Genomic DNA, 57,671 nt, shown 5'->3' with positions numbered 1-57,671 from the left:
CGTGAGCGGCCCGGTCGAGTTCAACGCCGCCGGTGACCCGTCGGTCGCGACGATCGGCGTCTACCAGTACGGCGAGAACAACGAGTACGACGCCACGAAGGCGCTGGAATACCGCACCGGCAAGATCGCGGGCTGAGACTCAGCCGCCCAGCCCGCACGTCTTGAGGGCGTAGGCGGTCAGCCGTTCCTGGAGCGGTTTGGGCGGTACGACGATGACCACGCGTTCCTCGCCGCCGTCGATGGTGGCCCGCACGGGGAACAGGAACGCCTTCTTGCCCTCGGCGAACGCGTGCGGGTCGCAGCGGCCGGGGGTGAGCTCGAGGGCGAGTCGCGCCCGCTGCGCCCCGGCGTCCAGGGTCGCCAGCGGCCTGCTCTTCTCGACGGGGGTGGCGATGTAGTGGGTGGTGCCGCCCACGTCCTGGACGGCCACCACGCCGGTGCTGCGGCGGGTCAGGACGAGACTGCCGCGCATCACCTTGCCGACCTGCGTCCAGTCGTCGCCGAACTCGATGTCGGCCGCCTCCGTGATCAGGAACGCGGAGCACTCGTCGCGCAGCAGCCGGGTCAGCAGCGAATCCGGGTGCGGCACCTTGAAGACCACCCTGCGCAGCGGCTCGGACCCGGTGCGCAGGTGGGCCACGACCGTGGCCGGCTGCAGCGACGGCAGGCCCTTGGGCGAGCAGTTGGCCGCGCCGTACGGGATGCGCAGGTCTGTGCGAGGCGTCCGCTTCAGGAGCGCGTCGGCGCGTTCGGGAGGCAGTGTCTTGAACGACGGTGTGACAAGCTGAACGTCGGAGAAATAGACCGGTGTGTCCGTCGCATTGGTCACGGCCACTTCGATGGCGTGTACAGGCTCGTCAGAGCGCCACTGGGCCAGCGAGACCGACACCCCTTTGGGAGGGTCGGCAGAGGGCGCGGCGGGCGCCTCAGGGGCACCACAGCCCGCCAGAAGAGCAATGGGCAGGATCGCCATGGCGAGGAAGGCCGCTGTGCGCTTCACCAGTCGAACATTAGGCGTGATCCTCAGGCTCCCGTAAGTTGAGGAGTGATTACGACTCCGCATCCAAGTACCGACAGTTCTCCCTTTCATCTGTTGAACTGGCCTTACGTTCTATAGCTTTCCGTCATTCGATTCGGGAACGTCGGCGGTGCTGACCTCACCCGGCCTGGAGATGAAGGAGACACTTCATGATCCGCATTGCTCCCGCGGGACGGGCGCTGGCTGTCGTGGCTGCCACGAGCCTGGCCCTGACAGCCTGCGGTGGTGGCGGTAACACCGCTGCGCCGGCCTCGTCCTCGGCCGCGCCATCCAGTGCGGCTGCCCCGGCTGCCAAGGGCGACGGGACCTTGACTGTTGGCACGCTGCTGCCGCAGACCGGTTCGCTTGCCTTCCTCGGCCCGCCCGAGTTCGCCGGTGTGGACGCCGCGATCAAGGAGATCAACGAAGCCGGTGGCGTGCTTGGCAAGCCGGTGACCAAATATGACACCGACTCCGGTGACACCACCACGAACATCGCTTCGCAGTCGGTGGACAAGCTGATCACGCAGAAGGCCGACGCCATCATCGGCGCCGCGTCCTCCTCGGTGTCGGAGTCGGTGATCGACAAGATCACGGGTGCCGGCGTGGTTCACTTCTCGCCCGCCAACACCTCCGACAAGTTCACCACGATCAAGGACAACGGCCTGTACTTCCGTACGGCTCCGCCGGACAAGCTGCAGGGCCGTGTGCTGGGCGACCTGATCATCGCCGACGGCAGTGACACGGTCGGCATCCTGGCCATGCAGGACTCCTACGGCACCGGCCTGGCCGACCAGGTGGCCAAGACCGTCACCGACGGTGGCGCCGAGGTCGTCGAGCGCGTGGACTACGACCCGAAGGCCGCCGACTTCTCCGCCGACGTCGCGAAGATCAAGGCGAAGGCCCCCAAGGCCATCGTGCTGATCGGCTTCGAGGAGACCGCCAAGGTCATCCAGGAGCTGGTCAAGCAGGGTCTGCCGGCCAGCAAGCACAAGTGGTACATGGTGGACGGCAACACCTCCAACACCAACTACGCCAAGATGCCCAAGAACACGCTCAAGGGCGTCAAGGGCACGATCCCCGGTGCCGCCGCTCCGGATGACTTCAAGGCCAAGCTCATGGCGGTCAACCCCAAGCTGGAGGACTTCAGCTACGCGCCTGAGTCCTACGACGCCATGAACCTGATCGCGCTGGCCGCCGAGGCCGCCAAGAGCGACGCGGGTGTCGACATCGGCGCCAAGCTGGCCGAGGTCAGCAAGGGCGGCGAGAAGTGCAACAACTTCAAGTCGTGCGTCGACCTGCTCAAGGCCGGCAAGGACATCGACTACGACGGCGTGAGCGGTCCGGTCGAGTTCAACGAGGCCGGTGACCCGGCGGTCGCCACGATCGGCATCTACGAGTACGGCGCCGACAACAAGTACCCGACCAAGGCGCTCGAGTACCGCACCGGCAACATCGCCGGCTAGTCCGTACGCCGCACACCCTGAAAGGCCCGGTCCGCTGGATCGGGCCTTTCGGCTGTTCCAGGGCTGTTCGCCGCGAGCCGTTCCCCGGCTATCGGCCTATTGGCCTATTGGCCTATTGGCCGCAGCCCGCCACGATCTCGTCGGCGGCGATCCGGTACTGGGCGAGCAGCGCCACCTGCCGCTCACGCGGAACGTCGGCCCTGGACAGGCCCGCCGTCGTGGACTCGACCGTGCGCACGGCCGTACCCAGCGACTCGGGCAGGCGCGGGCCGAACTGCAGCGTGATGCCGCGCGCCTCAGCGAGGCGGCCGAGCAGCGCGTCCTCGAAGTTCTGGGTGTTCTCCTGGCCCTTCGGCTTCAGCATGAGGCCGACGTAGCCGATCGCGGAGACCACGCGCGCGCAGGGGTCGTCGGTGGGGTCGCCGCCGGTGCTGTACTTGCCGGCCGAGGCGGCGCCGTTCTGACAGGCGACGAGGATGGGCAGCAGGAGCGCGATTGTCGCAATTCGTCTCACAGCGCTCATTAAAAACGGCGAAGGGGCCCCTGGGGAGCCCCTTCGCCGTTTTGAGATCTTTTAGGCCTTGGCCAAGGTGCCGAGGTACAGCTCGATCACCTTGGGGTCGTTGGCCAGCTGGCGGCCGGTGCCGGTGTAGGCGTTGCGGCCCTGGTCCAGCACGTAGCCGCGGTGGCAGATCTGCAGGCAGCGCCGGGCGTTCTGCTCGACCATGATGACCGTCACGCCCGCCTTGTTGATCTGCTGGGCCTGGATGAACACCAGGTCCTGCAGCATGGGCGACAGGCCCGCCGACGGCTCGTCCAGCAGCAGCACCGACGGCTCGGTCATGAGCGCCCTGGCCATCGCCACCATCTGCCGCTCGCCGCCCGACAGCGAGCCGGCCCGCTGCTTGCGCCGCTCCTTGAGCGCCGGGAACAGCTCGGCGACGAACTCGAAGCGCTCCTTGAACTTGCCGGGCACCTGGAAGGCGCCCATCTCGAGGTTCTCCTCGATGGTGAGGCTGGGGAAGACGTTGTTGGTCTGCGGGACGTAGCCGACCCCGCGGGAGACCAGCGAGTGCGCCTTCATGTTCGTGATGTCCTCACCCTTCAGCACCACCGTGCCGCTGCGGATGTTGACGAGCCCGAACATGGCCTTGAGCAGCGTCGACTTGCCGGCGCCGTTGGGGCCGATGATGCCGATCAGCTCACCCTCGCCGACGTACAGGTCGGAGCCGTTGAGGATGTTGACGCCCGGCAGGTAGCCGGCGATGAGCTCGTCGCACCGCAGCACGGCGTTCTCGGCACCCGCCAGGTGGGCGCCGCGGTCGGTGACGGCCGCCTTCGACTCGGGCTCGGAGCCCGGTGCGGACTCGGGGACGGCGTTCACTTCTGCGTCTCCTCTTCGATCTCGGCCTCCAGCGCCGCCTCCGCCTGGTGCAGCTGCTCTTCGAGCTCGCTGTCCGACAGCGGCGCGTCGTGGTGGGCGCCCAGGTAGGCGTCGATGACGCGGGAGTCGGACATGATCGTGTCCGGTGGCCCCTCGGCGATGATGGCGCCCTGGGCCATGACGATCACCCAGTCGCTGATGTCGCGGACCATGTCCATGTCGTGTTCGACGAACAGCACGGTCATGCCCTGATCGCGCAGGTCCTTGACGTGGCCGAGCAGTGACTGGGTCAGCGCCGGGTTGACGCCCGCCATCGGCTCGTCGAGCATGACCAGCTCGGGCTTGACCATGAGCGCGCGGGCCATCTCCAGCAACTTGCGCTGGCCGCCGGACAGCGATCCGGCGAAGTCCTCGCGCTTGGCGTCGAGCTTGAACCTGGTCAGCAGATCCTCGGCCTGCTCGGTGATCGCCTCCTCCTGGGCCCGCCAGGAGCCGGGCACCAGCGCCCGCCAGAAGTTCTCGCCGCGCTGCTGCTGGGCGCCGAGCCGCATGTTCTCCATCACCGTCAGCCTGGACAGGGCCTTGGTGAGCTGGAAGGTACGGACCATGCCGGCGCGGGCCACCCGGTGGGCGGGCACTCCGCTCATGTTGTTGCCGTTGAACGTCCACTTGCCGGCGTCAGCGGCGTCGAAGCCGGTGAGCTGGTTGAAGAACGTCGTCTTGCCGGCGCCGTTGGGGCCGATCAGGGCGGTGATGGAGCCGCGCTGGATCTCGACGTGGTCCACCTCGACGGCGGTCAGACCGCCGAAGCGGCGCACGACGCCGTCGACCACGAGGATCGGGTCGGGCTTGGGCACACCGGGATCGCGAGCCAGGTCCTTGAAGGCGGCCAGAGCCGCGGCCTTGCGCTCGGAGATCGTGGTGGCTGTTGTTTCAGCGGACGACGGGTTAGCGGACATCGAAAGCTATCTCCCTCTTGTCACCGAAGATGCCCTGTGGCCGGAAGATGAGCAACAGGATCAACCCGAGACCAACCAGGATGTAGCGCACCGGGCCGACCTGGATCGAGGTCATGAAGGGGATGTACCCCGCCTGAACCGCTTCACTGAGCACACCGTTGACCAGGACCAGCAGCACCCAGAAGATCATGGATCCGACGACGGGGCCGAGCACGCGGGCCGCGCCACCGAGGATCACGATCGTGTAGGCGAAGAAGGTGGTCTCGGTGCCGAAGACGTCGGGCTGCACCGAGGCGTAGGCCAGGCCGTACACGAAGCCGCCCAGGCTGCCGATGACGCCGCCGAGGATGAGCGACTGCATCTTGTAGGAGAAGACGTTCTTGCCGAGGCTGCGTACGGCGTCCTCGTCCTCGCGGATGGCCTTGAGCACGCGGCCCCACGGGCTGCGCATGAGCAGGTAGACGATGCCGCAGGAGAGGGCGACCAGCACCCAGCCGACGAGCATGATCCACAGGATCCGGTGGTTGAAGGTGAACCAGCCGATGCCGTACTCGCCCTCGGGGAAGGGGTTGAGCGCGTAGAAGCCGTCGGAGAAGCCGCGCTGCCCGTCGGAGCCGCCGAACACGCTCTTGAACGCCACCGAACGGAAGACGAGCCTGACGATCTCGGCCGCCGCGATGGTGACGATGGCCAGGTAGTCGGCCCGCAGGCGCAGCGTCGGCGCGCCCAGGAGCAGCGCCAGGAGCACCGCGGCGATGAGGCCGACCGCGATGCCGATCCAGAAGGGCAGACCCAGGACGGTGACCGTGACGGCCAGGCCGTAACCGGCGACGCCCATGAACGCCGCCTGCCCGAAGTTGAGCAGGCCCGTGTAGCCGAAGTGGATGTTGATGCCGATCGCGGCGAGCGCGTAGAGCACCGTCTCGACGCCGATGGCGGACTTGACGGTGGTGCTGATGATCGTGATCCAGTCCATGTGACTCCCCCCGTCAGCCGATCCGCTCTCGGCGGCCCAGGATGCCCTGTGGCCGGAAGAGGAGCACGATGATGAGTACGGCCAGCGCGCCGACGCTCTTGAGCTCCGGCGGCACCCACAGCGTGGAGACCTGGATGAACAGGCCGACCACGAGCGAGCCCACCAGGGCGCCGAACGCGGTGCCGAGCCCGCCGAGCGTCACACCGGCGAAGATGAGCAGCAGGATGTCCTGGCCCATGGTGTATTTCAGGTTTTGCGACAGGCCGAGCATGATGCCGGCCAGCGCGGCGATGGCGCCGCCCGTGGTCCAGATGATGCGGATGACCCGGTCGACGTTGATGCCCGAGGAGGCGGCCAGCGCCGGGTTGTCGGCGACCGCGCGGGCCGCCTTGCCGGTGCGGGTGCGCAGCAGCGCCATGCCGACGATGATGAGGACGACCAGCTCGATGCCCATCGCGACGAAGTTCTTCGGAGCCGCGGAGATCGGGCCGATCTCGATGCCCGGCTGCGCGGTGTATTGGGCGAACGACTCGTTCTGCCCGCCGAACAGGATCAGGAAGACATAGCGCAGGAAGAGCGCCACGCCGATCGAGATGATCATCATGGCGATGGTGCCGGTGCCGCGCCTGCGCAGCTGCCCCCAGAAGAAGCGGTCCTGAAGGTAGCCGAGCGCGCCTCCCGCGATCACCGCGATCACGGCCGCGGGGATCAGATGCAGGCCGAAGCCCACGTTGAACAGGTAGGCGAGCAGCGCGCCCATCGTGACGAGCTCACCGTGGGCGAAGTTGGTCAGGCCCGTGGTGCCGTAGATCAGCGAGAGGCCGAGCGCGGCCAGCGCGATGATCAGGCCGAGGTTCAGGCCCTCGAAGGTGAGCTGTGCCGCCTGGTCCAAGAAGGGGCTGGTCTCGGCGCCCTCGTCCGGGGCCGGTTGACCCGCCGCACCCTTGGGCTGCAAGGCGAACAAGACGGTGGACATGTTGCCGGAAAAGACGGTCGGGGTGCGGACGGCGTTGCCGCCCCGGATCGCCGCGTTGGCAGGAAGCGTCTTGACATCCAGCGTGACCTTGTACTTGCCCGGTTTGTCGACCGGGACCTCCCACGCGCCCTGGGCGTTGCTTGTGACCTCCTTGACGGGTTGTCCGCCTTCGGTGGTCACGACGATTTTCACGCCGTTCACTGGTTGGCCTTGGAGTTTGAGTGTTCCCTTCAAACCCTGATCGGGGGCCGCCGCCTGGGCGGGGACCGCGAGCAGGAAGATGAGTCCACCCAGGAAGGCCGTGAACGCGATCACGGCTCTGCGCAATGGTGCTCCCTCAAATAGGTCAAGGCGGGGTTGTGCCCCTCCATCTCGACACGTGGGCATCGCAGGCACAACAAAACTGGATGCTGTGGCGGGAGCTTATTCTGGTCGCGCCCGGTTCAGTATCGTTCGTCACCAATTAGTGACACGTGCGTGTCGCTCGCGTGAGGAACCAAGACGGCAGGTCAGGGGCTAAATGCCGCTAGACGCCTGGCGCTTCAGGGGCGCTAATGCATAACCATCGCTGCAGAACGTGAACGAGCCCGCGGAAGAGGACCTTTGGGACCATGTAGGGCTTCCCCGGCCTCACACGTTATCTACTCGGCCTCCCCGCGGGCTCCGCTCGGACAACCGTAGCGACCCACGGGGCTCGTGTGCAAAGAGAGCCGGAAAGTCGCGTGGCGTTCAGTGATCACGCAGCCCGGGGGTCGCCGATCATGCCGCGTGTACGTCGTCGATCGCACGGCACGTGTGTCACGCGCATGGCACGCGGGTCAGCGATCGCGCAACATGCAGGTCAGCCGGGAGGTGCACACGCGCCGCCCCTGCTCGTCGGTGATCTCGATCTCGTACGTGGCCAGCGAGCGGCCGCCGTGCAGCCGGGTCGCCACGCCGGTGACGAAGCCGGAGGTGGCCGAGCGGTGGTGGGTGGCGTTGATCTCGATGCCGACGGCGATGCGGTCCGCTCCCGCGTGGATGGCCGCGCCGGTCGACCCCAGCGTCTCGGCGAGCACGACGGACGCGCCGCCGTGCAGCAGGCCGTACGGCTGGGTGTTGCCCGCGACCGGCATCCGGCCCACGACCCGCTCCGCGCTGGCCTCGACGAACTCGATGCCCATCCGGTCGGGGAGCGTGCCTTCGTGGACGGCGTTCAACGTCTGGAAATCCACCGGGTCGATCCGCGTCAAGGGGAGTCCTCCAGTCTTCCGAGCTCAGGTTTTCTGTCGGAGATGGAGACTAGGCTGCTTGTGTGCCGAAGAGTGAAGTGACCCCCAGCCGCCCGTGCCTGTTGCTGCTCGACGGGCATTCCCTGGCCTATCGCGCGTTCTACGCGCTCAAGGACGCCAACCTCATGACCACCGACGGTCAGCACACCGAGGCGGTCTACGGGTTCACCTCGATGCTGACCAACATCCTGCGCGACGAGCAGCCGTCGCACGTGGCCGTCGCGTTCGACCGGTCGGAGCCGACGTTCCGGCACGAGGAGTACGCCGACTACAAGGCCAACAGGAGCGAGACCCCCGAAGACTTCCGGGGCCAGATGCAGCTCATCTACGAGCTCCTCGACACGCTGCGCGTCCCGCGCATGTCCAAGGCCGGGTTCGAGGCCGACGACCTCATCGCCACGCTCGCCACCCGGGCCAGCGCCGAGGGCATGAACGTGCTGATCGTCACCGGCGACCGCGACGCGCTCCAGCTGGTCGACGAGCACGTCACGGTCCTGATGACCCGCCGTGGCATCAGCGACATGACCAGGTTCACCCCCGAGGCCGTCGAGGAGAAATACGGCCTGACCCCGGTCCAATACCCTGACTTCGCGGCGCTGCGCGGCGACCCCAGCGACAACCTGCTCAGCATCCCCAGCGTCGGCGAGAAGACCGCCGCCAAGTGGGTGCGCGAGTTCGGCTCGCTGACCGCGCTGGTCGACCGGGTCGACGAGGTCAAGGGCAAGGTCGGCGACAAGCTGCGCGAGCACGTCGCCCAGGTGCTGATGAACCGCCGGCTCACCGAGCTGCTCCGCGACGTCCCGATGGAGGTCGAGCTGGGCGAGCTCAAGCAGGGCGTCTGGGAGCGCGAAGAGGTCAACAAGCTCTTCGACACGCTGCAGATCCGCGGCGAGCTGCGCGAGCGCGTCTTCAAGGTGCTCGGCACCGGCGAGCAGGAGCCCGACCAGGGCTTCGAGGTGGAGACCATCATCCTCGGCCCCGACCGGGTCGCGGGCTGGCTGTCCGCGCTGCCCGCCGGCCGGGCGGGCCTGGCCTTCAAGGGCGCCTACGGCAGCGGCACCGGGCGCATCGACGCCCTCGCGATCGCCTCGCCCGACGGCACGGCCGCCTTCATCGACCCGGTCAAGCTCACCGAGTCCGACGAGGTCGCGCTGCGGGCCTGGCTGGCCGACACCGACCGGCCCAAGGCCGTCCACGACGCCAAGGGCCCGATCCTCGCGCTCTGGTCGCAGGGCATGAGCCTCAAGGGCCTGACCTGCGACACGGCCCTGGCGGCCTATCTGGCGATGCCCGGCCAGCGCACCTTCGCCCTCGAAGACCTGGCCCGGCGCTACCTCAACCGCGACCTGCGCGCCGAGGAGGAGTCCAGCGGGCAGGCCGCGCTGTTCGGCGACGACGAGGACGCCCCGGCCAAGGACCTGGCGCTGCGCGCCCATGCCGTGCGCGAGCTGGCCGAGGCGCTGGAGACCTTCCTGACCGGCCGCGGCGGCACCCAGCTGCTGACCGACGTGGAGCTCCCGCTGCTGACCGTGCTGGCGGAGATCGAGCGCGCGGGCATCGCCGTCGACAGCGAATACTTCGCCGCTCTGGAGGCCGAGTTCGGCGCCGCGGTCAAGCACGCGGTCGAGGAGGCGCACGCGGCCGTCGGCGAGCAGTTCAACCTGGGCTCGCCCAAGCAGCTGCAGGAGATCCTGTTCACCAAGCTCAACCTGCCCAAGACGAAGAAGATCAAGACCGGCTACAGCACCGACGCCGACCAGCTGGCCTGGCTCGCCACGCAGACCGAGCACGAGCTGCCGGTCATCATGTTGCGCCACCGCGACCAGACCAAGCTGCGCACCACCGTCGAGGGCCTGATCAAGGAGGTCTCCGACGACGGGCGGATCCACACCACGTTCAACCAGATCATCGCGGCCACGGGCCGCCTGTCATCCGAAAAGCCCAATCTCCAGAACATCCCGATCCGCACCTCCGAGGGCCGCCGCATCCGGCAGGGCTTCGTGGTCGGCGCGGGCTACGAGACGCTGCTCACGGCCGACTACAGCCAGATCGAGCTGCGCATCATGGCCCACCTGTCGGGTGACGAGGCGCTGATCGCCTCCTTCGAGTCCGGCCACGACTTCCACCAGGCGACCGCGGCCCGGGTCTTCGACCTGCCGCCCGAGCAGATCGACGGCGAGCTGCGGGCACGCATCAAGGCGATGAACTACGGCCTCGCCTACGGCCTGTCCGACTTCGGGCTGTCCGGGCAGCTCAACATCCCGGTGGCCGAGGCGCGGGCGCTCAAGGAGGAATACTTCCAGGAGTTCGGCGGCGTCCGCGACTTCCTGCAGGCCATCGTCCAGCAGGCGCGCACCGACGGCTACACCGAGACCATCATGGGCCGCCGCCGCTACCTGCCCGACCTGACCAGCGACAACCGGCAGCGCCGCGAGATGGCCGAGCGCATGGCGCTCAACGCGCCCATCCAGGGCTCGGCGGCCGACATCATCAAGGTGGCCATGCTCAACGTCTCCCAGGCGATGAGGGAGGAAGGGCTGGGCTCGCGGATGCTGCTGCAGGTCCACGACGAGCTGGTGTTCGAGGTGGCCCCCGGCGAGCTCGACCGGCTCCGCGCCCTCGTGTGCGACCAGATGAACGCCGCCTACCACCTGCGGGTCCCGCTGGAGGTCTCCGTGGGCGTCGGCCGCACCTGGGAGGACGCGGGCCACTGACCGGCCGCCGATGCTCGTGACGACGAGTGTGGGGGCTCGCGAGGCCGATCCGGCTGACCGGGCCCCTGGCGCTCGTGACGGTGAGCGTGAGGGGCCGCGTGGACGGTCTCGTCGTACCGGACGTTTATCCCCGTACGGTGGGGCAAGTCGATCTTTGTCCGGTGGGACCGTCCGGCGCTGAGCGGCGGCGGTCCCACGCCGTGAAGCAGGGTGATCCGGCGGGTCGCGAACAGCGGCCAGTACGGGGTTCTGGACTACCCTGAGGGTAATTTCCCCCGAGTGGCACGGGAGCCTTGTGCGATCGTCAGCGTCCTTCCCCCGGTTAATCGCCCTCGCGAACGTCATAGTCGTGTCAGCGGCGGTCATCGGGCTGATGCTGCAGTCCTCCTCCGGCCGGTCCGTGCCCGGGCCGCCGGCGGTGGCCAAGATCGAGCAGTCCGCGCAGCCCACCCCCGCCGAGCCCGTGCCGACGTTCGCCGAGCCGCCCGGGGTGGTGTCCACGCCGGAGTTCGCCAAGCAGGTCAAGGCCAACGAGCTCGGGCTGGTGCCGGTGCTGATGTACCACCGGATACTCAAGAAGCGGATCGCCTCCATCGACCGCACGCCCGACCAGCTGCGCAAAGAGCTGGAGAAGCTGGCCAAGCAGGGCTACGCGCCGATCACCGCCAAGGAGTTCGCCACCGGTGACATCCGGGTGCCCGCCGGCCGGTTCCCCGTGGTGCTGACCTTCGACGACGGGCACGAGAGTCACTTCAGGCTCGACGCGAGCGGCAACCCCGCGCCGGACACCGCGGTCGGGGTGCTCCTCGACGTGGCCCGGCGCTATCCCGAGTTCCGGCCGGTCGCCACGCTGTGGATCAACCACGACCCGTTCGGGCTGCGGCAGCCCGACCAGCAGGCGGCGGCCGTGCGGTGGCTGGTCGAGCACGGGTTCGAGGTGGCCAACCACACCTGGTCCCACCCCAATCTGGCCGCCATGCGGAAGAAGAAGGTCAAGGAGCAGATCGTCCGGCTCGAACGGCTGCTGAAGAAGCTCGGCGCCGGGCCGGCCGTCACCATGGCCCTGCCGTTCGGGGCGATGCCGCACCCGAAGAAGATCGCCCGGCACGGTGAGTGGGACGGCACGTCCTACGACTTCGCCGGGGTCTTCCTGGCCGGGGCCGAGCCGTCGCTTTCGCCCTTTGCGAAAAAATTCGACCCCGTGGCCATCCAGCGCATCCAAAGCAACGGCAAAAAGGGCGAATGCCGCAAATGGTGCTCGCAGTACTGGCTGGAGTGGCTGAACAAGCACCCTGGGGACCGCTACGTCTCCGACGGGGATCCCACGAAGATCTCCATCCCGCAGCGTCTTCAGGGTAATATCACCCCGAAGCGGAAAGATCAGCTGATCGTTTACTGACCAGTGCGGGGCCGGTTGGATTGACCCCACGCTCAACGTCTCATATGCTGATCGCTGCGCTGTGGGCTCGCGCGCGCCTCAGACGGAGCGGGCTCGCGCTCGGTCACGTCGATGTCGTTATTTCCTCGGCTTGATGCGGAAGAGGGCCTGCCGCGCGTCCGCCACATCGACATCCTGTCCGCGTTCGGAGCAATTCCACACATGACGTCCAGCACTGAGGCCACCTCGAGCACCCCGCAGGTAGCGGTCAACGACATCGGGTCCGAGGAAGCCTTCCTCGCAGCGATCGACGAGACCATCAAGTACTTCAACGACGGCGACATCGTCGAGGGCACCGTCGTCAAGGTCGATCGAGACGAGGTCCTTCTCGATATCGGCTACAAGACCGAGGGTGTCATCCCCTCGCGTGAGCTTTCGATCAAGCACGATGTCGACCCAGCGGACGTCGTGGAGGTCGGCGAACACGTCGAAGCCCTGGTTCTCCAGAAGGAGGACAAAGAGGGCCGCCTGATCCTGTCCAAGAAGCGCGCTCAGTACGAGCGCGCCTGGGGCACGATCGAAAAGATCAAGGACGAGGACGGCATCGTCACCGGCACCGTCATCGAGGTCGTCAAGGGTGGACTCATCCTCGACATCGGCCTCCGTGGCTTCCTGCCGGCGTCCCTGGTCGAGATGCGCCGTGTCCGCGACCTGCAGCCGTACGTCGGCCGCGAGCTCGAGGCGAAGATCATCGAGCTGGACAAGAACCGCAACAACGTGGTCCTGTCCCGCCGCGCCTGGCTCGAGCAGACGCAGTCCGAGGTTCGCCAGACGTTCCTCAACACCCTCCAGAAGGGGCAGGTCCGCAAGGGCGTCGTCTCCTCGATCGTCAACTTCGGTGCGTTCGTGGATCTCGGCGGCGTCGACGGCCTGGTCCACGTGTCCGAGCTGTCCTGGAAGCACATCGACCACCCCTCCGAGGTTGTCGAGGTCGGCCAGGAGGTCACGGTCGAGGTCCTCGATGTCGACATGGAGCGCGAGCGCGTCTCCCTGTCGCTCAAGGCCACTCAGGAAGACCCGTGGCAGCAGTTCGCCCGCACCCACCAGATCGGCCAGGTCGTGCCGGGTCGCGTCACCAAGCTGGTGCCGTTCGGCGCGTTCGTCCGGGTCGAGGAGGGCATCGAGGGCCTGGTCCACATCTCCGAGCTGGCCGAGCGCCACGTGGAGATCCCGGAGCAGGTCGTCCAGGTCGGCGACGAGATCTTCGTCAAGATCATCGACATCGACCTCGACCGGCGTCGCATCAGCCTGTCGCTGAAGCAGGCCAACGAGGGTGTCAGTGGCGCCGAGGTCGAGTTCGACCCGACGCTCTACGGCATGGCGGCGACCTACGACGACCAGGGCAACTACATCTACCCCGAGGGCTTCGACTCGGAGACCGGTGAGTGGCTCGAGGGCTTCGACAAGCAGCGCGAGGAGTGGGAGCGGCAGTACGCCGAGGCCCAGACCCGCTTCGAGGCGCACAAGAAGCAGATCGAAGAGGCTCGCAAGGCGGAGGCCGAGGCGGGCGAAGCCGCTCCCTCGTCCTACACCGGTGAGACCGCGGCTCCGGCCAGCAGCTCGGGCTCGTCCGCTCCGGCGGCCGGCGCCCTCGCCTCCGACGAGGCTCTCGCGGCTCTGCGCGAGAAGCTCGCGGGCGGCCAGAGCTGACCTGGTTGACTAGCTGACAGAGAAAGACCCCGCACCATCCGGTGCGGGGTTTTTCTTTTGGGTTAATGCGGAACGTCGCTTTCCGCGATGCTTCCTAGGGTTGCCGCATGATCGAACCCTTCCGCATCACCATTCCGCAAGCCGACCTTGACGACCTGAAGGACCGGCTCATCCGTACCCGCTGGCCGCGGACCCTGCCCGGCGGCGGCTGGAGCCGGGGCGTCCCGGTCGGCTACCTGCGTGAGCTGGCCGCGTACTGGGCCGACGGGTTCGACTGGCGGGCGCAGGAGGCCAAGCTCAACGCCTTCCCGCAGTTCACCACGGACATCGACGGGCAGCGCGTGCACTTCCTGCACGTACGCTCGCCGGAGCCCGGCGCGCTGCCGCTGATCCTCACGCACAGCTGGCCGAACACCGTCGCCGAATTCCTGAACGTCATCGGCCCGCTCACCGACCCGCGCGCCCACGGCCTCGACCCGGCCACGGCCTTCCACGTGGTGGCCCCCTCGCTGCCCGGCTTCGGCTTCTCGCCGTTCCCCGAGCCCGCCGACGAGCGGCCCTGGAGCATCGTACGGGTGGCGCGGACCTGGGCCGAGCTGATGGAACGGCTCGGGTACGAGCGGTACGGCGCCCACGGCAACGACGCCGGTGCCCTGGTCACCCCACAACTGGCGGCCATCGACAGCGATCACGTGATCGGCTCGCACATCACCGCCGGACTCGGCATCCCCACTGGCGACCCGGCCGAGCTCGCCGACGCCACCGAGGCGGAGCTGGCCGAGCTCGCGGACCTGACCCAGCGGTTCGCCGGAGGCAGCGGCTACGGCCCGTACCTCGCCAACCGGCCGCAGACGCTGAGCTTCGGCTTCACCGACTCGCCGGTGGCGCAGCTGGCCTACCTGGTGGAGCGGTTCAAGGAGTTCGACGGCTGGCCCGATGAGGAGGCCGCCGAGCCCATCGACCGTGACCTGGTGCTCACGAACGCGAGCCTCTACTGGCTGACCGCGACCGGCGGCTCGTCCTCGTGGACGTACTACGAGGCGGCGGCGGGCATGCCGATCAACCAGACCGTGGTGCCGAGCGGGGTGTCGCACGGCGGCTCTCCGCTGCTGCGGCGCATCGCCGAGCGCGGGAATCGGGTGGTCCACTGGGCGGGCGAGCACGGCGACAGCCACATGGTGGCGATGAACTCGCCTGAGCCGCTGGTACGGAGCATCCGCACCTTCTTCGAAACCCTGGAAGGGCGAGTGGACGGGCGGCTGGGAGGGACACCGGAAGGAGCTCTGGAAGGGGCGCGGTAGCGGCTTCTGGAAGGGGCTCGGTAGGAGCTTCTGGAGGGAGCTCTGAGTGGGGCGCGGTAGGTCCCGCTGGGGTGAGGCTGCAGTAAGGTGCTCGCGTGGAAATCGAGCGTGCGCTGCCGGAGGACGCCGGTGAGATCCTCACCCTGCAGCGGGCCGCGTACGTCACCGAGGCGCAGCTGTACGGCGACCCCTTCCTGCCGCCGCTCCTGGAGTCCGTGGAGCAGGTCCGCAAGGCCATCGAGACCGGCCTCGTGCTCAAGGCCACCGACGCCGGCCGGATCGTGGGAGCCGTACGCGGCCAGCTGGCCGGCACCACCTGCCTGGTCGGCCGCCTGGTGGTGGCCCCCGACCGGCAGCGTCAGGGCCTGGGCCGGGCGCTGATACGGACGCTGCACGAGCGGATGCCGGAGGCGACGGCCTTCGACCTGTTCACCGGCCACCTGTCCGACGGCAACCTGCGCCTCTACCGCAGCCTGGGCTACCGCGAGACCCACAGGGAGCGCATGGACGACCATCTCACCTTGGTCCACATGCGCCGCTGATTCCCGATCACGGCTAGGCTTTCCGCGTGCTGAAAATCGGCCTCACCGGCGGCATCGGATCGGGCAAGAGCGAGGTCTCCAAGCGCCTCGCGGCGCGGGGCGCCGTCGTGATCGACGCCGACAAGATCGCCCGCGAGGTGGTGGAGCCCGGCACTCCGGGCCTGGCTCGCGTGGTGGCCGTGTTCGGCGACGAGGTGCTGCACCCTGACGGCTCACTCAACCGGGAGAAGCTGGGGGCCATCGTCTTCGCCGACCCCGACAAGCTGGCGACGCTCAACGGCATCGTGCATCCGCTGGTGGGGGAGCGGGTCGCCGACCTGCAGAGGCAGACGGCCGACGACGCGATCATGGTCTACGACGTGCCGCTGCTCGCGGAGAACCGGCTGGCGCCGATGTACGACGTGGTGATCGTCGTGGACGCCGCCGACGAGGTGCGCATCGCCCGCCTGGCCGAGCACCGCGGCATGCCGGAGCACGACGCCAAGGCCCGCATCGCGGCGCAGGCGACCCGCCAGGACCGGCTGGCGATCGCCGACATCGTGATCGACAACGAGGGCGACCTGGACGACCTGGAGGCCAGGGTCGCCCAGGTCTGGGACGACCTGCTGGCCCGAGCCGGCCGCGGCTGACCGGCTTGCGGCTGTCGGCCTTCGGCCGGACCTGCTGACCGCCTTCGGCCGGACACCGGCCGGTCGGGTTTCCAGCGAGTCAGGAGGAGCGCTCAGAACGGGGAGTCGAGCGGCACCTGACGGACCCCGGGCAGATACGGGTCCAGCTCACCCAGCTCGAACCGCGACATCCCGATGACGTGCCAGAATTGCCCGGAAACCTCCCCCTGGATCTTGTACCGGCCGTCGGGGGACAGCGCCGCCCACCCCTCCGGCAGGCCCAGCAGGGTGGCCCGCCGCTCCGTCCCCGCCCAGAGGATCACCACCCCGTCGTCCCCGGCACTGGCCAGCAGGTCCGCCGAAGGGCTGAACGCCACCGACCACACCCGCCGCGCGTGTCCCGCCAGCGTGTGCAGCGGCCGCCCCGTCGCCGTATCCCAGACACGGACCATGAGGTCGTCGCCGCCGGTCGCCAGCCGCTCGCCCGTGGCGTCGAACGCGACGCTCCACAGCCGCCCGGCGTGCCGGTCGAGCGTGTGCCGCAGGCGCGGCTGCCAGGGCTGGCCGGGCCGCAGCTCCCAGATCATGGCGAGGCCGTCGTTGCCGGCGCTGGCCAGGTGCTTGCCCGAGGGCGAGAACACGACCGAGTAGACCCGGTCGGTATGGCCTTCCAACGTAGCGATCCGGCCCCCGGACTCGACGTGCCAGATGCGTACGAGCCGGTCGTCGCAGCCTGTGGCCACGTAACGGCCGTCGGGGCTGAAGGCGATCGAGCGGACGCGGCCCCGGTGGTCGGCCAGGTTGCTCGCCAGGCGGCTGGTCGGCCGATACCAGATGCGTACGCTGTCGTCGTCGTTGGCCGTGGCCAGCAGCGTGCCGTCGGGGCTGAACGCCTCGGCCCACACATGGTCGGTCTCGGCGTTGAGCTCGCGCTCGTAGTCGCCGGTGACGGCGTTCCAGAAATGTACGCCGCCGTCGTTGCTGGAGGTGGCCAGGACCGGCCCGGCAGGTGAGAACAGGGCCGAGATGAGCCGGTCGGCGGTGCCGGCGACCTCGCGCAGGCGGCGGCCCGTGCGCGGCTCCCAGATGCGGACGACGCCGTCGTTGCCGCTGGTGGCCAGCATCGAGCCGTCGGCGCTGAACCTGACCGAGGAGATCCGCCTGCCGTGGCCGCGCAGCACCCGCTGGCACTGGCCGCTGGCCGGATCCCAGAGGCGTACCGTCCCGTCGTTGCTGCTGGTGGCCAGCTGCTCGCCGTCGGGCCGGAACACGAACGGCCAGACCGAGCTGCGATGCCCGGTCAGCTCGACCCGCCGGCCGCCGCCCACCTCCTGCAGCCGGACGACGCCGTTGGAGTCGCCGCTGGCCAGCGTGCGGCCGTCGGGGGAGAAGACCACCTGGTAGACGGACCCGGTGTGGCTGGTGTGGACGCCGTGGGCCTGACCGGCCGGGTCCCACAGGCGTACGGCCCCGGCTGTGTCGCCGCTGGCCAGCAGGGAGCCGTCGGACGCGAAGGTCAGGCAGTAGACGCTGCCGGAATGGCCCTTCAGCTCGTGCCGCAGAGCCCATGAGGCCGCGTCCCACAGGCGTACCGTCCCCGCCTCGTCGCCCGTGGCCAGCAGCGACCCGTCCGGGCTGTGGACCGCACGGTAGACCGAGCCGCGGTGGCCGTCGAGCGTGCCCGTCACCTGTCCGGACGCCAGGTCCCAGAGGCGTACCACGCCTGCCGAGTCGCCGCTGACCAGCACCGAGTCGCCGAACGACACCGTGTAAACGGGTGCCTGGTGGCCCGCGAGCTCGTGGACGAGGCGGCCGGTGGCGGTGTCCCAGACGCGGATGACGCCGTCGCCGCCGCCCGCCGCGACGAGCTCGCCCGACGGGTTGAGGCGAACGGGCCAGACCCCGTCGGCATGGCCGCGCAGCTCGCGCAGGTGCGCGCCGGTGAGGGCGTCCCAGAGCACGACCAGGCCGTCGCTCGCGCCGGTGGCCAGCAGGCCCCCGGCGAACGAGACCGCGTACACACGACCCGCGTGCCCCTGCAGCGTCCGCACGGGCGCGCCGGCCACGCACAGCAGCACGCCGCCGTCCTCGTGGCCGACGGCGAGCGTGGACCCGTCGGGGGAGTACGCGATGGGCTCCGGGAGCCGGCTGGTCTGGAAGTGATAGCCATACGGCACGCCGATCGCGGCGGGCGCGAGCTGGATCTCCACCGGCTGGCCCGGCACCACGGAGGCGCCCGGCAGGTCCGGCAGCGTGCCCGTCACGTTGATCAGCGTGGCCCGGTGCCACCGGGCGCCCTCGGCGGAGATATCGCTCAGGTCCGTGTGGGCCAGTCGCGCGCCCGACAGGTCGGCCCCGGTCAGGTCGGCGCCCGCCAGCTTGGCGCCGTCGAGCCGGGCCCCGGCCAGCTTGGCGTCGCGCAGGACGGCTCGGGACAGGTTCGTGCCGACGAGCGTGGCGTCGGTCAGGTCGGCCCCGGTCAGGTCGACCTCCTGCAGGTCCCTGGCCGACAGGTCCTCGCCCTTGAGGTTCGCGCCCCGCAGGTCGGCCTTGGCGGGGGTGCGCAGCCGTGCCGAGATCTTGACCGCGTTCGCCCGCGACACGTCGTCGGCGGGCGGGTCGGCCACCCACGCCCGCAGCGCCCGTACGTCGGCCAGGTCGCACAGGAACTCGACGGTCAGCGCCGACAGCGGCCGGCGCGACAGCCACACCGGCGCCTCGATCGTGGCGGCGATGTGCCGGGCGATCAGCCACTCCATGACCGAGGAGTGGATGAACCCGAACATGCCCTCCTCGGTGCGTACCAGCAGGCTCCCCGAGCCCACCGCGTGGGCGGCGTGCTCGGCGGACAGCTGCCCGCCGGCCAGGCCGGTCAGCGTCTCGGCGTACTCGGTCAGCTCGTCGACGCCCAGCAGCGACTCGCCCGAGTCCCACAGCCGCAGCGCGAGCCCCGTCACGACCTGCCACAGCTCGTCGGTGGTCAGGGGAGTCGGCGACCCCGGCACCCTGGCCCGCCGCTCCTCGAAGGCCAGCCACGAGCCGAGGATCTCCTCATACAGCAGCGCCGGGCTGATCGTGTGGCGGGCGCCGGCCACCGTACGCAGCCGGTCGGCGTCGAGGTCGGCGATGAAGCTCAGCATCCGCGGGTTCTGGGCCAGGTCGAGCAGGTCCGTGATGCTCTCCATCAGCGACATGCGCGCCGCCGCCGCGTCGCCGTCGTCGAAGCGGTTGGCCAGGTAGGCGCGGATCTGGTCGTGCGTGAAGTCCTCGACGCTGAGCACCCGCCGCTGCGGCAGCACGCCGACCATCTCGCCGAGCGAGGTGAGCACCTGCGAGTGCGACTTGAAGTGCTGGGTACGGCTGGCGACCACGATCTTCGCCTTGTCCTCGGCCGCGGCGAGTAACGTCGACAGGTGATCGGCCGCCCGGTCATAGGTGAGCCGGGTGACGAGCTCGTCGAACCCGTCGAACAGCAGCACGATCCGCCCCTGCCGCAGCAGGTAACGGAACGCCTTGAGGTCGATGAACTCCTCGCCGTGGCCGGCCAGATGGGCGGCGACCAGCGCGTCCACGGAGTGCGCCTTGTCCAGCGCCCGCAGCTCGATCAGGATCGGCGTCAGGTGCGGCAGCTCGGCCGGGATGCGCCTGGCCAGCTCGCGCAGCGCGAACGTCTTGCCGTGGCCGAAGTCGCCCAGCAGCAGCAGGAACCGGCCGTGGTCGGCGGCCAGCAGCCGCATCAGCTCGTCGGTCAGGCCCTCCCTGACCTGGTGTCCGGGACGGTCGAGCTCGCGGTAGCGCTGGGGGACGTACAGGCTGGGCGGGTAGCGGCGGTCGTTGGTGAGCCGGGCCGTCTGCTCGGCGACATAACCCGACAGGTCCAGCAGGCCCTGGAACTCGGTGAAGCTGCGCAGCCGCACGCCTCTGCGCATGAGCTCGTCGCGCAGCGACCTGGCCGGGGGCCGCCCCTGGTAGACGAGCTCGGCGGCGAGGTCGGCGGCGTGCGCCTGCCGGACGAAATCATCGGCTTCGGCGGCGGTCAGCTCGCCCACGTGCGCACCGATCATCGTCTGCCGGACGAACCCGTCCTCGGGATGCGTGACGACCAGGTGGGCGGTGAACCGGCGGATCCTGGCCCGCTCGTGCCGGGCCTCGCAGACCTCGGTGATCCGATCGAGCAGCAGGTCCACCGGGCCCGGCTCGCGCTCGACCGGCGCGGGCTCGGGGGCGCGGGCGGCCGGCGCCTCCCCGGTGAAGGTGGCCTGGGCGGCCCGCCAGCTGTGGGAGACGCGCTCGGGACGGTCGGCGCCGGGCAGCCAGGTACGCAGGCCGCCGGCGGTGATCTCGACGACCTGGTGGTGCCCGGAGCGCGGCGCGGCGACGGCGGCCTCACCGGCCTCTCCCGCGCCCTGGAAGAGCAGGTTGAGCCGCCGGGCGAGGATCCGGTCGTAGGTCGGCGCGTCGCGCAGCGTGGACGGCGGGTGCCCGATCGCGCCGAGCCGCAGCCAGGCGCTCTCCTCGTAGGGGCGCAGCCGCTCGGCGAACCAGGCGGCCTGCCCCTCGCCGAGCAGGGGATAGGCGTCGCGTTCGAGGTGGCTCATGGCCATCGTCGAGTTGAGCCCGGCGACGACCACCTTCAGGTCGGGCACCTCGAACAGCGTCCACGGCTGGCCGCCGTCGAACACCCGGTCGTCCAGCCCTTGGTACACCTCGCCGAACAGGCCCGCGAAATGCCGCCACTTCGGCCAGTAGGGCGGCTGCGGGGAGACGTCGTCGGCCTCGCAGGTGAGGAAGTAGGCGCTGGCCGCGGCCTTGGTGACGTCGCGCGGGCCCGGCACGATCACCAGCCGGTGCGGCTCCAGGCCGACCAGCAGCCGCAGGTCGGTGATGAAGCGGGTCGCCTGGCCGAACTGCCCAAGGCTGCCCGACTCGGTCAGGTCGCCGGTGACCACCATGAGATCGGGGCGCGGCATGCCCCTGTCGTACATCTCGGTGAGATCCGCCCAGATCCGCGCCTGCATGTCCTCGGGCGTGAACGGCTCGCCCGGATCCGGCAACGCCCGGCCGAACCGGGGGCCGCCGATGTGCAGCACGGTCAGCGACTCGCGGCCGTGGTCGGCGGTGGCCGACGGCGGGAACTTCGGCGCCGACACCGGGGTGCGCCGGGCCCGCGAGCGCTCACCCGGCGGCGGCAGGGTCGGCGCGGGCAGCGGCAGACCCGCGCCCGTCGGGAAGACGGGCGCCGCCTCCGGCTTGGCCCGGCCCGCCATGGCCTCCCTGACCCGGCCCAGCAGCAGCGCCCTGGCCTGTCCTGAATCGGTGACGCCGAGCAGGTCCACCCAGGTGATCGTGGACAGCAGCCCTTCGAGACGTACGTCCTCGAGCCGGATCGTGATCAGCTTGTTGGACGGGTTGTCGGGGTCGGCGCGGAGCGCGGCCTGCCACTCCATGCGGCCGTAGCGCGAGGTCAGGTAGTTGCGCGAGAGCACGGCCACCACCACCTGCGCCTCGCTGACGCCGCGGTCCATGAAGTCGATGAAGTTCGTGCCAGGCACGAAATCCCACGCCTGGATCATGGTCCGGTAGCCCGCCGCCTCCAACTCCCAGGCGATCCAGGTCGCCCAAGCCGTGTCGGCTGGGGAGTAGCTGACGAAGATCTCTGTCGGCCTGCCGTCACGTGCCATTCCCTCAGTATCCCCTGTGGGACCGGCGATTTTCAGCTGTGCGATCATCGACGGGTGTGGCTACGTCTTGGTGTGCTCGACTGGATCAGGGTCGGGTTGCTCGGGCTCGGCCTCGTCTTCGTGGCGACCGGGCTGCTGCCGTGGCGCGAAGCCGTGGACAGCCTGGATGAGATCGGGCCGTTGCTCGTCTTCCTGGTGGGCATCATCGTGCTGGCGGAGCTGACCAAGGAGGCCCAGGTCTTCGACGCCATCGCGGCGCGGATGGCGGTCTTGGGACGGGGCAACTACGTCGCGCTCTTCTTCCTGTGCACAGCCTTCGCCTCATTTATTACGATATTTCTGAATCTCGATACGACCGCGGTGCTGCTCACCCCGGTCATGCTGGCGCTGGCTCCCAGGGCGCGCATCGCCGCCCTGCCCCTGGCTATGACCACGATCTGGCTGGCCAATAGCGCCAGCCTCCTGCTCCCCGTCTCCAACCTGACGAACCTGCTCGGCATCAACAAGATCGCGCTCGACACGCAGCAGTTCGCCGGGCGGATGTGGGTGCCGCAGATCGTCTCGATCGCCGTGACGATGGCCTTCCTGTGGGTCTTCTTCTGGCGCCGGGGCCAGCGTCGCGACCTGCGCTACACGCCGCCCTTGCTGGAGCCGGTCGCCGACCGCGTGCTGTTCGCCGCCGCGGCCGCGGGCTGCTTACTGTTCATCGGCGCGCTGCTGGTCAAGGTTCAGGTCGGCGTGGCCGCCTCGGTGGCGGCGCTGGTCGTCGTGGTGGCCTTCGTCGTACGCGACCGCGCCCGGCTGACCTGGAGCCTGATCCCCTGGCAGCTGCTCATCTTCGTGACGGGCCTGTTCCTGGTGGTGCCCACCCTCAGCCGCTACGGCCTGGCCGACCTGATGCGCTGGATGATCGGCGCCGAAGGCGACCCCTACCGGACGGCGGCGGTGGGTGCCGGGCTGTCCAACCTGATCAACAACCTGCCCGCCTTCCAGGCCATCGCCGAGGTCATCCCGTCGAGCGACCAGGACCGGTTGCTGGCCCTGCTGGTCGGCACCAACGTGGGGCCGGTCGTCACGCCGTGGGCGTCACTGGCGACGCTGCTCTGGTTCGAGTCGTGCCGCCGTCACGACGTGCCCGTACCGATGCGCCGCTTCCTGGCCACCGGCACGGGGCTGGCGATCGTCGGTCTGCTCGCCAGCGTGTGGGCCCTTGTCACATTCGGCTGACCGCTCGTCAGGATCGGGGACAATACGGTTCATGACTATCTACCGTTTGTTGGCATATTTCGGTCTTGCTGCGATGCTCGCCGGTTGCGGCGCCCAGGAGTCCCCACAGGCCCAGCCCTCGACGCCCCCGTCCGCCACCGCCGCGCCGCCCGCCGAGTCGCCCAGTGCCGCGCCGCCCGCCGCCGCGACGCGCACGATCAAGCTGGAGGTGCTGGGCAAGGGCAAGGCCATGCAGCCGATCATGTACATGGCCGACGAGGACGGCACGGAGAACAACGCCACCCTGCCCTGGTCGCGGACCGCCACGATCGAGCTCACCGGCGCCGAGCAGCGCGTGGGTCGCCTGGTGTCCGTCGTGTCGGGCTCGGTCAAGGACGCGAGCGGTCAGCTCAAGCCGGCTCCCTGCCGCATCATTGTGGACGGGAAGAAGGTCGCCTCCGGCACGGGCCTGTGCAAGTACAAGGTCAAGTAGCGGCGCGGGTGCGGAGCACCTCGAGGAGGCCGGGCATGGCGCTCGGGTGGGTGGCGACGAAGCTGCGGTCGTCGGGCGTGCCGTCGATCCCCTCCTCGAACGGCCCGCCGTCGAGTGCCCGGATCTCGATGCCCGCCTCCTGCGCGAGGAGCGCGCCCGCGGGCAGGTCCACCGCCTCGGCCCGGTAGCCGACGATACCGTCGATGTCGCCCCTGGCCAGCATCGCCCACGCCAGCAGCGGGGCCCACAGCTGCAGCATCCGACGGGCACTCAGCTCCAGGGCGTACTTGATGGCCCGTACGGTCGCGTCACCCCTGGACACCGAGTAGCCCTGGGTCCACGCCAGCAGCGGGCCGTGCGGTGAGGGGTTGTGCGGCGGCGCCAGCCGTACGCCGGAGGACGTGATCGCGCCGCGGCCGCGGATCGCCGACCAGGTCTGGGCCGAGACCGGGTCGTGCACCACGCCCAGCAGGGGACGTCCCGAGCGGCACAGGGCCAGGCCGACGACATAGGCGGGCAGGCCGATCACCACGTTGTTGGTGCCGTCGAGCGGGTCGATCAGCCACGTCCACTCGCCGTCGGCGGCGCCGAGCAGGCCCGACTCCTCGGCGATGACGGAGTGCGCCGGGAATGCGGTGAGGATGTGTTCGACCAGCAGCTTCTCCGAGGCCAGGTCGAGCTCGGTGACGACGTCGCCCGAACCGCCCTTGGGCCGGGTGCCGAGCACGCCGCGGGTGCCGGACACGAGTAGTTCGCCCGCGGCCTCGGCGGCGGTGACGGCGACCGCGCGAGCGTGATCCAGATCCATTCGGGGCCCCTCAGCTCAGGTGGGCGGCTATCAGGCGGACGGCGAGCGCCGTCTCCTCGTCGTCGAGCGGTTGCCTGGACACGTGGTGGTCGCCGGTGCCGAGCGGGCCCAGCGACAGGTCGCGGCTGCCCGGCCGGCCGCGGCCGAGCGCGATCGTGGCCGCCTCGCCGCCCGCCGGCACGACGCTGCTGTGGAAGCGGCCGGCCGCCAGCGTGTAGGTGTCGCCGGGGCCGAACTCCTCCACCAGCCCCGTCTCCTGTCGTACGGTCCGGCGGGTGGGCGTGATGCGGTCGCCGTCGGCGCCGCTGACCACCTCGAACACCCGGTGGGTCGGGTCGCGTACCGCGTCGGTGACCACCGCGTGCACGTTGCGCACCTGCCCGTAGAGCACATGGCTGAGCAGGTCCCAGCTGTGGCAGTGGATGCCCGACGTGGTGCTCTGCGCGTGCGTGAACCTGGCCGACCACAGATGAAGACATACCCCCTCGCCGCCGTCACGCTCCAGCGGCAGGCAGACGAAGCCGAGCGGGTGGCGTACGGCCCTGATGCCGGTGCCCGACAGCGCCGCCAGCGCCCACGGCCGCGCCTGTCCCCGGGCGAGCTGCTGGTAGACACCGTTACGGCTCATGCGTCGTACGGATTCCTGGCGCGCAGCGCCTTGCGGGCGATGTCGACGACGTCGCGGTCGTCGTAGGACCTGGGCAAGGGGATCGAGATCCGGGTGAACAGCTCCTGCACCTCCTCGACCGTGGGCTCGTCGCTCAACGGCACCTTCTTGTACATCTCCAGCGGCACCAGCCGGGCCTGCTCGAAGCTGAGCCGCAGCTCGGTGTCGCAGTTCTCGTAGTAGAAGGTGTCGGCCAGCGCGGTCATCGCCCGGTTGGGGTCCTCGACCGTCATGATCAGGCGGGTGGCCGACAGGTCCCAGCGGAAGGTCGTCATCGTGGAGGACAGGCCGATGCCGATGTCGAGCAGCCCGTAGCGCTGGCGGTGCCAGAAGGCGGCCAGGATGGTCGCGTACGACTCCTTCCTGACCCGGTCGGCCGTCCAGGTCTCTCCGGTGCCGTCGGGCGCGTCGGACAGGGAGCGGCGGTAGTGGGCGTAGGTCTCGCACACCTCGACGTTGGCCGGGTCGATGATCTCGACCCTGACCGTGAGGTGGCGCTTGACCTTCCTGGCCGCCGCCACGCACTCGGGCAGCGTGATCGCGCGCAGGTAGGTGCCGGTGCCGCCCTTGAAGCTCCACCGCGTGGTGTCCTTGCGGGCGTCGGCGTGCGCTTGCGCGATCTCCTGCCTGCTGCCGAGCACCCTGACCAGCTGGAGCGAGTCGAGAGCCCGCCGCGTGCCGGTGACCAGGTCCTCGATCGCCTCGAGCCGGGCCAGCCGCACGGGCAGCTGGGCGAGCGCGCCGGAGGTGACGGTCTCCTCCAACGGCGCCTGACGCACCCGGTCGCGCAGCAGCGCGGTGGCCACCAGCGCCAGGATCACCAGGGTCGCCGCGCTGACCAGCTGATCCTGGACCTTGTCGCCTTCCTTGCCGAAGATGCCGTCCGGCATGATCCCGAGCACGCCGACTACAATGGCCAGACCGAGTGCGATCGCGCCGTCGGCGTTCTGCGCCGCCCATGGGGCGATCCGCTTCAGCGCCGCCGTGAACCGTGCCATCGCATTGCCCCGCATCCGACGATCAGTCAGTTCCCGAAATCATGGTAACGACCCCGCCAAGTGCGCGGAAAGAGCAGACCTCCTCCCTGAGTATGACCTGACATATCCCCCTTAAAGGTAGGGCGTGGAGATCGCGAGATCTTTACGCTTACTGGACGGGGGTGGGGATGAAGGGGTTAATACCGAGCTTGCGCTCGGGTTCTCTGGCGATGGCGCTGGTCGTCTACACGGTGTGTCCCGTGCCGCCGGCCATCGCCGCCACGGTGTCCGACGAGCTGGTCCTGGGGGAGCGGTTCGTGCATGTCGTCGCCCATCCGGACGACGATCTGCTGTTCATGAGCCCCGACCTCTACGGCGGGGTGCTGGGGGAGCGGCCGAGCGTGACCGTCTACCTCACCGCGGGCGAGGGCACCGCGGGGCTGGACGACCATCACGATCCGTACGTGTACGCACGGGACCGCGTAGAGGGCCTGCGCGCCGCGTACGCCCATCTGGCCGGGGTGCGCGATGCCTGGCACAGCACGGTGATCACCGCCGGGGGACTGCCCGTCAAGGTGGACTCCCTGGTCGAGCGGCCAAAGGTGGTCCTGATCTATGCCGGGCTGCCGGACGGTGGCGACCCGCGCGCCGACGGCGGTCGTGACGCGCTGACCCGGCTGTGGGCCGGCCGGGGCTGTGTACGCGTCTTCGACCCCGCCGAGCGGCGGTGCGTGAGCCGGGAGAACGTGGTGGCGATGCTGCGTGCCATCTACGCCAGATACCAGGCGAACGTGATCCGCACCCTGGACCCCGACCCGCCGCCGCGCTGCCGCCTCTGCGACCACCCCGACCACGTGGCCTCGGCCCGCTTCGCCGCCGCCGCTGCCGCGGATCGGCGGGTACGCCTGGTGGCCTACCGCGGCTACCCGATGACGACCTGGGCGCCCAACGTGCCGCAGCGGATGCGGGAGCTCAAGCGAGAGATCTTCCACGTTTACCGGCGCTACGACTACCGGGCCAGGTCCGGCTGGCACTACCGGGCCTGGTACGACCGGATGTACAAGGTCACAGGCCATCGCCACTGACGCCTTGGCGGCGTGGAGCTGTCGCTCCACGCCGCCCTTGGGGCTCAGAGCCAGCCGCGGCGGCGCGCCATCTGCTCCAGAGCGTGCCGGAGCGCCTGGTCGGCCCCGCCCGGGTCGTCGTAGCGGACCGTGAACCGGTTGTAGGCGTCGTGGCTGGAGGTCAGGAAGCCGCCGCGCTTGTCGGCCTCCAGGATGACGTCCATCTGCCGCGGCCCGGCGATGAACGTCAGCTCCAGCTCGTTGAAGTGCCGCCGCCACTCCCCGCCCGCGTAGTACTCGATCTCCTGGAAGAACGGCATCGTCGAGCCGCGCAGCGTGCCGCGTTCGAGGTCGGCCTTCTTGAAGCCGAAGCCCAGACGGTCGAGCGCGGCGATGACGTGCTCCTGCGCGGGCAGCGGGTTGACGAACAGCGGGTCGAGGTCGCCCTTGTCCATCGCGCCGGCCAGCGCCAGCTCCGTCTGCACGCCCAGCCGCATGCCGTGCAGCGGATGACCGCCGATGGCGCTGATCGGCGTCTCCCAGGGGATGACGATCTCGAACGGCTGGCTGTGCTGCGCGCCGGCGGTGAGCTGAAAGGTCCCGGCTACCTGCTGGCGCAGGAAGCCGTAGGTGGTCTTGTACTCTTCGTCGCCACGCTCCACCTCGACCACCGCGGTCAGGTCGAGGTAGATGCCCTCGACCTTGTAGTCGGCGCCGCCGCCGCGGAAGTTCACCACTCCGCGTAACGTCTCACCGGGCCGTACACCGCTGCCGGCCAGGACCGTGTCTACTTCGACGCCCGCGCCGAACGCGGCCATCAGTTTGCGGAACACCATGGGGTTCTCCTATGACCCGGGGGTCTCTCCGTTGTGATGGCCCGAGAAGCGGGGGAGCAACTGGGCCAGGAGCAAGGTCGACAGTGCGGAGTCGCCGGATCCCTGCTGGGTGCGGACCACCAGGGGCTGCGGGGCGTTCTCCGCCAGTTTGGCGCCCACGTCCAGGCGCCTGCGAGCCAGCTCGTACTGCAGCACGGCCCGGTTGTCGCGGTAGGAGTCGGCCAGCCTGCGCAGGGCCTTGGCCTCGTTCTCGGCCGCGGTCAGCTCGGCGCGGCCGCGGGCCTCGATCTCCCAGCGCACCCGCTGCGCCTCCGTCTCCTGCTCTTCCAGCATGCGCGCCACGTCCTTGCGCGCGGTGTTGTGCGCGGCCTTGACCTCGACCACGCGGGCGTCACGGGTCTTCTTGGAGCGCTCGATCTCCATGAGCAGGGTATCGATGCGGCGCTTGCGGGTCAGCTCCCACTCGCGCTCGTAGGCCGACAACTCCTTGGCCACCTTCTCGCGGGTGGCCAGGTGCTGCTGGTACTGGTCGGGCAGCTGCACGTCGGGGATGTTGGCGCCGGTGATGCGCACCCCGTAGCGGCCGAGCTGGCGGTTGAGCGCCTCCTGCATGTCGCCGACGTCGGAGCCGCGCAGGTCGTACGCGCGCTCGGTGTTGACCTTGCGGCTGCGCTGCCTGATCGCGTCCTGTACGGCGCTCGACAGCACCAGGTCGAAGTTGCCCGCGCCGATCGTGCGGACGAACGCGACCGGGTCCACGATGCGGAACTTGAGGAAGAACTCGATCGACTTCAGCGGTACGTTCTCCGCCGTCGGGCAGGCCACGATCGGCGCCGAGTACGGGATCTCGGTGGAGGTGTCGACGACCGCGTCCACCCGGTCCCACGGCAGCCACAGGTAGTGGCGGCCCGGCGGGAGCGTGCCGGTGATGGCGCCCCAGCGGCTGCGTACGCCGGTGGTGCCCTCCTCGATCTCGATGATCGCCCGGCGCCACATCCACACCAGCGCGACGGCGAGGAAGAACAGCGCGCCCAGCGAGGCCGTCACGACGAGATTGCCCATCACCGCCATCCCGGCGAAGTAGACGGCGATGAAGACCAGGGCCATCCAGGCGAAGCCGCGCCTGTCCTTGGGGATCACGACGGGTACGAGCTGGCCCTGCTCGCCGCCGCGCAGCAGCTGGCGGATGTCGGACCAGGAGGCCAGCGACTCCTTGATCTTCGAGAACTCGCGGCTCATCGGACCTCACCCTCGATGGTCGGCAGCGTGGCGGCGAGCGCGGGCTCGGGCGCCTCGCTCACCTCTTCGGCGACCTTCTTGAGCAGTGCGGTGATCTCCGCCTCCCTGCCCGCCACGCGCTCGCCGATCTCGGCCAGCCGGCCCCGGATGGCGGCCATGTCCTCGGCCGAGAACAGCGCCGCCCCCTTGCCGCCGACCAGTTGCTGGGCCAGCGCCAGGAAGTCGATGTCGGTGTGCTCGCCCACCTGCACCACCTGCGGCAGCCGGGTCGCGACCGACTCCAGCTTGTCCAGCAGGTCCTGCTGGAAGCGGTAGTCGAGGATCTCCGGCGCCTCGGCCGCGCTGAGCGCCCTGATGTCGAGCGCCTGCGCCTCCAGCAGCGCCGAGTTGGCGTTGGCGGAGGACTCCGCCTCGACCAGGCGCTGCCTGGCCTGCGCCTTGGCCTGGTGGGAGGCCCGCTCCAGCGCCGTGTCCATGCGCGCCTGGTAGCCGGCGATCTCCGCCTGGATCGCGCTCAGCGTCTCCTGCAGTCCGGCCAGCTCCTTGATCAGGTCGCCCTCGTTCTGCTCCTTGCGCAGCTGCAGCTCGTACTCGTAGGTGTAGGCCTCCTTGGCGACGCGCACCATCTCGGGGGCGGCCAGGTCCATCCGGTACTCCTGGCTGGACGGCTCGGCGTGCGTGATGTTGACGTCGGTGAGGCGTACGGCGGGCAGGAACTGCTGGTTGAGGTTGTCCAGCATGCCCAGCGTGCTCTCGCCCACCAGGTCGTAGATCTCCTCGGCCCGCTGGGCGTAGATGAGGGAGCGGGTGACCTCGCTGATGGCGTTCTGCAGCTTGGACTGGAAGCCGCTGACCGAGCCGAGCACGAAGATGAACTCCGCCGGGTTCTCGATCCTGAACTGCAGGAACAGGTCGACGCTCGCCTTGACGCCCTGCTGCGTGGGGGCCTCGCTGATGGGGGCGTTGAACGGGTATTCACGGGTGGTGTTGACGATGTAGCTGACCCGCTTCCACGGGTTGAACAGCGTCACCCGGCCGGGGTCGGCGATCTGCACCAGCTTGCCGAACTTGGTGATCAGCGCCTTGCAGCCCTCGGGCACCATCACCACGCTGCGCCGCCACCACAGGAAGGCGGCCGCCAGGACCAGGACCACCCAGTAGTGCGGGCCGAAGAACACATCGGTTCGGGGGATGACGTTGCCGAGCGCGCCGATCAGGCCGAGCACCACCAGGATGCCCAGCGGCACGACCACCTTCGCGGTGGTCCCCTTGGGGATCACCACCGGCGAGATCACGTGCATGCCGTTCTCGGCGAAGCTGCGGTTGATGATCTCGCCGGCCTCGTTCAGCGACGCGGACCGGGCCTCGATCAGCGTGCCCACCGACACGCCGCCGTCACGGGCCGCCGCGAAGTCGTACGGGTTGAGCGCGAAGCCCTGAACCTGGACCTGGCCGGCCAGCTGGCCCGCCTGGTCCACCGCCTGGCCGACGGCTTGACGGACATCACCGCCTTGAACGACCGCCTGGGCTATGCCCTGACCTGCCTGGATCAACGCCTCTCTGGGTCGTGACATTGCACCTTCCTCTTCCGCTACGGGCGGATTCGACCGTATCGGGTGTCACTTTCGATTCGCTTGCAAGGGGGAGGTGCGCTCCAGGGCGTGCGCGGGGGTGAGGTGCTCGGCGCTCACATGCGGAAACGGGGCTAGCGACCGATCATGGTCGCGTCGGGGAGTGACTGCTTGACCGCCTCCGGCGTGCCGACCACGACCGTCAGCTTCCCGCGGGTCTTCTTGGCCGCCGCGTTCCCGTAGATCCGCACCTTTCCGAGGTCCTTGGCGTCGATGGTGACGAACATCCGGGTGGGGGTGCACCACAGCGTCACCGTGCTCTCCGAGCTGGTTCCGGCCATGAGTTCCTTGGGCCCCGCGAAACCCGCCTCCGCTGTGGTGACGTTCCCCTCGGACTTCGTCAGATCTTGGCTCATGTTGAAGGTGACGCTGGAGGACCCCTGGTCGGCGAGCCCGCACACGCCCTTGCTGTGGATCCAGGGGACCATGTCGTACTTCGCGACCTGGATCCGTGCCAGCACCTTCTCCGCCCCGTCCGGCATCCCCGACCTGGACGCCGAACCCGGCAACGCCGCCAGTGGCCAGCGGCTCGGATCCTTGAGCAGCCAGTCCTTCGGCTCCTCCGTCGAACACCCCGTCAACAGCAGGACCGCAAATATCGCAATGATTCCCCTCATTAGTAGATCACCATAGTGAGGAAGCGTTTTCACGTACAGCGCGCCTGCGCCGTGACCGAGCACGGCAACGCATCGGCTGAGAAGACAGGCGGCGATGAGCGAGATCGTCCACAACCGCATCGCGTCGCCGCGCGCCGAACGCGGTGTCACCCGCAAGCAGCTCGCCGACGCTCTGGGCGTGCACCACCAGACGATTTCTCCACCACCCCGTTTCCACGGATCGGCGAACGGTCCGCCTGACGGAGGCCTTCTGAACGGTCCCTCTGACCAGGTGACGGTTTCTGTCAGTGGCGCCGCCTACAGTGGCATCATGCGACCGGTCACTGATTTGCAGCGGAAGGTGGCGCCCTTCGAGGTCGTCACCGAGATGACTCCCTCCGGCGACCAGCCGACGGCCATCGCCGAGCTGGAGCGCCGCGTCAAGGCCGGGGAGAAGGACAACGTCCTGCTGGGCGCCACGGGCACCGGCAAGACGGCCTCGATCGCCTGGCTGATCGAGCGGCTGCAGCGGCCCGCGCTGGTCATGCAGCCCAACAAGACGCTCGCCGCGCAGTTCGCCAACGAGCTGCGGGAGATGCTGCCCAACAACGCGGTTGAATATTTCGTCTCTTATTACGATTACTACCAGCCTGAGGCGTACGTCCCGCAGAGCGACACGTACATCGAGAAGGACTCCTCGATCAACGACGAGGTCGAGCGGTTGCGTCACTCGGCGACCAACTCGCTGCTGACCCGCCGCGACACGATCGTGGTGGCCTCCGTGTCCTGCATCTACGGCCTGGGCACGCCGCAGGAATACGTCGACCGCATGGCCAGGCTCCGCGTCGGCATGGACGTCGACCGCGACCAGCTGCTGCGCCGCCTGGTCGACATGCAGTACACCCGCAACGACCTCGCCTTCACGCGGGGCACCTTCCGGGTGCGCGGCGACACGATCGAGATCATCCCGAAGTACGAAGAGCTGGCCGTACGCATCGAGATGTTCGGCGACGAGATCGAGAAGCTCTCCACCATGCACCCGCTGACCGGCGAGGTCATCACCGAGGACGAGGAGCTCTACATCTTCCCCGCCTCCCACTACGTCGCCGGCGAGGCGCGGATGGCGATGGCCGTCAACGGCATCGAGGCGGAGCTGGCCGAGCGGCTGTCGGAGCTGGAGCGGCAGGGCAAACTGCTGGAGGCGCAGCGGCTGCGCATGCGCACCACCTACGACATCGAGATGATGCGCCAGATCGGCACCTGCTCCGGTATCGAAAACTACTCGCGCCACATGGACGGCCGCGAGGCGGGCAGCGCCCCCAACACGCTGCTCGACTACTTCCCGGAAGACTTCCTGCTGGTCCTCGACGAGTCCCACCAGACCGTGCCGCAGATCGGCGCCATGTACGAGGGCGACGCCTCCCGCAAGCGCACCCTGGTCGACCACGGCTTCCGCCTGCCGTCGGCGCTCGACAACCGGCCGCTGAAGTGGGAGGAGTTCCTGGAGCGCATCGGCCAGACCGTCTACCTGTCGGCCACGCCCGGCTCCTACGAGCTGGGCCGGGTCAAGGGCGACGTGGTCGAGCAGGTCATCCGGCCGACCGGGCTGGTCGACCCCGAGGTGATCGTCAAGCCCACCAAGGGGCAGATCGACGACCTGGTCCACGAGATCCGCGAGCGCGCCGACCGCGACGAGCGGGTCCTGGTCACCACGCTGACCAAGAAGATGTCGGAAGACCTCACCGACTACCTGCTCGAGCTGGGCATCCGGGTCCGCTACCTGCACAGCGAGGTCGACACGCTGCGCCGCATCGAGCTGCTGCGCGAGCTGCGCTCCGGCGAATACGACGTGCTGGTCGGCATCAACCTCCTGCGCGAGGGCCTCGACCTGCCCGAGGTGTCGCTGGTGGCCATCCTCGACGCCGACAAGGAAGGCTTCCTCCGCTCGGAGACCTCCCTGATCCAGACCATCGGCCGGGCCGCCCGTAACGTCTCTGGACAGGTCCACATGTACGCCGACAAGGTCACCCCGTCGATGGAGCGGGCCATCGACGAGACCAACCGGCGGCGGGCCAAGCAGATCGCCTACAACCAGGCCAACGGCATCGACCCGCAGCCACTCCGCAAGAAGATCGCCGACATCCTCGACTCGTTGCAGCGCGAGGACGCCGACACCGACCGCCTCCTCGGCGGCGGTCGCCAGCAGTCGCGCGGCAAGGCGCCCGTGCCCGGGTTCGCCGCCCGCCAGGCCGGGCAGCACGCCAAGACCATCGCGGGGGAGATGCCCCGGGCACAGATGGAGTCGTTGATCGAGTCGCTGACCGAGCAGATGCACCAGTCGGCGGCCGACCTGCAGTTCGAGGTGGCCGCTCGGCTACGCGACGAGATCAAGGAGCTCAAGCGGGAGCTGCGCGACATGCGGGAGGCGGGGGTCCAGTAGCCGATCGGAGAAAGGGCGTCCGCTTCGCTCCGGACGTACTTTCTCCCCGCCCGTCACCCGATTCGGTGGTTGGCCGTCTGATGCCCGCCCGTCCACAATGGGCCTCCGCTTCGCTCCGGACGTCCTCCCAGGCGGGCTGACGCCCGCCCCCTGAAGGGCCTCGCTGCGCTCGGACCGCCTTCTCAAGCATGCTTCGCCGGGTCGGCTGATCGGACTGATCTTGGCGGCAACATGATCGAGACAGGCACCGACTCGTGCCGCCAGGCCCCGGCCCAAGCCCACTGCCGCAGCGCTGTGACAGCGGCCGGAGAGCGGGCTTTGCGGCCGCTGTGACAGAGGGCCGGAGAGTGGGCTTTAGCATCGCTGCGCCTTCGTCTCCGGCCCTTATCCTCTGGCGGGTGTCAGAGCATTCCGGCCTCCGATTGGAGCAGTGCGGAGAGGGCGTCGGGGTCTGCTGACGCGACGCCCTTCGCGGCGAACCAGGTGGCCACGTTGCGGGCGTCCCGGTCGAGGAAGTGGGGCCCCGTGGGGTGGGAGATCACGTCGACGATCTGGGGGAGGTCGATGATGACCAGCCTGCCCTCGTGAACCAGCAGGTTGTACGCCGACAGGTCGCCGTGGGCCAGGCCCTCTCTGGCCAGGACGACCAGCGCCTCGACCAGTTGGGCCCATAGGTCGTCCAGATCGTCCGAGACGTTGGCGAGCCGGGGTGCCGCGTAGCCGTCCGGGGTGCCGACGAACTCTTGAAGGATCTCGGTGCCGACGATCTGGACCGGATAAGGCACCGGTAGGCCGAGCTCGGTCAAGCGACACAGGGCGCCGAACTCGGCCGCGGCCCACTGCCCGGCGATGAGCTGTTTGCCGAAGGCGGTGCGGTTGGCCATGGCCCGGTTCATGCGGCTTTCGCGGGTGCTGCGGCCTTCCAGGTAACCGGCGTCCCGGTGGAACAAGCGGTGTTCCGCTGAGCGGTAGCGCTTGGCGGCCAACAGACAGACCCGGTCCGTGTCCGGCACGCCGCGGGAGAGCAGGTGGACGTCGGCTTCCTTGCCGGTTTTGAGGATGCCCAGCTCGGTGTCCACGGCGGCGAGCTCGGTGACGAGCCAGTCCGGGTGCGGCTTCGGGCCACGCTCGGTGGGCGTGCTCTGGTCCCAGGTCGACCAGCGGTCGCCTACGGGTGGTCCGTCGTCGACGGGGGCGCTGTCGAGCCATTCGAGATCGTCGGCGTCGAGGGCGTACTTGCCCCGGCGGCGGGGCGAGGAGTGCTTGGGCACGGTGGGATTTCTCCAGAAATGAGGCCCACCGGCGCAGCGATCAGCTTGGCGAGATCCCGGTGGGGAGGTCAGAGGACGCGGAAAACGGCACGCGAACAGTCATCGTCATCACGGTCTCGACCTCCTTCCACGTACGCCTTGCGATCAGCCTGATCGAGTATGCCGAGCCCGCTCTGGGGGCGCAATCGAATAATCGCCGCCCGCTTGGCAGAGATGCGGCTGAACGTCAGCGGGGCGCCTACCCCGGCAGGGCGCCCACCCCCGTTGGGAGCTCACCTCGCAGCTGATGGCGCTGGGTCAGCTGATGAACTTGCTCAGATCGAGGTCGATGTCCACGGGGAAACCGATGTCGGCCTTCAGGTGGCCGCGATGGATACCGGTGGCCACATAGGTCCGGACCGCCGGCTCGAGCTCGAAGGTGTAGACGATGGGCTTGCCGTCTGCTTCCATTTCCACGCGCCAGAAGTGCCTGATGCCGGCAGCAGCGTATTTGAGGGGCTTGGTCGTCCGGTCGCGTTCTCTCGACTCGTCAGAAACGACCTCGATGACCAGATGGACGTCCTCCGGGCTGAAGGACCCGGCGAGGGTGGTCAGCGCGGACCGCTTGACGAGGAGAATGTCGGGTTCGGGACGCTGCCGCATGCCCAGCGTCACCGTCATCTCACGGGCGACCATGAGATCGGGCGGGGTGCTTATCCCCAGAGCGCGGTCAGTGAGCAGGCTTATGACGAGCATGTGGAAGCCCGTCTGCGGTGGCCTGAAGATGAGCGACCCATCGATCAGCTCAACATGCTTGGGCGTATCAGGGGGCAGGTGATCGAGCATGTCGGCGGTCCACCCGCCGGAGGGGCCGGGGTAGAACCACTCGGGAAGTGCCGTGGTCATCGCGCCAGCCTCCTAGCGACAGATCGCTGAGTGGTGTCATCGTGCCACGCCACGTAACCGTCAGGAGGGGTCTTGGCGCTCCCGCATGGTCTTGCGATAGAGCTCGTCGATCTCGTCGAGCGGGTCCGGGGGGCGGCGACGGGCCTCGATCTCCAGGTCCGTGCGGGAGCGGAGGTCGTCGATTCCGGCCGAGGCGTGCTGGAGCTGGTCGCCGAGGAGGTCGGCGCGGATGCGGGCGCACATGGCGGTCAGCTTGGCCTGGTGCTCGCGCAGGCGGTGGAGCGTGGCGTGGTCAACGTACGGCGAGGCGCGGCGTTGCTGGGCGTACATGGCGAGTTGTCCGTCGTGTACGTCGGCCTGCGCGGACAGGTCGGCCAGGAGCTGAGGGAGGTCGCCGAGGCCCCAGCCCTGGCGTTGGGCCTGTTCGACGGCCTGGCGGGTGATCGAGACCTCGCGGCGCAGGTCGAGGCGGAGGCGTTCGACTTCCCCGGCGTCGCCGGCGCCCATGGCGTTGACGTGCGTGGTCAGCTGGGTCGCCGCCTGCCTGGCCTTGATCGCCGCCTTCTGCCCCAGCTTGACCAGGAAGTAGATGCCGACGCCGGCCACCAGGCCGAGGAAGCACAGGATCGCCAGGATGATGAGAAGGACCTCGGCGATCGTCCCCACCTCCTGCTGACTGTCGAGTGCTGGCTGCTGACCGCTGAACGGTCGCTGCTTAGAGGATAGTGCGAGCGCGGGGCGGGTGCGTGGCCAAGCAGGCTCCCCAAGCAGGCTCCACGGAGCGACGCAGGCTGTTTTGGTGACGGTGGACATGCTGTTGATTTTCAGGACGCGTTCGATCTGGCCGACCAGGCGGACGGTGAGGCGGAAGTTCCCGCTGGTGATGCGGGTGATGGCGGCGAGAGCTTCGGTAGTGGCGTGATCGTCGGTGTCGGCGAGGCTGAGGTGGGGCCAGGATCTGGCTAGGACGAAGGCCTGTTCATCGGCAGACATGGGCTTGTGGTGGTGGACGAAGCCAACGCGGGTGAGGAACCCCTCACGAACGACGCGGTCGACGCGATACTGGTCGGATGATCTCTAAAGCAGTGGAGTACTACCAGCGCATCCTGACCAGCCGGTCCTGGTTCGCCGAGGTCGCGGCGGAGGGTACGGTCCCGCGCGGCCCACACCTCGCCCATGCCGCCACGGCCGAGCCGCTTGACCAACTCGTATCTGCCCGCGATCAGCTCTCCGCGCTCCACCGCTCACCTCCGTGTGGTTGCCAGCGTCGGCCGCCGAATTGCGCGAGAGCCTGCGTCAGTTCGGTCCGCTGTTCGTGCGTCATCGGCCCGAGCACGCAGATCGGCATACACAACGCGACCACGGCGTCGACGAGGTGTGTCGAGTACGGCTTGATGCTGGTTGGGGCCGGGTAGGGCCATCCCGCCGGCAGCGGGGGTGGCAGTTGTCTGGCACCCCCCTTGATGTACAGGTGGATACCGGTGTACCGGTCCGGTCCTGCACCCTTGATCTGCTCGATGGTGACGCGACGGATCTGGTCCCAGGTGAACTCGCGACGTCCGGTAGCTCCGGTGGTGACAATGTAGTTCGGGCCGACGTGCAAGGACCAGCTCGTTCGATGCGGGTACGGTCGCGTGGCACTCATCTCCCGGCGCCTGTCTCCGTTCCCTTTGATGACCACGAGGGCACCGATGAGCCCGAGACCGCCGCTGATGGCTCCGAGGAAGGCGGGGATGCCGTTGACACCTGGATGGGCGTCAACTCTGAACACGCTGGGGTCCAGCCACCAGGAAATCAAGGCGCCCGCTGCCCCCACCAGCAACAAGATCACCGGCAAGACCATTGAGTACTCCGCCGGTTCGCTGCCCGCTTCGGCGTAGGTGGACGGCGGCTCCTCGCCGGTCCAGGACATCTCGAAAGCGCCGTTGGTTTCCGGCCGCCGTTGGAGCGCCGTCGTTTCGAGCTGAGTGATCATCTCGGTGACTTGGGGCGGGAGCCATCGCGTGGTGTCCCGGGCCGACGCGGCCAGCCGATCGAGCAGATCGGTGAGACCGGGCCGATTCTCGGGAGCCTTGCTCAGGCAGGCGCCCACCAGGTCGACCAAGCCCGGCGGCAGCCCAGTCAGATCCGCATCGTCATGAACGATGCGATTCATGATCGCACGGTGGTGGCCATCGCCGAACGGGCCCCGGCCGGTGGCGGCGAACACCAGCACCGCCCCCAAGGAGAACACATCGCTGGCAAGGCCGACCTCGTCGCCGTGGACCTGTTCGGGGGACATGAACGCCGGCGTGCCGATCACGACCCCTGTGGTGGTGTAGGAGGTGGAATCCAACGCACGGGCGATCCCGAAGTCGATGACCCGGGGACCGTCGGCGGCCAGGATCACGTTGCCGGGTTTCAGGTCACGGTGCACGAGTTTGCAGTCCTGGATCGCGGCCAGGCCCTCGGCCAGGCCAGCCCCGAGCACACCGACCGCCGTGGGCGGCAGCGGCCCGCGCGTGGTGACGGCATCATGCAGAGACGGGCCGGGAATATAGGCGGTGGCCATCCACGGCGGATCGGCGTCGGTGTTGGCATCCACCACCTGCGCGGTGTAGAACCCACCGACTCGCCGAGCAGCCTCCACCTCGATCGCGAACCGACGCCGAAACCCCGCATCGTCGGCCAGCTCTGGCCGCACGACCTTCACCGCGACCGACCGGCCGCCCCGGGAACGGCCTAAGAACACCTGCCCCATGCCGCCGCCGCCCAGCCGCCCCTGCAGCTGGTATGGCCCCATCTGGCGTGGATCACCCGCCCGCAGCGGCTTCATACGCCACCTTTCAGAAGAACAACCCTGCACCTGCGACAAGCTCAGATCATTTCAGGAAACAGTCACCTCGCCCATTTGTCGGCGCTGTTCTCCTGGATCACCCTGCACGCCCCCGCCGCCGCGGCGGCGACCCGACCGACCGGCCGCCGCCACCGTGGCGGTGACGAGACACCCGCCGTGCACCAGCATGCCCGGCCGCTGCGGGACCGGGCAATTGTGCACCTCATCCTCGGGACCGCGCTGCGCCGCGCCGAAGTCGTCGGCCTCGATCTGGATCAGCTTCACTCCGCCGACCCTGCCGAACTACGGCAAGCCAAAAAGCCAAGCTGACCAGCGTACGTGGCAAAGGACGCACCAGCCGGACGGTGTTCCTCGGCCGCGACGCCCGCCACGCTGTCGCCGACTGCCTCGACGCCGAACGGCCTGGCGACATCGACGAGCGCAGCCAGGCGCTGTTGCTCGCGGCATCTTCGATCGGCGCCCGCCGCCCAGGAGGTCGGCTTTCACCACGGTCGATCAACACGATCGTCCGCCTCGGTCACGCCAACGACCGCTCCCTGCGGCCTCTGCATTACCAAGCAAGCTCTTGATTGTTGTCGCCGGTGCGTGATTCAGTTCACCTACCGCGAAGGAGCCACGCATGCTTGACGGCAAGGTAGTGCTCATCACCGGCGGCGCCAGGGGCATGGGGGCCGCGACGGCCCGCCGCTGCGTCGCGGCGGGGGCGAGCGTCGTGATCACCGATGTCCTGGTGGAGGACGGCACCGCCACCGCGAAAGACCTCGAATCGCGATTCATCCCGCACGACGTGACGAAACAGGATCAGTGGGCCGATGTGGTCGAGGAGGTCCTGGACGAATACGGCCGGATCGACGGGTTGGTCAACAACGCGGGCATCGCCCGCTCGGCGCTCCTGGAGCAGTACACGCTCGACGACTTCGAGCGCGTGCTCAAGGTGAACCTCGTCGGCGTCTTCCTCGGGCTCAAGTCCGTGGTCGCGCCGATGCGCGCGTCAGGCGGTGGCTCGATCGTGAACCTGTCGTCGGCGGCCGGGCTGACGGCGCTTCCCGGCACCGGCGGCTACGGTGCGTCCAAATGGGGCGTCCGCGGCCTCACCAAGATCGCCGCGATCGAGTACGCCCCTCACCGGATCAGAGTCAACTCCGTACATCCCGGAATGATCGTCACCCCCATGACGCTCCGGCACGGCGCGGTTTCGGGCGAGGGCGCGTTCCCGCTGGCCGCGGCCGGGCGGTGCGGTGAGCCCGAGGAGGTGGCGGAGGCCATCGCGTTCCTGCTGTCCGACGCCGCCTCGTACGTCACGGGCGCCGAGTTGGCGGTGGACGGCGGCTGGACGGCGGGCGAGACCGCCATGCTCCCGCGGACGGAGGTTGAGTGAACGATGGCGATCGACGAGGTCACCAGGGCGGTCATCGACGTGATGACGGCCGTCTTCCCCAAGGTGGGCACCGAGGTGACGGACGCCGCCGAGGCCCGGCGGATCCTGGCCGAGATGCCCCAGCCGGAGGCGGAGCCGTACAAGGTGGGCCGGGTGGAGAACCGCATGGCGGGCGACCTGCCCGTGCGCGTCTACTGGCCACCGACGGAGCGAGAGACGCGGCCGGTGGTCGTGTACTTCCACGGTGGCGGGTTCACGCTCTGCACCCTGGACACCCACGACCCCGTCTGCCGACTGATCTGCACGGACGCCGACGTGATCGTGGTGTCCGTCGACTACCGGCTGGCGCCGGAGCATCCGTATCCGGCCGCCGTCGAGGACGCCTACGCCGCGACCCGCTGGGTGTACGAGCACGCCCGCGAGCTGGGCGCGGATCCCGGCAGGCTGGTGGTCGCCGGTGACAGCGCGGGCGGGAACCTGGCGACCGTGACGTGCCTGAAGGCCAGGGACGAGGGCGGGCCGCCGATCGCGCTGCAGGTGCTGGTCTATCCCGTCACCGACGCCGCCCAGGACGCGCCCTCGCACGCGGAGAACGCTGAGGGATATTTCCTGACCGCGGCGCACATGCGGTGGTACTGGGACTGCTACCAGCCCGACCACGCGAGGCGCGCCGAGCCGTACAGCTCGCCGATCAACGCGGACGTGAGCGGGCTGCCGCCCGCGCTGGTGATCACGGCGGAGCACGATCCGCTCCGGGACGAGGGCGAGGCGTACGCGGAGCGGCTGCGCGCGGCCGGGGTGGACACGCTGAGCGTGCGTTATGCCGGGATGTTCCACGGGTCCTTCGGGCTGGGCGCCATGCTGCCCGTCGCCAAGGAGGCCGAGGAGCGGGTCTGCGCCACGATCAAGGAGCGGGTGGGGTAAAAGATGCCTTATGCCGATTTAGGGCAGAATATTCGGCTCTTTTATACCGACGACGGCAAAGGCGACGGGCCGCCGCTGCTGCTCGTCCACGGCTGGGGTACGGACTCCCACCAGTGGTCCTGGCACATCGACGCGCTCGCCGGCAAGCACCGGGTGATCGCGGTGGACCTGCGCGGGCACGGCTACTCCTCCGTGCCCGACGAGGGCAACACGCCGCGCGAGATGGCCGCCGACCTCGCCGCGCTGCTGGACCGGCTCGCCATCCCCGAGGTGATCGCGATCGGCCACTCCATGGGCGGGCAGGTCGTCTCCATCCTGGCCGTCGAGCATCCGGACAAGGTATGCAAACTGGTCGCCCTCGATCCCGGCTACGGCATCACGGCGGACGTCGCGCGGACCTTCCCGGAGACGGTCGCCGCGCTGCGCGGCCCGCACGCGCACGCCGCCGCCGAGCGGCTCGACGAGTGGTGCACCAACGCCGCCACCCCGGCCGTCATCAGGCGCTGGCACAAGCGCCGGCTGTACGGCATGGCGCCGCACGTGCTGCTCCAGGCGTTCGAGGCCATGTTCACGGAGCCCGACGCGCTCGGGATGCGGCCGGCGAGCGACGACTACCTGGCCCGCAGGGAGTGCCCGGTGCTGTCGATCTGGTCCGACCCGGAACGCGCGGCCTGGGAGTCGGGGCTCTGCAAGCATCCGGCCTCGAAGGTGGTGTGCTGGGAGGGCTCCAGCCACCGGCTGCACGAGGAGCGCCCCGGCGAGTTCCTCCTCGTCCTGCGTCGCTGGTTACGGACCTCCTGATCCGTCCCGTGCCACTGATTACGGGCCTTCTGACCGCTACGGGCTTCCTGACGTCCGTCTGGCCCGGCGGGCGGCGCGGTAGCGGCGTACCCTCCTGATCGTCCACCAGGCGAGCAGGGCCAGTGCCAGCAGCGCGACGATGACCAGCAGGGGCAGGAACACCGCGATCAGGCTCATACCGAGCGACCCGACGTCCTCCACCGTGCTGGCGACGGGCGCGCCCACGCCGCCCGTCCCCACGTTGATCATCGGACGGGCCGTCGCCTTCAGCGCGTGTACGGCCAGCGCCAGCAGGATGCCCAGCAGCCAGCCCGCCCACGGGTGCTCGGTCATCCAGGTCGAGTGGTCCAGTTCCGACGCCGCGTTCGTGGCGCTGAAGACCACACCGCCGGCCGCCGGTCGTACGGCGGTCTGAATGGCGTCGTTGACGCTGTCGACGGCCGGGACCTTGTCGAGCACCATCTCGGCGACCAGCAGCACCGCGATGATGGCGAGCACGCCCCAGTTGGACAGCCACGAGTAGCCGTCGGGCAGCTTCACCTTGTCGGTGAAGTTGGCCAGGATGCCCACCACGAGGAGCGGGATGTAGGCGTTCAGGCCGGCGGCGGTGGACAGTCCGAGCCCTGTCAGTGCGGCGAACATGTTTCTAGTCTGCCCGGGCCGCCTCGTCCATGAGGCGCGGCAGATCGGATCCGGTGAACTCGGCCACCGCCCGCTCGTACTTCTCCATGCCCCACGACCAGAAGTCGAAGTCGATGCTCTGGTTGGCGCCGTCCTGGATCGAGGCCCACAGCGTCCAGCCGTACTTGGACATGAGCCCGAGCAGCCGCGCCCGCGCGATCTTGTGGCGTAGGCGGCGGCCGTAGTAGGCGGTGACGAGCTCATCCAGCAGGTCCAGGGACAGGTCCGACTCGCTCCAGATGTTGCCGAGCTCGAAGCAGGGGTCGTTGTTGCCGGCGTACTCGTAGTCGATCAGCCAGAGCCGCTCGCCGTCGTCGATGATGTTGCCGGGCAGCAGGTCGTTGTGACACGGCACCCGCCCCACATCCCGGATATCCAGACATTTCCGGATCCGCTCAACCTCGGGCATGAAGTCGAGATATTTCGCCGGAAGGCGATATCCGCGGCCCTGGACGATCTCCAGATACCCCCGCTGGATCTCGAACATGTCGAAGTCCCGCTCGAACCGGGGCCCTGCGTGCAGCCGCCCGCACACCTCGGCCACCCGCCGCAGGTTCGCCGGATCGCGCAGATCGGCCTCCGTGAACGTCCGGCCCGGCAGGAAACCCACGATCAGCACCCCGAGCTCCGGCAGATAGTCGTGCACCGGCGCCCCCACCCCGATCCGCGCGGCGGCCAGCGAGCAGGAGTGCTCGACGTCCCGGTCGATCGCCAGCAGCGAGCCCTCGCTGGCCGACACCCGCGCCACGTAGGCCCCGCCGGGAACGGTCACCTTGTAATTGTGGTTGGTCAGCCCGCCGGGCAGCTCCTCGACGGAACGCGGCACGCCGGACAGCAGGGGGATGCGGTCGAGGATCTCGGTCATGGTCGATGCTAGCGCCGTCACCCCCTAAACGGTCTAGACCTTTTAGTGTAGCCTCGCCCGCATGAGCGACTCGGCCCGCATCGTGATCATCGGCGGCGGCGTGGGCGGCGCCTCCGTCGCCTACCACCTGACCCAGCTCGGCGAACGCGACGTCCTCCTGCTGGACCGCGACGAGCTGACCAGCGGCTCGACCTTCCACTCCGCGGGACTCGTCGGCCAGCTGCGCGCCGACCCCACGCTGACCAGGATGAACCAGTACTCGGTGGAGCTCTACCGCACGCTCGACGCCGGCTGGACGGAGTGCGGCGGCATCAAGCTGGCCGGTACGCCGGAGCGGATGGCCGAGATCCGCCGCCAGATCGGCTGGGCCCGCACGTTCGGCCTGCCGCTGGAGGAGATCTCCGTCGCCGAGGCGGTCGAGCTGTTCCCGCTGATGGACCCCTCGGGCGTCGTCGGCGCGGCGTATCTGCCCACCGACGGGCAGATCGACCCCTCCGCGCTCTGCTACGCGCTGGCCACGAAGGCCCGCGAGGGCGGCGCCCGCGTCAGGACCAGGACCCGCGTGCTCGGCATCGACACCGAACGCGGCCGGGTCACGCGCGTACGCACCGACCAGGGCGACATCGACTGCGAGGTGGTCGTCAACTGCGGCGGCATGTTCGCCGCCGAGATCGGCCGGATGGCCGGGGTGCGGATCCCGATCGTGCCGATGTCGCACCAATACGTGGTCACCGACGCCTTCCACGAGCACACCGGCCTGCCGACGCTGCGCGACCCCGACCTGCTCGTCTACTACCGGCAGGAGGTGCAGGGCCTGGTCATGGGCGGCTACGAGCGCACCTGCGCGCCGTGGACGGCGGACGAGACCTCGTACGACGCCATCCCGGCCGACTTCAACGGCCGCCTGCTGGCGGAAGATTGGGACCGATTCACCGAAATTTCGGAGAATTCGCGGATCCGGGTCCCGGCCATGGCCGACGTGGGCATCCGCAAGATGATCAACGGCCCGGAGGCGTTCACCCCCGACAACGAGTTCTGCCTGGGCGAGACAGAGGTCGGCGGGTTTTTCGTGGCGGCCGGGTTCTGCGCGCACGGCATCGCGGGCGCCGGCGGCATCGGCAGGGTGATGGCCGAGTGGATCGTCGAGGGCGAGCCCGCCATGGACGTCTGGCACATGGACATCCGCCGCTTCGGCCGCCAGTACCGCTCCCCGTCCTACACCCTCGCCCGCGCGGTCGAGAACTACGAGACCTACTACGACATCCGCTACCCCGGCCACGAGCGCTCGGCGGGCCGCCCGCTCAAGGTCTCCCCGGCGTACGGCTGGCACGCCGCGCACGGCGCCGAGTTCGGCGAGAAGGCGGGCTGGGAGCGGGTCAACTACTACCGGTCGAACGAACGGGACAGTACTGGTGACGAGCGGCCCCAGGGGTGGGCCGGGCGGCTGTGGTCGCCCGCGATCGGGGTCGAACACCGGGCCGTGCGGGAGACGGCGGGCCTGTTCGACGAGACCTCCTTCGCCAAGATCCAGGTCGCCGGGCCGGACGCCGCCGACCTGCTCGAATGGGTCTGCGACAACCGCGTCGCCCGCCAGGTGGGCGCGGTGACGTACACGCAGGCGCTCAACCGGCGCGGCGGCATCGAGTGCGACTTCACCGTCACCAGGAGGGCCGAGGACGAGTTCCTCATCGTGACCGGCACCGCGTTCGGCTCGCACGACATGGGCTGGCTGCGCAAGCAGGCCGCGCTCAGGGGCGCCGACGTCCGGATCGCCGACGTGACCGGCCAGTACGCCTGCTTCGCCCTGTGGGGGCCGCGCGCCCGCGACATCCTCGGGACGCTCACGCCCGACCCGCTCGGCTTCCCGTTCATGTCGGCGCGGGAGCTGACCGTGGGCGACGTGCCGGTGCTGGCGCTGCGGGTGACGTTCGTGGGGGAGCTGGGCTGGGAGCTGTACTGCTCCAGCGAGTACGGCCTGGCGCTCTGGCAGGCGCTGTGGGCGGCCGGGCAGCCGTACGGGCTGCGGGCCGGCGGCTACCGGGCCATCGACAGCCTGCGCCTGGAGAAGGGCTACCGCGTCTGGGGCGCCGACATCGGGCCCGAGACCACGCCGTACGAGGCGGGGCTGGGCTTCTGCGTCAAGCTCGACAAGGACTTTCTCGGCAAGGACGCGCTCGACCCCCACCCCGAGCGCCGGCTGCGCTGCCTGACCCTGGAGCCGGGGGCGATCGCGCTCGGCAACGAGCCGGTGCGCCTGGACGGCCAGGTCGTGGCCCGGATCACCTCGGGCGGCCACGGCTACACGGTCGGCTCGCCGATCGCCTACGCGTATCTGCCCGTGGGGCCGGGCGTCAAGGTCGAGGTCGAGGTGGAGGGCGCCTGGGTGACCGGGACCGTCGTCAGTGACCCGCTCTTCGACCCGGCGGGGGAGCGGGTGCGCTGACGCCGCTGCCGACCGAGGGTGCGCTGAGGCCGCTGCGGACCGAGATGCGCACCCGGTCGGAGCGGAACAGGTCGCGGGCGAACTCCACCGGCTCCCCGGCCGCCGCGTAGGCGGTGCGCTCGATCAGCATGAGCGGCGTGCCCGGCTCGACGCCCAGCTCGGCGGCCTCGTCGGACCTGGCGATGACCGGGTCGAGGTGCTCGACGGCGGTGCGCGGCTCCAGGTCGTAGCGGGTGGCCAGCAGGGCGTAGAGCGACCCGTCGAGATCCTGCTCCAGGAAGCCGGGCAGCGCGGGGAAGAAGGAGCGTTCGAGGGCCACCGGCGACTGCCCGGCCGAGCGTACCCGGGCGACGTGGTGCACCGGCTCGCCCACGGCGAGCTCCAGGGCGGCGGCGACGGAGCGGGGCGCGGGGACGGTCGTGGCGACCAGCACTCTGGCCTCGGCCTGGAGGTGGGCGCGCCGCATCTGCTCGGTGAACCCCGCCAGCCCCGTCAGATCGCACTCGACGCGCGGGTCGGCGACGAACGCGCCGCCCGACCTGCCCGGCGTCCTGACCAGGACGCCGTCGTGCTCCAGCGTCGCCAGCGCCTGCCTGAGCGTCATCCGGCTCACGCCCAGGCGCGCCGACAGCTCCCGCTCGCCCGGGAGCCGGTCGCCGGGCTCCATCTCGCCGCTGCCGATGGACTCCAGCAGCCACCGCTCGATCTGCACGTGCGCGGGGACACCGGTGCCGCGCTCGACCTCGGGTGTCCCGACCACACGCGCATCGTAGCCGGTCACGCCGACAGCTCGGTCACGTCGACAGAGCGGTCAATCCGGACAGCCGCTCCACCGCGTCGGCGAACTCGCTCACCATCTCGTAGACCACCTCGCGAGCGGGCTTGACCTGGTCGAGCTGGCCGACGACCTGCCCGACGAAGTAGTTGGCCAGCTCCACGGCCCCCGGTTCGCCGCGCTCGGCTGCTGCGCCGATGCGGGCCATCGCGGCCTCGGCCACGAGCATCTGCAGCGGCATCCCGAGCGGTCCGGGGCTCTCCGGCCCGGAGTCCCACTCCTCGGTCCAGGCCGACTTGAGCTGCCTGGCCGGCTTGCCGGTACGCGACCTGGACCGGACCGTGTCGAGTGAGGAGGCGGCCAGCATCTTCCGCTTCACCGAGGGCGTCGTCTCCGCCTCCTCGGTGGTCAGCCAGACCGATCCGCACCACACGCCTTCGGCGCCGAGCGCCATCGCCGCCGCCATCTGCCGCCCCGAGGCGATGCCGCCCGCCGCCAGCACGGGCACCGGGGCGACCGCGTCCACGACCTGCGGCACCAGCACCATCGTGGCGATCTCACCGGTGTGCCCGCCCGCCTCGGTGCCCTGCGCCACGATCAGGTCCGCGCCCGCCGCCACCTGCCTGTGGGCGTGCTCGACGGTGCCGACCAGCGCGGCCACCGGCACGCCCGCCGCCCTGGCCTTGGCCACCATCTCCGGCGGCGGCGGTCCGAGCGCGCTGGCGATCAGGCCGATCGGGTGCTTGAGCGCCACGTCGATCAGCCCGGTCGCGCCCGCCGCGGTCACCCGCCTGCCGAACTCGTCCGTCGAGGCGGCCACCGGCTGCGGCGGTGCGTTCACGCCGTACTTGGACAGCAGGTGCGTGACGAAGTCGCGGTGCCGTTCGGGGATGAAGTCGGTCAAATGGGCGTCGAGATCGAGCGCCGAGGCGTCGAGCTTGCCGGGCACCAGCACGTCGACCCCGTACGGGCGGCCGTCCACCCGCTCGTCGATCCAGGTGAGCTCGGTGTCGAGTTGGTCGGGGGTGTAGGCGACCGCGCCCAGGACGCCGAAGCCGCCCGCGTTGGTGACCGCGGCCACCACGTCGCGGCAGTGGCTGAAGGCGAACAACGGGAACTCGACGCCGAGACGTTCGCAAATGGCGGTCCGCATGGTCCGACGCTAGCCGCCAGAAGGTTGTTCGGTCCACCGTTCGCGCGGGCGGATCCACCGTCTGGAGCGTCTGTGCGGCCGAGCTCAGGAGGCGGTGGCCTGCCGGTCCATGGCCAGTGAGATGCCCGGAGTGTGCCAGCCCAGCGTGGGATCGTAGCTGCGTACCAGCTTGGCGGGCACGCCCGCGACCACGCTGTGGTCGGGGAACTCACCGCGGACGACCGCGCCGCCCGCCACCACGCACTGGCGGCCGATCCTGGTGCCGGGCAGGATGATCGCGCCCGCCCCGAGCCAGGAGCCCGCGCCGATCGAGACCGGACTGTTGCGTGGCCACTGCCGGCCGATCGGTGTCTCCGGGTCGTCGTAGACGTGGTTCTGATCGGTGATGTAGACGTACGGGCCGGTGAAGACGTGCTCGCCGATGTCGATCGACTGGTGGGCCACGATGTGCGAGCCCCGGCCGATCGAGCAGCCGCCGCCGATCCGCAGGATCGAGTCCGGGCCCAGGTCGACGCCCGGGCCCATGCCGCAGGACAGCGACACGCGCTCGCCGATCAGCGTGTGGTCGCCGATCTCGATCCACTGCTCGCCGAAGATCGCGCCCGGCGGGAAGGCGATGCTGACACCGTCGCCCAGATGCCGGAATCTGGTGCCGCCCGGACTGGCCGGGGTGATCGCCCCGGCCGCGCGGATCGCCTTGTAGGCACGGTGAATCAGCGCGCCCGTTGCCCGCCGTACTAATGACATAGGGCCCAAAGTTACCGCTAGGTCATGCCGTTCGGGCATGTCGGGGGCGTTGTTTGATATCCTGAGAGCCCGTGGACGCTTCGACCACACATCGACCCACGGGAGCCCCTTTGCGCAGCGCATCGCAAACCAAGCATCTATTCGTCACCGGCGGTGTCGCCTCCAGCCTAGGGAAGGGGCTCACCGCCTCCAGCCTGGGCCGTCTGCTCAAGGGACGCGGTCTCCGGGTCACCATGCAGAAGCTCGACCCCTACCTCAATGTGGACCCCGGGACGATGAACCCGTTCCAGCACGGCGAGGTCTTCGTCACTGACGACGGATCCGAGACCGACCTCGACGTCGGCCACTACGAGCGGTTCCTTGACACCGATCTGCACGGTTCGGCGAACGTCACCACCGGCCAGGTCTACTCCAACGTCATCGCCAAGGAGCGGCGCGGCGAATACCTGGGCGACACGGTCCAGGTCATCCCGCACATCACCAACGAGATCAAGGACCGCATCCGGGGCATGGCGGGTCCTGAGGTCGACGTGGTCATCACCGAGGTGGGCGGCACCGTCGGCGACATCGAGTCGCTGCCGTTCCTGGAGGCCGTACGCCAGATCAGGCATGAGGTCGGGCGCGACAACGTGTTCTTCCTGCACGTCTCGCTGCTGCCGTACATCGGCCCCTCCGGCGAGCTGAAGACCAAGCCGACGCAGCACAGCGTGGCCGCGCTGCGCAGCATCGGCATCCAGCCCGACGCGATCGTGCTGCGCTCCGACCGGCCCGTGCAGACGGCGATCAAGCGGAAGATCAGCCTGATGTGCGACGTGGACGAGGACGCCGTGGTCTCGGCCGTGGACGCGGCCTCGATCTACGACATCCCCAAGGTGCTCCACTCCGAAGGGCTCGACGCCTATGTGGTGCGGCGGCTCGGCCTGCCCTTCCGCGACGTGGACTGGAAGGAGTGGGAGGAGCTCCTGCGCCGGGTGCACCGCCCGGCCAAGGAGGTCACCATCGCCCTGGTCGGCAAGTACATCGACCTGCCCGACGCCTACCTGTCCGTCACCGAGGCGCTGCGGGCGGGCGGGTTCGCCAACGACGCCCGCGTCAACATCCGCTGGGTCAAGAGCGACGACTGCGAGACGCCCGAGGGCGCCGAGCGCGAGCTCGACGGCGTCGACGGCGTGCTGATCCCCGGCGGGTTCGGCGTGCGCGGCATCGAGGGCAAGATCGGCGCGATCCGCCACGCCCGGGAGGGCAAGATCCCGCTGCTCGGCATCTGCCTCGGCATGCAGGGCATGGTCATCGAGGCCGCGCGCAACCTGGCGGGACTCGAAGACGCCAATTCCAGCGAGTTCGACCCAGACGCCAAGCACTCGGTCGTCTCCACGATGGCCGACCAGGAGGACGTCGTAGCCGGCGAGCGCGACATGGGCGGCACCATGCGCCTGGGCAGCTACACCGCCAAGCTCGGCGAGGGCACCCTGGCCAGGCAGCTGTACGGCGGCAAGGCCAAGGTCGCCGAACGCCACCGGCACCGCTACGAGGTCGCCAACGCCTACCGCGAACGCCTGGAGAAGGTCGGCCTGGTGTTCTCCGGGCTGTCGCCCGACGGCCGCCTGGTCGAATACACCGAACTGCCCGTCGAGGCCCACCCGTTCTTCATCGGCACCCAGGCCCACCCCGAGTTCCGCTCCCGGCCGACGCGGGCCAACCCGATGTTCAAGGGGCTGATCAACGCCGCGCTCGCCTACGCCGACAGCCGGGTGACCGCGAAGGTGGCCAAGTGAGGGTGGAAGACACGCCCGAGGCGTGGGAAGTCGTCGAATCCAAGGACCGGTTCGCGGGCCGGGTGATCAACGTGGTCACCGACACGGTCCGCATGCCGGGGGACACGGTCGCCGACCGCGACTACGCCGTGCACCCCGGGTCCGTCGCGGTCCTCGCGCTCGACGAGCAGGACCGGGTCCTGCTCATCCGGCAGTACCGCCACCCGACGCGCCGGCTGCTCTGGGAGCTGCCCGCCGGATTGCGCGACGTGGAAGGAGAATCGCTGGTCACCGGTGCCGCGCGGGAGCTTGCCGAGGAGGCCGGATACCGCGCCGAGACCTGGCACACCCTGGTCGACCTCTACACCTCGCCCGGTATGTCCAACGAGCGGATCCGGGTGTTCCTGGCCCGCGGCCTGTCGAAGATCCCCGCGGACGAGAACGGCTTCGTCCACGAGCACGAAGAGATCGACATGCCGGTCGAATGGGTGCCTCTACCCGACGCGGTCGAAAGGGCGCTCATGGGAATGATCCACAATTCCCCGACCGTGGCCGGTATCCTCGCCGCATATGCGGCTTCGGTCGAGGGATTCGCCCTGTTGCGCCCCGCCGACGCCAAGGAGGCGTGACGGAAGGACCAGTTCGTGGAGGCAGTGCTCTCCAGCTACCTCGCCCACCTCACGGTGGAGCGGGGCCTGGCTGCCAACACGCTGGCGTCCTACCGCCGTGACCTCGACCGTTACTTCGAGCACCTGCGCTCGCGCGGCCGCGTGTCGCTCGGCGAGGTGGGCGAGGCCGACGTGCTCGACTTCCTCGCCGCGCTGCGGGAAGGCGACTGCGACCACCCCGCCCTCGTGGCCAGCTCGGCCGCGCGGGCGGTGTCGGCCGTCCGCGGCCTGCACCGCTTCGCGCTGCGCGAGGGCGTCACGGCCCACGACCCGGCGCACCAGGTGCGTCCGCCGCGGCAGCTCCGCAGGCTGCCCAAGGCGATCACCGTCGACGAGGTCGAGCGGCTCATCGCCGCCTCCGGCCCCGACGGCGCGCCGCTGACCCTCCGCAACCGCGCCCTGCTGGAGGTCCTGTACGGCACGGGCGCCCGCATCTCCGAAGCCGTCGGCCTGGCCGTGGACGACCTGGAGGCCGAGCAGGTACGGCTGCGCGGCAAGGGCAGCCGTACCCGCGTCGTCCCCCTGGGCCGCTACGCCCGCTCCGCGCTCGACGCCTATCTCGTCAGGGCCCGCCCCGGCCTCGTGGCCCACGGCCGGGGCACGCCCGCCGCCTTCCTCAACGCCAGGGGCGGCCGGCTCACCCGGCAGGGCGCCTGGGAGGTGCTCCAGGCCGCCGCCGAACGGGCCGGACTCGCCGGGATATCTCCGCACGTTCTCCGTCATTCCTTCGCAACCCACCTCCTTGACGGCGGAGCCGACGTTAGGGTGGTCCAGGAGTTGCTCGGCCACGCCTCGGTGACGACCACGCAGGTCTACACCCTGGTCACCGTCGACAAACTCCGCGAGGTGTACGCCGCCGCGCACCCCCGTGCCCGGCAGTGATCTATAGTCATTTGCGACGTGCGGCACTTCGGCGTGCCGCCTTGCCGCGTTAAGTGGTGACGCCATAGTGTCCGTCCGGACGGTCCGGTTCGGGATCGTCAGGGAGGTTCGAGCTGGTGACTGTGAAGACCAACGGTTCGGCCCCGGGGACCCCCGACAACCCCTGGGGAGACACGAAGACCAACACGCCTTCCATAGGCGTGAATCTGGGCCCCACCCGGCGTCCCCGCCCGGTGTTCCCCGAACCTGTCGCGCCCGAGATCCACGGGCCCGCGCGGGTGGTCGCGATGGTCAACCAGAAGGGTGGGGTGGGCAAGACCACCACCACCATCAACCTGGGCGCAGCCCTCGTCGAATACGGCCTCAAGGTGCTGCTCGTCGACTTCGACCCGCAGGGCGCCCTGTCCGTCGGCCTCGGCATCAACCCGCTCCAGCTCGACCTCACGGTCTACAACCTGCTGATGGAGCGCAACGTCACCGCCGAGGACGTGCTGCTGGAGACCGGCGTCGAGGGCCTCGACCTGCTGCCCAGCAACATCGACCTGTCGGCCGCCGAAGTCCAGCTCGTCACCGAGGTGGCCCGCGAGCAGGTGCTCGGCCGCGTGATCAAGCCGCTGCTGCCGCACTACGACGTCTGCCTCATCGACTGCCAGCCGTCGCTCGGCCTGCTCACCATCAACGCGCTGACCTGCGCGCAGGGCGTCATGGTGCCGCTGGAGTGCGAGTTCTTCGCGCTGCGCGGCGTGGCCCTGCTCATGGACACCATCACCAAGGTGCAGGAACGGCTCAACGAGGACCTCGAGATCGAGGGCCTGCTCGCCACCATGTACGACGCGCGCACCCTGCACGGCCGCGAGGTGCTCGCCCGCGTCGTCGAGGCGTTCGGCGACAAGGTCTTCCACACCGTGATCAACCGCACCGTGCGCTTCCCCGACGCCACGGTCGCCGGCGAGCCGATCACCACCTTCGACCCGTCGTCCCTGGGTGCCAACGCTTACCGTGAGCTGGCCCGCGAGGTGCTGTCCCGCTGGCCGGCACCTGCGACAATGGCCAGGTGACGGAGACAGAGCCACAAGGGTTCAGGGTCCACCTGGACGTCTTCGAGGGGCCCTTCGACCTGCTCCTCGGCCTGATCTCCAAGCACAAGCTCGACATCACCGAGATCTCGCTCTCCAAGGTCACCGACGAGTTCATCGCCTACATCCGGGCTCGTGGCCCCGAGTGGGATCTCGACGTGACCAGCCACTTCCTGCTGGTCGCGGCCACGCTCCTCGACCTCAAGGCGGCCCGGCTGCTGCCCTCGGGCGAGGTCGAGGACGAAGAGGACCTGGCTCTGCTGGAGGCCCGCGACCTGCTGTTCGCCCGGCTCCTGCAGTACAAGGCGTACAAAGAGGTGGCGAAGGTCTTCTCCGGGCGCATGGCCGAAGAGGCGCTGCGCTTCCCCCGCACCGCGCCCATGGAGCCGCAGTTCGCCAACCTCCTCCCGCAGCTCATCCTGGGCATCAGCCCGGACGACCTCGCCCGCATCGCCGCCCGCGCCTTCGTCCCCAAGCTGCCGCCTACCGTGAGTGTCGGGCACATCTATCAACCGCTGGCCAGCGTGCGGGAGCAAGCCGCTATTCTGGTTGCTCACCTGCGCCGCATGCGGCGGGCCACCTTCCGGGCCCTGGTGGCCGACTGCGACGGCACCATCGAGGTCATCGCCCGCTTCCTGGCGGTGCTGGAGCTCTTCCGGGAGTCCGCGGTCACTTTCGAACAGGTCGAAGCGCTGGGCGATCTGCACGTGACCTGGACCGGGACGGACGAGGGGGACGTCTCGGTGGGGGACGACTACGAGGAGAGCGCGGAGAAGACGGCTGATGACTGACCGCTTGGACGACACCCCGCCTCGCGAACCCGCCCCTTTGCCCGCCTGGATGACCCTCCCGGGGTCGCTCGCCGCCGCGAGCACGGACGACAGGCCGGGTGTTCCGCCTGCGGTCGACGAGGCGGAGGTCGCGCCGTCCGCGCCGGAGGTGGACGACCGGCTCCAGGGGTCGTCTCACGAGGCCGATGATGCGCCGCAGGACACGACTCCTGAGCTTGATGCGGACGACCGGCTCCTGTCGCCTCAGCTGGACGACCGGCTCGCGGGGCCGTCCGCCGAGCCGGATGTGGTCGAGCCGGATGTGGACGATGAGCTCTGGGACGCGTCCCTCGTACCGACCGGTGCGGAGGTATCCGAGCCGGTCGGCATGGACGACATACCCGATGAACCCGCCGAGAGCGACCCGCAGGGCGGCGGCCCGACGCTCGGGGCGGCGCTTGAAGCCATCCTGATGGTCGTGGACGAGCCTGTCCCCGAAGTGACCCTGGCGCAGGTGCTCGAACGGCCCACCCATGAGGTGAGCACCGCACTCCGGGCCTTGGCCGCGGAATACACCCAAGCCGGACGGGGTTTCGATCTGAGAGAAGTGGCAGGCGGTTGGCGGTTTTACACGCGAGCCGACTGCGCCGCGCTGGTCGAGCGGTTCGTCCGCGACGGCCAGCAGACCCGGCTCACCCAGGCCGCGCTGGAAACCCTCGCGGTCGTCGCCTACCGGCAACCGGTGAGCCGCGCACGAGTCGCCGCGGTCCGCGGCGTCAACAGCGACGGCGTCATGCGGACGCTCGTCGCCAGGGGCCTGGTCGAAGAGGCCGGCACCGACCCGGAGAGCCAGGCAGTGCTCTACCGGACAAGTTCATACTTCCTTGAACGCCTGGGACTGAAGGACATCGGCGAGCTCCCCGAGCTCGCGCCCTTCCTCCCCGACGACGTGGAAAACCTCGAGGAGAATACAAAGTGATCAACAGGCGCAGCACCCCGTCCGGTGATGGACGCGGTCGTGGACGCACCGGCGGCGCGAGCCGTGGCGGCCGTCCCGCCTTCCGCTCGGACGACTCGCGCGGCGGCTCCCGCCGTGAGGGGTTCCGTGGCGGTTCCCACCGAGACGATTCCCGCGGCGGACCCCGCCGCGATGACAGTGACCGCGGCTACAGCCGCGACTCCGGAAGCGAGCTGGGCTCCGGCCGCGATTCGCTCCGCGCCGACCGTGGCGGTTCCCGCGCCCGGTACGGCAGGCCCACCTCCGGCGACTCCCGCGACCGCTCCGGCTCGGCGGGCGACCGGGGCGGCTACAACCGTTCCAGTTCAACGGGCGACCGTGGCGGCTACGACCGCTCGTCCCGTGACGACCGTTCATCCCGCGAGCGTACGTACCGTGACGACCGCTCCCCCTCCCGCGACGACGACCGTCCGGCGACCGGCAGCGACCGCGGCGGCTACTCGCAGTCCCGTGGCGACCGGGGCGGCTACTCGCAGTCCCGCGGCGGCTCTTCGTCAACGCGCGGCGGCGACCGCGGTGGATATGGCGCGCAGTCGCGCGGCGACCGTGGCTACGGCGGGTCGTCCCGTGGCGAGCGCGGTGGCTACGGCTCGTCCTCCGGTGGCGAGCGCGGCGGATACCGCTCCGACCGCGGCGGCTCCGGCCCTCGGGAGGGTGGCGGCTACCGTCCCCAGCGCCGAGACGACCGTGGCGGTTTCCAGGGCGCCCGTCGTGACGACCGGGGCGGTTTCCGTTCCGACCGCAGTGACGACCGTGGCGGGTTCCGGCCCGAGCGTCGTGACGACCGGGGCGGTTACCAGGGTGACCGTCGTGACGATCGGGGCGGATCGCGTCCCGAGCGCACGGAGGATCGTGGCGGCTTCCGGGCCGACCGTGGTGGCCGCAGGGACGGCGGTTCCCGTACCGAGTCCCCGAGGAGCGGCTACAGCCGCGGAGAGTCCCCGCGGACCGGCAGCGGCCGTGGAGAGTCCACTCGTGCCCGCTTCGGGCGGCGTGACGACGCCGGCTCGCGCCGCGACGCCGGCCGCCCGGCCCGTACCCCCAGGCGCGACGATGTTCAAACCATCGGCGGCGGGCGTACGTCCGGCGGACGGGACGGGGCGGCCACCGGTGCGCCGCGCGACCGGTTCAAGACCGCTCGCCAGCCCATGCGGGACCGCAACTTCTTCCCCGACGGCTACACCGACGAGCGCGACACCACCGAGGTGCCCGGCGGCGTACGGCTGCAGAAGGTGCTCGCCCAGGCGGGCGTGGCCAGCCGTCGCGCCTGCGAGGAGATGATCGGCGACGGCCGCGTCACCGTGAACGGGCAGGTCGTACGGAGGTTCGGGGCCAAGGTGGACCCGGCGGCGCAGGTCATCCACGTAGACGGCAAGCGCATCCCGACCGCCCCCGACCTGGTCTACTACGCCCTGAACAAGCCCATCGGCGTCGTGTCCACCATGGACGACCCGCAGGGCCGGCCGTGCCTGGCCGACTATGTGGAGGAGCTCGCGCCGAGGCTGTTCCACGTGGGCAGGCTCGACACCGAGACCGAGGGGCTGCTGCTGCTCACCAACGACGGCGAGTTGGCCAACCGGCTGACTCACCCGAGCTATGGGGTGCAGAAGAAGTACTGGGCGAAGGTCCCGGGCCCGATCCCGCGTGATCTGAGCCGTCGGCTCAAGCAGGGCATCGAGCTGGAAGACGGCCTCGCGAAGATCGACTCCTTCTCGATCGTGCAGGAGCACGGCCAGCAGGCGCTGGTCGAGGTCGTTCTGCACGAAGGCCGCAATCACATCGTCCGGCGGCTGCTCGAAGAGGCGGGTCATCGCGTCATCGACCTGGCCAGGATCGAGTTCGGGCCGGTCAAGCTGGGCCGTACCAAGGCGGGCACCGTCAGGGCGCTGTCCCTGAAGGAGGTCGGCGAGCTTTACGCCGCTGTGAAACTGTAACGCCGAAGCTGTAATCTGGCGGGAACGCAGGAGCCCGTGCGAACCTCCGCACGGGCTTCACCGCTATAGAGGGGTGTAATCACATGGTGCGGGCGATCCGCGGGGCGATCCAGGTGGACGCCAACGACCGTGGGGCGATCATCGAGGCGACCACCGAGCTGGTCAGCGAGATGATGGGGCGCAACAAGCTGACCACCGACGATGTGATCAGCGTGCTGTTCACGGCGTCTCCCGATCTGACGGCGGAGTTCCCGGCGCTGGCGGCGCGGAAGCTGGGCTTCCACGACGTGCCGCTGATCTGCTGCACCGAGATCGACGTGCCGGGCGCGCTGCCCAGGGTCGTACGCCTGATGGCCCACGTGGAGACGGACCGGCCGCGCTCCGACATCCAGCACGTCTATTTGCGCGGCGCCGTCGCGCTCCGCCAGGACATCGCCCAGTAACGACCGGCTCATCCGCTTCCTGTCACCCGACCGAGCAACTCCGACGCCAGATAAATCAGGACATCTACATGGCCTCCGAACTCCGCACCGTGCTGGTAGTCGGCACCGGTCTCATCGGCACCTCCATAGCGCTGGCGCTGCGCGAGCGCGGGCTACGCGTGCTGCTCGCCGACCACGACCAGGGAGCGGTACGGCTGGCCCGGGAGCTCGGCGCGGGCGAGGAGTGGCAGCCGGAAGCCGCTTCGGCCTCGGGTGGGTCCGCCTCGGGTGGGTCCGGCTCGGGTGGGTCCGGCTCGGGTGGGTCCGGGGAGACGATCGATCTCGCGGTGCTCGCGGTGCCGCCCGCGCACGTCGCCGGTGAGCTGCTGGCGCTGCAGCGCAACGGCACGGCCACGTTCTACACCGACGTGGCCAGCGTCAAGGTGG

General features: G+C 69.5%; 51 protein-coding genes (2 of these 51 running past the window's edge). 26 read left to right on the top strand and 25 right to left on the bottom strand.

Annotated elements, in window-relative coordinates; translation table 11 throughout:
• Positions 1 to 136, top strand: partial view of an ABC transporter substrate-binding protein gene (locus AB0B64_RS28805; protein WP_357945572.1) — the end only. 1,148 nt of this gene lie to the left of the window's left edge; the window shows 136 of its 1,284 coding nt (coding positions 1,149–1,284); its start codon lies off the left edge, out of view; the stop codon is at positions 134 to 136.
• A gap of 3 nt (positions 137 to 139) precedes the next feature.
• On the opposite strand, the gene AB0B64_RS28800 is transcribed toward AB0B64_RS28805, so the two are convergent.
• The gene (locus AB0B64_RS28800) at positions 140 to 1,000 is read right to left on the bottom strand and encodes a hypothetical protein (RefSeq protein ID WP_358180981.1); all 861 of its coding nucleotides are present in this window, start codon (positions 998 to 1,000) and stop codon (positions 140 to 142) included.
• 188 nt (positions 1,001 to 1,188) lie between these two features.
• Here AB0B64_RS28800 and AB0B64_RS28795 point away from each other — a divergent pair, with 188 nt between their 5' ends.
• Entirely contained in the window at positions 1,189 to 2,484 is a 1,296-nt protein-coding gene (locus AB0B64_RS28795; protein WP_357945577.1) for an ABC transporter substrate-binding protein, read from the top strand.
• 112 nt (positions 2,485 to 2,596) lie between these two features.
• Here AB0B64_RS28795 and AB0B64_RS28790 read toward each other — a convergent pair whose 3' ends face one another.
• The 6 genes from AB0B64_RS28790 to AB0B64_RS28765 form a co-directional block, all read right to left on the bottom strand.
• The gene (locus AB0B64_RS28790) at positions 2,597 to 2,998 is read right to left on the bottom strand and encodes a hypothetical protein (RefSeq protein ID WP_357945579.1); all 402 of its coding nucleotides are present in this window, start codon (positions 2,996 to 2,998) and stop codon (positions 2,597 to 2,599) included.
• Between the two features lie 60 nt (positions 2,999 to 3,058).
• Positions 3,059 to 3,868: an ABC transporter ATP-binding protein gene (locus AB0B64_RS28785; RefSeq protein WP_357945581.1), complete on the bottom strand. Its 810-nt coding sequence runs from the start codon at positions 3,866 to 3,868 to the stop codon at positions 3,059 to 3,061.
• Complete coding sequence (locus AB0B64_RS28780; protein WP_358180978.1) at positions 3,865 to 4,827, bottom strand: ABC transporter ATP-binding protein; 963 nt, start codon at positions 4,825 to 4,827, stop codon at positions 3,865 to 3,867. Before AB0B64_RS28780 ends, AB0B64_RS28785 begins: the two co-directional genes overlap by 4 nt.
• Positions 4,817 to 5,803, bottom strand: a complete 987-nt coding sequence (locus tag AB0B64_RS28775) for a branched-chain amino acid ABC transporter permease (RefSeq protein WP_357945587.1) — start codon at positions 5,801 to 5,803, stop codon at positions 4,817 to 4,819. Before AB0B64_RS28775 ends, AB0B64_RS28780 begins: the two co-directional genes overlap by 11 nt.
• A 13-nt stretch (positions 5,804 to 5,816) precedes the next feature.
• A complete protein-coding gene (locus AB0B64_RS28770) occupies positions 5,817 to 7,106 on the bottom strand; it encodes a branched-chain amino acid ABC transporter permease (RefSeq protein ID WP_358180975.1) in 1,290 nt (429 codons plus the stop codon).
• Between the two features lie 491 nt (positions 7,107 to 7,597).
• Complete coding sequence (locus AB0B64_RS28765; protein WP_225291836.1) at positions 7,598 to 7,942, bottom strand: hotdog fold thioesterase; 345 nt, start codon at positions 7,940 to 7,942, stop codon at positions 7,598 to 7,600.
• Positions 7,943 to 8,073: 131 nt separating this feature from the next.
• Between AB0B64_RS28765 and polA the strand changes: the two genes are divergently transcribed.
• The 6 genes from polA (at position 8,074) to coaE (ending at position 16,324) form a co-directional block, all read left to right on the top strand.
• Positions 8,074 to 10,764, top strand: a complete 2,691-nt coding sequence (gene polA, locus AB0B64_RS28760) for a DNA polymerase I (RefSeq protein WP_357945592.1) — start codon at positions 8,074 to 8,076, stop codon at positions 10,762 to 10,764.
• 349 nt (positions 10,765 to 11,113) lie between these two features.
• Positions 11,114 to 12,163, top strand: a complete 1,050-nt coding sequence (locus AB0B64_RS28755; protein WP_358180972.1) for a polysaccharide deacetylase family protein — start codon at positions 11,114 to 11,116, stop codon at positions 12,161 to 12,163.
• Between the two features lie 201 nt (positions 12,164 to 12,364).
• The gene (gene rpsA / locus AB0B64_RS28750) at positions 12,365 to 13,852 is read left to right on the top strand and encodes a 30S ribosomal protein S1 (protein ID WP_225291707.1); all 1,488 of its coding nucleotides are present in this window, start codon (positions 12,365 to 12,367) and stop codon (positions 13,850 to 13,852) included.
• A 107-nt stretch (positions 13,853 to 13,959) separates the two neighbouring features.
• Entirely contained in the window at positions 13,960 to 15,153 is a 1,194-nt protein-coding gene (locus tag AB0B64_RS28745) for an epoxide hydrolase family protein (RefSeq protein WP_358180969.1), read from the top strand.
• A gap of 95 nt (positions 15,154 to 15,248) precedes the next feature.
• Complete coding sequence (locus AB0B64_RS28740) at positions 15,249 to 15,695, top strand: GNAT family N-acetyltransferase (protein ID WP_357945601.1); 447 nt, start codon at positions 15,249 to 15,251, stop codon at positions 15,693 to 15,695.
• Positions 15,696 to 15,721: 26 nt separating this feature from the next.
• Positions 15,722 to 16,324, top strand: a complete 603-nt coding sequence (coaE, locus tag AB0B64_RS28735; protein WP_358180966.1) for a dephospho-CoA kinase — start codon at positions 15,722 to 15,724, stop codon at positions 16,322 to 16,324.
• A gap of 92 nt (positions 16,325 to 16,416) precedes the next feature.
• On the opposite strand, the gene AB0B64_RS28730 is transcribed toward coaE, so the two are convergent.
• Entirely contained in the window at positions 16,417 to 21,984 is a 5,568-nt protein-coding gene (locus tag AB0B64_RS28730) for a TIR domain-containing protein (protein WP_358180963.1), read from the bottom strand.
• Positions 21,985 to 22,038: 54 nt separating this feature from the next.
• Here AB0B64_RS28730 and AB0B64_RS28725 point away from each other — a divergent pair, with 54 nt between their 5' ends.
• Together AB0B64_RS28725 and AB0B64_RS28720 are read left to right on the top strand one after the other, a co-directional pair.
• Complete coding sequence (locus tag AB0B64_RS28725) at positions 22,039 to 23,211, top strand: SLC13 family permease (RefSeq protein WP_358180960.1); 1,173 nt, start codon at positions 22,039 to 22,041, stop codon at positions 23,209 to 23,211.
• A 31-nt stretch (positions 23,212 to 23,242) separates the two neighbouring features.
• On the top strand, positions 23,243 to 23,683 hold the full coding sequence (locus AB0B64_RS28720) for a hypothetical protein (protein ID WP_358180957.1): 441 nt from the start codon (positions 23,243 to 23,245) through the stop codon (positions 23,681 to 23,683).
• Here AB0B64_RS28720 and AB0B64_RS28715 read toward each other — a convergent pair.
• From AB0B64_RS28715 to AB0B64_RS28705, 3 genes are read right to left on the bottom strand one after another with little or no spacing between them, the layout of a single operon-like run.
• A complete protein-coding gene (locus AB0B64_RS28715) occupies positions 23,676 to 24,491 on the bottom strand; it encodes an inositol monophosphatase family protein (RefSeq protein WP_357945615.1) in 816 nt (271 codons plus the stop codon). The genes AB0B64_RS28720 and AB0B64_RS28715 overlap by 8 nt on opposite strands.
• A gap of 10 nt (positions 24,492 to 24,501) precedes the next feature.
• On the bottom strand, positions 24,502 to 25,119 hold the full coding sequence (locus AB0B64_RS28710) for a hypothetical protein (RefSeq protein WP_358180954.1): 618 nt from the start codon (positions 25,117 to 25,119) through the stop codon (positions 24,502 to 24,504).
• Positions 25,116 to 26,156, bottom strand: a complete 1,041-nt coding sequence (locus AB0B64_RS28705; protein ID WP_357945619.1) for a hypothetical protein — start codon at positions 26,154 to 26,156, stop codon at positions 25,116 to 25,118. The genes AB0B64_RS28710 and AB0B64_RS28705 overlap by 4 nt, the downstream gene beginning before the upstream one ends.
• 188 nt (positions 26,157 to 26,344) lie before the next feature.
• Between AB0B64_RS28705 and AB0B64_RS28700 the strand changes: the two genes are divergently transcribed.
• On the top strand, positions 26,345 to 27,220 hold the full coding sequence (locus AB0B64_RS28700) for a PIG-L family deacetylase (RefSeq protein WP_357945622.1): 876 nt from the start codon (positions 26,345 to 26,347) through the stop codon (positions 27,218 to 27,220).
• A 44-nt stretch (positions 27,221 to 27,264) separates the two neighbouring features.
• On the opposite strand, the gene AB0B64_RS28695 is transcribed toward AB0B64_RS28700, so the two are convergent.
• The 4 genes from AB0B64_RS28695 to AB0B64_RS28680 all read right to left on the bottom strand — a co-directional run bounded on the left by AB0B64_RS28695 (position 27,265) and on the right by AB0B64_RS28680 (position 31,522).
• Entirely contained in the window at positions 27,265 to 28,035 is a 771-nt protein-coding gene (locus AB0B64_RS28695) for a sporulation protein (RefSeq protein ID WP_357945624.1), read from the bottom strand.
• Between the two features lie 9 nt (positions 28,036 to 28,044).
• Positions 28,045 to 29,274, bottom strand: coding sequence for an SPFH domain-containing protein (locus tag AB0B64_RS28690; protein ID WP_357945627.1), 1,230 nt, complete (start codon positions 29,272 to 29,274; stop codon positions 28,045 to 28,047).
• Positions 29,271 to 30,848 (bottom strand): SPFH domain-containing protein, encoded by a 1,578-nt coding sequence (locus tag AB0B64_RS28685; protein ID WP_357945629.1) that lies wholly within the window; start codon positions 30,846 to 30,848, stop codon positions 29,271 to 29,273. The genes AB0B64_RS28690 and AB0B64_RS28685 overlap by 4 nt, the downstream gene beginning before the upstream one ends.
• Positions 30,849 to 30,979: 131 nt before the next feature.
• Positions 30,980 to 31,522 carry a hypothetical protein gene (locus AB0B64_RS28680; protein WP_358180951.1) on the bottom strand — a complete coding sequence of 181 codons (543 nt, stop codon included), beginning with the start codon at positions 31,520 to 31,522 and terminating at the stop codon, positions 30,980 to 30,982.
• 310 nt (positions 31,523 to 31,832) lie between these two features.
• Here AB0B64_RS28680 and uvrB point away from each other — a divergent pair, with 310 nt between their 5' ends.
• Positions 31,833 to 33,941, top strand: a complete 2,109-nt coding sequence (gene uvrB / locus AB0B64_RS28675; RefSeq protein WP_357946355.1) for an excinuclease ABC subunit UvrB — start codon at positions 31,833 to 31,835, stop codon at positions 33,939 to 33,941.
• Between the two features lie 401 nt (positions 33,942 to 34,342).
• On the opposite strand, the gene AB0B64_RS28670 is transcribed toward uvrB, so the two are convergent.
• The 5 genes from AB0B64_RS28670 to AB0B64_RS28650 all read right to left on the bottom strand — a co-directional run bounded on the left by AB0B64_RS28670 (position 34,343) and on the right by AB0B64_RS28650 (position 39,197).
• A complete protein-coding gene (locus AB0B64_RS28670; RefSeq protein WP_358180948.1) occupies positions 34,343 to 35,212 on the bottom strand; it encodes an RIO1 family regulatory kinase/ATPase in 870 nt (289 codons plus the stop codon).
• 297 nt (positions 35,213 to 35,509) lie between these two features.
• Positions 35,510 to 36,037, bottom strand: coding sequence for a Uma2 family endonuclease (locus AB0B64_RS28665; RefSeq protein WP_358180945.1), 528 nt, complete (start codon positions 36,035 to 36,037; stop codon positions 35,510 to 35,512).
• A gap of 120 nt (positions 36,038 to 36,157) precedes the next feature.
• On the bottom strand, positions 36,158 to 37,090 hold the full coding sequence (locus tag AB0B64_RS28660; protein WP_357945639.1) for a hypothetical protein: 933 nt from the start codon (positions 37,088 to 37,090) through the stop codon (positions 36,158 to 36,160).
• 229 nt (positions 37,091 to 37,319) lie between these two features.
• On the bottom strand, positions 37,320 to 38,912 hold the full coding sequence (locus tag AB0B64_RS28655) for a serine/threonine-protein kinase (RefSeq protein ID WP_358180942.1): 1,593 nt from the start codon (positions 38,910 to 38,912) through the stop codon (positions 37,320 to 37,322).
• Positions 38,913 to 38,963: 51 nt separating this feature from the next.
• On the bottom strand, positions 38,964 to 39,197 hold the full coding sequence (locus AB0B64_RS28650) for a hypothetical protein (RefSeq protein ID WP_357945645.1): 234 nt from the start codon (positions 39,195 to 39,197) through the stop codon (positions 38,964 to 38,966).
• Between the two features lie 80 nt (positions 39,198 to 39,277).
• Here AB0B64_RS28650 and AB0B64_RS28645 point away from each other — a divergent pair, with 80 nt between their 5' ends.
• From AB0B64_RS28645 to AB0B64_RS28630, 4 genes are read left to right on the top strand one after another with little or no spacing between them, the layout of a single operon-like run.
• Positions 39,278 to 39,502 carry a hypothetical protein gene (locus AB0B64_RS28645; protein WP_358180938.1) on the top strand — a complete coding sequence of 75 codons (225 nt, stop codon included), beginning with the start codon at positions 39,278 to 39,280 and terminating at the stop codon, positions 39,500 to 39,502.
• Positions 39,503 to 39,552: 50 nt separating this feature from the next.
• Positions 39,553 to 40,311 carry a glucose 1-dehydrogenase gene (locus tag AB0B64_RS28640; protein ID WP_358180935.1) on the top strand — a complete coding sequence of 253 codons (759 nt, stop codon included), beginning with the start codon at positions 39,553 to 39,555 and terminating at the stop codon, positions 40,309 to 40,311.
• Between the two features lie 3 nt (positions 40,312 to 40,314).
• Positions 40,315 to 41,235: an alpha/beta hydrolase gene (locus tag AB0B64_RS28635; RefSeq protein ID WP_357945651.1), complete on the top strand. Its 921-nt coding sequence runs from the start codon at positions 40,315 to 40,317 to the stop codon at positions 41,233 to 41,235.
• Positions 41,236 to 41,238: 3 nt separating this feature from the next.
• Entirely contained in the window at positions 41,239 to 42,036 is a 798-nt protein-coding gene (locus AB0B64_RS28630; RefSeq protein ID WP_358180932.1) for an alpha/beta hydrolase, read from the top strand.
• Positions 42,037 to 42,072: 36 nt separating this feature from the next.
• Here AB0B64_RS28630 and AB0B64_RS28625 read toward each other — a convergent pair whose 3' ends face one another.
• Positions 42,073 to 42,678 (bottom strand): DUF4126 domain-containing protein, encoded by a 606-nt coding sequence (locus AB0B64_RS28625; RefSeq protein WP_358180930.1) that lies wholly within the window; start codon positions 42,676 to 42,678, stop codon positions 42,073 to 42,075.
• 4 nt (positions 42,679 to 42,682) lie between these two features.
• Complete coding sequence (locus AB0B64_RS28620; protein ID WP_358180927.1) at positions 42,683 to 43,603, bottom strand: choline kinase family protein; 921 nt, start codon at positions 43,601 to 43,603, stop codon at positions 42,683 to 42,685.
• Between the two features lie 40 nt (positions 43,604 to 43,643).
• Here AB0B64_RS28620 and AB0B64_RS28615 point away from each other — a divergent pair, with 40 nt between their 5' ends.
• Positions 43,644 to 46,025: an FAD-dependent oxidoreductase gene (locus tag AB0B64_RS28615; RefSeq protein ID WP_358180924.1), complete on the top strand. Its 2,382-nt coding sequence runs from the start codon at positions 43,644 to 43,646 to the stop codon at positions 46,023 to 46,025.
• Here the strand turns inward: AB0B64_RS28615 and AB0B64_RS28610 are convergent.
• From AB0B64_RS28610 to AB0B64_RS28600, 3 genes are all read right to left on the bottom strand, one after another.
• Positions 45,982 to 46,785, bottom strand: coding sequence for a GntR family transcriptional regulator (locus AB0B64_RS28610; RefSeq protein ID WP_357945664.1), 804 nt, complete (start codon positions 46,783 to 46,785; stop codon positions 45,982 to 45,984). The two genes, AB0B64_RS28615 and AB0B64_RS28610, sit on opposite strands and share 44 nt — an antisense overlap.
• 34 nt (positions 46,786 to 46,819) lie before the next feature.
• A complete protein-coding gene (locus AB0B64_RS28605; RefSeq protein WP_358180922.1) occupies positions 46,820 to 47,953 on the bottom strand; it encodes a nitronate monooxygenase family protein in 1,134 nt (377 codons plus the stop codon).
• 84 nt (positions 47,954 to 48,037) lie between these two features.
• Entirely contained in the window at positions 48,038 to 48,700 is a 663-nt protein-coding gene (locus AB0B64_RS28600; RefSeq protein WP_357945669.1) for an acyltransferase, read from the bottom strand.
• Positions 48,701 to 48,810: 110 nt separating this feature from the next.
• Between AB0B64_RS28600 and AB0B64_RS28595 the strand changes: the two genes are divergently transcribed.
• The 9 genes from AB0B64_RS28595 to AB0B64_RS28555 all read left to right on the top strand — a co-directional run.
• Positions 48,811 to 50,475 carry a CTP synthase gene (locus tag AB0B64_RS28595; RefSeq protein WP_357945671.1) on the top strand — a complete coding sequence of 555 codons (1,665 nt, stop codon included), beginning with the start codon at positions 48,811 to 48,813 and terminating at the stop codon, positions 50,473 to 50,475.
• Positions 50,472 to 51,083 carry an NUDIX hydrolase gene (locus AB0B64_RS28590; RefSeq protein WP_357945674.1) on the top strand — a complete coding sequence of 204 codons (612 nt, stop codon included), beginning with the start codon at positions 50,472 to 50,474 and terminating at the stop codon, positions 51,081 to 51,083. The genes AB0B64_RS28595 and AB0B64_RS28590 overlap by 4 nt, the downstream gene beginning before the upstream one ends.
• A 15-nt stretch (positions 51,084 to 51,098) precedes the next feature.
• Complete coding sequence (locus AB0B64_RS28585) at positions 51,099 to 52,004, top strand: site-specific tyrosine recombinase XerD (protein WP_357945676.1); 906 nt, start codon at positions 51,099 to 51,101, stop codon at positions 52,002 to 52,004.
• Positions 52,005 to 52,120: 116 nt separating this feature from the next.
• Positions 52,121 to 53,062, top strand: coding sequence for a ParA family protein (locus AB0B64_RS28580; RefSeq protein ID WP_357945679.1), 942 nt, complete (start codon positions 52,121 to 52,123; stop codon positions 53,060 to 53,062).
• The gene (locus AB0B64_RS28575) at positions 53,059 to 53,871 is read left to right on the top strand and encodes a segregation/condensation protein A (protein WP_357945681.1); all 813 of its coding nucleotides are present in this window, start codon (positions 53,059 to 53,061) and stop codon (positions 53,869 to 53,871) included. Before AB0B64_RS28580 ends, AB0B64_RS28575 begins: the two co-directional genes overlap by 4 nt.
• A gap of 367 nt (positions 53,872 to 54,238) precedes the next feature.
• Positions 54,239 to 54,829 (top strand): SMC-Scp complex subunit ScpB, encoded by a 591-nt coding sequence (gene scpB / locus AB0B64_RS28570; protein ID WP_358181216.1) that lies wholly within the window; start codon positions 54,239 to 54,241, stop codon positions 54,827 to 54,829.
• The gene (locus AB0B64_RS28565) at positions 54,826 to 56,802 is read left to right on the top strand and encodes a pseudouridine synthase (RefSeq protein WP_358180919.1); all 1,977 of its coding nucleotides are present in this window, start codon (positions 54,826 to 54,828) and stop codon (positions 56,800 to 56,802) included. The genes scpB and AB0B64_RS28565 overlap by 4 nt, the downstream gene beginning before the upstream one ends.
• A gap of 83 nt (positions 56,803 to 56,885) precedes the next feature.
• Positions 56,886 to 57,245 (top strand): chorismate mutase, encoded by a 360-nt coding sequence (gene aroH / locus AB0B64_RS28560; RefSeq protein WP_357639298.1) that lies wholly within the window; start codon positions 56,886 to 56,888, stop codon positions 57,243 to 57,245.
• Between the two features lie 68 nt (positions 57,246 to 57,313).
• Positions 57,314 to 57,671, top strand: the 5' end (the start) of a protein-coding gene (locus tag AB0B64_RS28555; protein WP_358180916.1) for a prephenate dehydrogenase. It continues 797 nt past the right edge of the window; only the first 358 of its 1,155 coding nucleotides appear in the window; its start codon is at positions 57,314 to 57,316; its stop codon lies off the right edge, out of view.

The organism is Nonomuraea sp. NPDC049129 (assembly GCF_040648495.1).
GTDB lineage: Bacteria > Actinomycetota > Actinomycetes > Streptosporangiales > Streptosporangiaceae > Nonomuraea.
This window is presented reverse-complemented; position numbering and strand designations above follow the sequence as displayed.

Coding starts and splice junctions, on each gene's coding strand:
- AB0B64_RS28795 (WP_357945577.1), top strand. CDS start 1,189: ATGATCCGCATTGCTCCCGCGGGACGGGCGCTGGCTGTCGTGGCTGCC.
- AB0B64_RS28780 (WP_358180978.1), bottom strand. CDS start 4,827: ATGTCCGCTAACCCGTCGTCCGCTGAAACAACAGCCACCACGATCTCC.
- AB0B64_RS28775 (WP_357945587.1), bottom strand. CDS start 5,803: ATGGACTGGATCACGATCATCAGCACCACCGTCAAGTCCGCCATCGGC.
- AB0B64_RS28765 (WP_225291836.1), bottom strand. CDS start 7,942: ATGGGCATCGAGTTCGTCGAGGCCAGCGCGGAGCGGGTCGTGGGCCGG.
- rpsA (WP_225291707.1), top strand. CDS start 12,365: ATGACGTCCAGCACTGAGGCCACCTCGAGCACCCCGCAGGTAGCGGTC.
- AB0B64_RS28745 (WP_358180969.1), top strand. CDS start 13,960: ATGATCGAACCCTTCCGCATCACCATTCCGCAAGCCGACCTTGACGAC.
- AB0B64_RS28730 (WP_358180963.1), bottom strand. CDS start 21,984: ATGGCACGTGACGGCAGGCCGACAGAGATCTTCGTCAGCTACTCCCCA.
- AB0B64_RS28720 (WP_358180957.1), top strand. CDS start 23,243: ATGACTATCTACCGTTTGTTGGCATATTTCGGTCTTGCTGCGATGCTC.
- AB0B64_RS28715 (WP_357945615.1), bottom strand. CDS start 24,491: ATGGATCTGGATCACGCTCGCGCGGTCGCCGTCACCGCCGCCGAGGCC.
- AB0B64_RS28710 (WP_358180954.1), bottom strand. CDS start 25,119: ATGAGCCGTAACGGTGTCTACCAGCAGCTCGCCCGGGGACAGGCGCGG.
- AB0B64_RS28705 (WP_357945619.1), bottom strand. CDS start 26,156: ATGGCACGGTTCACGGCGGCGCTGAAGCGGATCGCCCCATGGGCGGCG.
- AB0B64_RS28695 (WP_357945624.1), bottom strand. CDS start 28,035: ATGGTGTTCCGCAAACTGATGGCCGCGTTCGGCGCGGGCGTCGAAGTA.
- AB0B64_RS28690 (WP_357945627.1), bottom strand. CDS start 29,274: ATGAGCCGCGAGTTCTCGAAGATCAAGGAGTCGCTGGCCTCCTGGTCC.
- AB0B64_RS28685 (WP_357945629.1), bottom strand. CDS start 30,848: ATGTCACGACCCAGAGAGGCGTTGATCCAGGCAGGTCAGGGCATAGCC.
- AB0B64_RS28680 (WP_358180951.1), bottom strand. CDS start 31,522: ATGAGGGGAATCATTGCGATATTTGCGGTCCTGCTGTTGACGGGGTGT.
- uvrB (WP_357946355.1), top strand. CDS start 31,833: ATGCGACCGGTCACTGATTTGCAGCGGAAGGTGGCGCCCTTCGAGGTC.
- AB0B64_RS28665 (WP_358180945.1), bottom strand. CDS start 36,037: ATGCTCGATCACCTGCCCCCTGATACGCCCAAGCATGTTGAGCTGATC.
- AB0B64_RS28660 (WP_357945639.1), bottom strand. CDS start 37,090: ATGTCTGCCGATGAACAGGCCTTCGTCCTAGCCAGATCCTGGCCCCAC.
- AB0B64_RS28655 (WP_358180942.1), bottom strand. CDS start 38,912: ATGAAGCCGCTGCGGGCGGGTGATCCACGCCAGATGGGGCCATACCAG.
- AB0B64_RS28640 (WP_358180935.1), top strand. CDS start 39,553: ATGCTTGACGGCAAGGTAGTGCTCATCACCGGCGGCGCCAGGGGCATG.
- AB0B64_RS28635 (WP_357945651.1), top strand. CDS start 40,315: ATGGCGATCGACGAGGTCACCAGGGCGGTCATCGACGTGATGACGGCC.
- AB0B64_RS28630 (WP_358180932.1), top strand. CDS start 41,239: ATGCCTTATGCCGATTTAGGGCAGAATATTCGGCTCTTTTATACCGAC.
- AB0B64_RS28625 (WP_358180930.1), bottom strand. CDS start 42,678: ATGTTCGCCGCACTGACAGGGCTCGGACTGTCCACCGCCGCCGGCCTG.
- AB0B64_RS28615 (WP_358180924.1), top strand. CDS start 43,644: ATGAGCGACTCGGCCCGCATCGTGATCATCGGCGGCGGCGTGGGCGGC.
- AB0B64_RS28605 (WP_358180922.1), bottom strand. CDS start 47,953: ATGCGGACCGCCATTTGCGAACGTCTCGGCGTCGAGTTCCCGTTGTTC.
- AB0B64_RS28600 (WP_357945669.1), bottom strand. CDS start 48,700: ATGTCATTAGTACGGCGGGCAACGGGCGCGCTGATTCACCGTGCCTAC.
- scpB (WP_358181216.1), top strand. CDS start 54,239: ATGGACGACATACCCGATGAACCCGCCGAGAGCGACCCGCAGGGCGGC.
- aroH (WP_357639298.1), top strand. CDS start 56,886: ATGGTGCGGGCGATCCGCGGGGCGATCCAGGTGGACGCCAACGACCGT.